Origin of the sequence: Oricola sp. (assembly GCF_022763245.1) — a bacterium.
In the GTDB taxonomy this organism is placed as follows: Bacteria; Pseudomonadota; Alphaproteobacteria; order Rhizobiales; family Rhizobiaceae; genus Oricola.
Genome location: NZ_JALEGV010000036.1, coordinates 1 through 56,213 on the forward strand (window position 1 = coordinate 1; position 56,213 = coordinate 56,213).

The window sequence follows — 56,213 nt, forward strand, 5'->3', positions numbered from 1 at the left end:
GCGTTTTTTCTCGTTTCAAAAACCCATTTCGCTTCGTTTCAAAGAGGGTCCGCCTCAATGAAATCAGGGGTTTAGGTCCTGAATTGGCGAAATGCACCCCCCTGAAATCCACTTCGTTTCGCGCAGGTTTTGACACCCGAAACCGCGCCAAACCCCAATAAAACATGGACGTTTCGCTGTCCGCGAAACGAAATGACCCCCTGCGGTTCGTTTCGTTTCAGCGGGGCGTTGGCCCATGCCCGACAGGATCCCGATGACAGCCCAATCCAAAATCACCCCGCAGGCCTGGCCCGCGGCGCAGGTCGAGATGTGGCAGGTGGCCGACTTGGTCCCCTACGCAAAAAACGCCCGCCAGCACCCACCGGAGCAGATCGACCAAATCGTGGCCTCGATGGAGCGGTTCGGCTTCACCATCCCGATGCTAGTGGCCGAGGATGGGACAATCATCGCGGGCCACGGCCGGTTGTTGGCCGCCGCACAGCTGGGGTTGGCCGAGGTGCCCGTGATGGTGGCCCGTGGCTGGTCGGAGGAAGACCGGCGGCTTTACACGCTGGCCGACAACCGCCTGGCGGAAATCGCCGGGTGGGACCCGGAGATGCTGCGCATCGAGATCGGTGAGTTGCGCGAGGATTTCGGGATTGAGGACATGTCGCTGATCGGCTTCAGCGCAGAGGATCTTGCGGAAATTTTGCCCGACGCGCTGATCGACACGACGGGTGGCCTGACGGACCCCGACGATGTGCCGGAGGTGCCCGAGGCCCCGGTAACGCGCCCCGGCGATGTCTGGCTCATGGGCAAGCACCGGCTGCTCTGTGGCGATGCCACGGACAAGGCTGCGGTCACGCGTCTGCTGAATGGCGTGGCGCCACACCTGATGGTCACCGATCCGCCCTATGGCGTTGAGTACGATCCGGACTGGCGCAACCGGGCAGGGGCCTCGGACACCAAGCGGACAGGAAAGGTTATGAACGATGACCGTGCCGACTGGCGCGAGGCTTGGGCGCTGTTCCCCGGCGACGTGGCCTATGTCTGGCACGGGGCGCTGCACGCGACCACGGTGGCGGAGAGCCTCGTTGCCAGCGGGTTTGACATCCGCAGCCAGATCATCTGGGCCAAGGAACGGCATGTGCTCAGCCGCGGTCATTATCACTGGCAGCATGAACCTGCCTGGTACGCCGTGCGCGGCAAGGGGCACTGGTCGGGCGATCGCAAGCAATCGACGCTGTGGCAGGTCCCGAGCCGGGACCAGGATGCGCAGACCGTGCACGGCACGCAGAAGCCGGTGGAATGCATGCGCCGCCCGATCCTGAACAACTCCAGCCCGGGGCAGGCGGTCTACGAGCCCTTCTGCGGGTCTGGCACCACCTTGGTTGCCGCCGAGAGCACGGGACGCGCCTGTTATGCAATGGAATTGGACCCGGCTTACGTGGACGTGGCGGTGCTGCGCTGGCAGGCGTTCTCCGGCAAGGAGGCGGTGCTTGACGCGGATGGCCGCGGCTTCACGGACATTGCCGCTGAACGACAGGCTACCGAGGTGACGGCATGAGCCAGACACGTGCCCTGTCGTTCGTCGAGGCTTCGACCAGCGTGACCGCTGGGTTCCTGCTTTCGCTCGGAATGCAGGCAGTGTTGTTCCCGGCGGTCGGCCTGCAAACCACCTGGACGCAGAACGTCAAGCTGGCGATTGGCTTTACGGCGCTTTCGCTGATGCGCAGCTACGCGGTGCGCCGGGTCTTCGTCTGCCTCGGACGGCGCAGGACCCCGGGGGGCGGGTCAATCTCAGGGGAAATCGCTCGGAAAACCGGTCGGCCCGGCATCTGCACGTGTGGCCATGATTCCAACCGGGGGTCAAAGGCAGGTGAGTGATGGCGCGACGGGGACCAAAGACCAAGCCGACGCAACTGAAGGTGCTGTCCGGCACGGCGCGCAAGCACCGGCTGAATGCACAGGAGCCGAAACCGGAGGTCGCGCGGCCCGCACCGCCGGATCACCTGACCGCGGCGGCCACGGCAGAGTGGGAGCGTGTGATCGAGGAGACAGTGAGCCTCGGCATCATGACGGAGCTCGATCGCGGGGCGCTGGCCGCCTATTGCCAGGCCTACGGCCGCTGGGTCTCTGCGGAAACCGCGCTTGCGCGCATGGCGGAGAAGGACGCCATAACCGACGGCCTCATCATCAGGACCAAGGCGGGCAACGCGATCCAGAACCCGCTCGTGGGTGCGGCGAACAAGGCCATGGCCGACATGGTGCGCTACGCGGCCGAGTTCGGACTGACGCCCTCGGCGCGGACACGCGTGACAGGGACAGGGTGTTCGGATGTCGACGACCCGTTCGCGATCTTCGACCGGGCATAAGGGAGGGTATAGTGGAACACCCAACAACGACCCTGAGCTCAGATATCCGGACGGTAGAGGCGCGCGCCAATGGTCCAACCGCGTCGGTTCGCTCCCTGCAGGAGCTCGGGTGATGGCCCGCCCAAGGATTACCCTGACCGATGACGAGGTGCGCGAGGTGGAAACTCTCGCGGCCCTGCTGAACCAGGACCAGATCGCGGATTACTTCGGGATCGCCCGCAACACGTTCCGCGCGATCTGCGAGCGCGACGAGGAGGTTCTTGCACGCTACAAAAAGGGCAAGGCCAAGGCGATTGCCCATGTTGCCAACGGGCTTTTGCAGCGAGCGCGGGCCGGTGACACGACATCGTCGATCTTCTATCTCAAGACGCAAGGTGGATGGCGCGAGACCTCCAACCATGAGCACCAGGCCAGTCCCGGCGTCACGAAGATCGTCCGCAGCATCGTCAGCCCGAGGGAGAAGATCGAAAGCCGGCTCAACAAGATGGCGGCGCGGATGCAGATCGAAAAGCACGAGGAGACCGGGTCGTCATGAGAGGGCGCAAACCCATCCCGAAATCCGGCACGCTCGCGGCCACGCCTCTGTCGGCTCTGCCGCGCTGCCCGAACCATCTGAACGCGGTGGCACGCAAGGAATGGCGGCGGTTGGCGACGCCGCTGCATGAGGCAGGCATTCTGACCTTGGCGGATCGCGCAGCACTGGCCGCCTACTGCACCGCGTATGCCCGCTGGGTCGAGGCGGAGGAAAAGCTGGCGGAAACACCGACGCTGCTGAAGACGCCCAGCGGCTATGTCCAGCAGTCACCGTGGCTGACGGTCGCCAACAAGCAGATGGAACTTATGGGGCGGTACATGTCCGAGCTGGGGCTGACGCCTGTGGCGCGCACGAGGACCGGAATGGCCGATGCTGCCGCGGCCAGCACGATCCCCGCAATCACGCGGATCGTTCTTGCGCCTGTCTCACCTTCGCCGAGCGACACTGTCGACGCGCCGGCCGTGAGAGTCGTGCATTCCTCCGATTGATGAGAAATCCATTTTAATCAGTGGACTAGCGTTCTCCTGTCACCGTACAGAACTGCCAAACGAACGTTGCGCAGGTGTGGTCATGGTCGAAAAAGCGGAACAGGGTTCAGAGAAACCCGATGATCACGACGCAGATGAAAAAGATCACGATTGTAAGAAAGCGACGGCGTCGGCTGCGCAAGTGTCTCTCAGATGGAGGCTCCAGGTCGACTATCGGCTGATGCGGAGCACATGCTGGCTCACACGCCCGGGAAATGTTGGCATGATGTGCCGTCATCGAATGAAGTTCCTCCCTTACAGATTTGACCTGCAAATAGTCGGGCAACTGGGGCGAAACTTTGAGCGAACGGCGACGAAACAAGCTGTTTCCGTCACAGTTGCCAAGGACGACGATTGCGTGTCGCAGACGCCTCTATTTGCATGACGTCCTGTGACGGAAAGCTGGTCGCCTACGAGCGGGTCTCGACGGCGCGGCAGGGCAGATCAGGGCTGGGACTCGAGGCGCAGCGAAAAGCCATCCAGGACTATGCAACCGAAAAGAATGCCACCATCCTCGCACAGTTCACTGAGGTCGAGAGTGGTCGCAGGAACGAGCGGCCTGAACTGAAAAAGGCATTACAACTGGCACGTCTCACCGGCGCCACGCTGGTCATCGCCAAGCTGGATCGCCTCAGCCGCAATGCCGCCTTCCTGCTGACCCTGCGCGACAGTGGCGTCAGCTTCGTCGCGGTCGACATGCCCGAGGCCAACGACCTGACCGTTGGCATCATGGCGCTCGTCGCTCAGCAGGAGCGGGAAGCGATCAGCCGGCGCACGAAAGAGGCGCTGGCGGCCGCCAAGGCGCGGGGCGTGAAGCTGGGCAATCCGAACGGGGCGGCGGCGCTCAGGCAAGCAGGGGAAGACGGCGCGGCTCTGCGGGCAACGGTCAGCGCCAATGCCGATGCGTTTGCGGAAAGTTTGGCTCCTGTTTTGGAGGACGTTCGTGGTCAAGGCCACGTGACGTTGCGGGCCATTGTGACGGAGTTCAACGCCAGGGGCATTCGCACACGGCGGGGCGGGCGGTGGCATGTATCGACCGTGAGGAATCTGCTTTTGCGATTGGAGCAGGCTTGTTGAACGGAAAATGAATTTGGTTTTTAGCTCGGGGTGACTCGATCAAGTCGTTGAACTTGAATATGCCGGCCACCAAACGCTGGAGTGGATTGTCGCTCATAATGAGATCAGGATGCCTCACTGCGACCACCAAACCTAGAATTTTTATCGTGTCGTCAATTCCGACCGCAACACTGCTTGTACTTGCGGCCCGATCCGCAGGGGCAGGGATCGTTGCGGCCCGGCCGCGGAACTGCTTTGAACGGCTGGCCCGGCAGGTTGGCCGAACCCTGTCCCGCGAGTTCAGGGCGCGATTGATGCAAGATCGTCGCCACGCAATTCGGAATCAGTTCGGGCGCCTCAATGTCGATCTCGTCGATCTCCTCATCGGTAAACTTGCTCTTCCCAGTATAGATATCCTGCAGCGCCATCATGAAAATCATCGTGGCCCGTGTTTCCTCGTCGGCCGCGTCGAGCAGGTGCGACCAGGCATCGGGCCTGAGACCCATCGCGCGGGTAAACCCATCAATCCAGGGCTCCCACATCGTCTCGTCGCTGTTGGGGTCGATCTCGTAGATCGGCTCAACCCAGAGCGCATGCGTCATCAACTCTGCCACCGCATTGTAATGCGCCATGACCGCGCCGATAATCTCTTCGGCTGTCTTTTGGTCGGGAAAGTCTGCCGCACCTGTTTCTCCCCAGACATGCGGCAGCCATTCTGAGGGCGGGATCATTTCTGGGCAGGCAAGAACGCCGGTCACATAGCCATCAAGCTCGCTCAGCGTCATGGGCATGTTCTCCACGGGCAGCGTATGCAGCAGCCCGTTGAGGCGATCCAGCTCTTGATCGGATTGGCCCATGAAAATCTCCCGGAAAAGTCGAGGCTATCTAACGGCAGACCTGCAGCTTCGCAATCCAACGCAAAAATCGGCTCTGGTGCAAAAAACGGCCGATTTTCAATAGGTCAACACTATTAAATATCAACATAGACTGAGCAACAACCGAACCAATATCCCCGCCTCAGTCATGCTATCGTGCTCAAAATCATCGGAAGACGGGCAACCGGGACCGGCAGCTTAGGGTGTTCTGTGTGCTACATCCTCGCGGGAGATTTGCCGCATGATGGCGGTGATCCGCTCCGTAACCTCTCGTGCCGCCTTTGTCAGTGGGCGTTGCTGGCTAGTCTGCATCACCACGTAGCGCTGGATTCCGGGGTTAACAATCACGCTGGAAGCGAATTTTTCCACCGACCCGTCTTCTGACAGGGTCTGCGCCGCCTTGACCATGTAGCATCCACAGCGCTCAGCTACGAGTTTCTGCGCTACTATAGACTCTGCATCGACAAAAATATTTAGCGAGAATTTCATACGACGCGACACCGTTTCGAGCGCTACCCGCAGCCCGTTGGGATGCATTGGCAGTACCAGCGGCTTTCCCTCGATATCGGCGAAATTAAGGGTATCGGGCAGGGGGCCATGCGACTTCGCCCGTGCCAGAACGAGCGGAGAAGAAAAGATCGCGGGTTCCGTTAACTGCCCTATTTCCCGATACTTGCTGACCAATCCGATTTCGACCGAACCGTCCGCTAGCCAGCGCTCTATCTGGTCGCTAAAGCCTTCACGGACCCGCAGCTTTATCCCCGGCTCGTCAAGACTTAGGCCCAGTGCCAGATCGGGGATTACAGCACCGACCATCGAGGGTGGGATGCCGATGGCGACCTGTCCCGCTGGTCGGCGGCTGGCCTCGCGCAGATCTTGCGAAACCTGCTCTGCCTCGCGCAGTAAGGTCTTGGCCTTTAGGTAGGCTACGTGTCCAAATTCCGACAGTTCGACGCCCCGCCCAGTACGGTAGAAGACAGGTTCGCCCCACTCGACTTCCAAGTCTTTAATTACTCGGCTGACAGTTGGCTGAGCCAGGCCCAGGCCCACCGCTGCGCGAGAAAAGCTGCGCTTTTCGGCTGCGGCTACGAAGATTTCTAAGGCGTTCAGGTCGATCATTATACCTATCCGAAAACTGGATATCTCATATTAGATCGATGCAATTGACGGATTTCAAGTGGATGGTACGTATATCAAAGTGGACCAATGAAACGGTCCGGAAACAGAGGGAGGAAGACCAATGAAACCCAGCGCACCGTTAGCCGGACTGGTCATCGCGCTCTGCGCGGCCGGCGCTATGACCACATCCGCACTTGCCCAGACACAGGTCGTGCGGTTCCTGCACAATGAAACTGATCCGCCCAGCATCGAGTTCTTCAACCAGGCGATTGCCGAGTTCGAAGCTGCGAACCCCGACATCGATGTGCAGATGGAAGCGATCAGTACGGACGGCCGGCTGCAGAAGGTGATGGCCTCGATTAACACCAAGACGATGCCGGAGGTGTTCAAGCTGCTGCCCGAGGAACGGTTCGAGTTCGCGCGGCGCGGCTACATCCTGCCGCTGAATGATCTGGTGGACCAGATCGGCCGTGAGAACTACATCGACGGCGCGCTGATCGAGGTAGATGGCAACAACTACGACCTGCCCTACACGCTGGGGAACTTCAGCCTCTACTACACCCGCAGCGACAAGTTCGCCGAGCTGGGTCTCAGCCCCGCCACCAACTGGGACGAGATGAAGGCGAACGCCGAGTCGCTGACCAAGGATGGCGACTACGGCTTCATCTTCCCGGCCGGCAAGAACCGGATGACGAGCATCTTCCTGTCGCACATGATGTGGTCGGCGGGCGGCACCTACTTCGATGCCGATCTGAACGTGACTTTCAACAACCCGGGCACGGTGAAGGCGCTGGAATTCCTGCGCGACATGGCGGCCTTTTCGCCCGAGGGGATCAACTCCTACTCCTACGGTGACATGATCAACGTCTACCTGACAGGCCGGATCGGGCAGGACATCTATGCTCCGAGGCTGGCCGCGAATGCGCTTGCGAACACGCCCGACCTGTTCGGGAACACCGACGTGTCCCCGCTTCCTGCGGGTCCGAGCGGTGCCGCAGTCAAGTTCGTGAACGCCAACGGGTTTGCGCTGTCCTCCGAGGCAGTCGGTTCGAAGAACGTCGAGGCCGCGCGCAAGTTCCTAGAGTTTATCGCGACCGGAGACCGGCTTGCGAAATTCTCGATGACCGCCTTCCCGCACCTGATCCCGCCCATCAAGGATGTGCAGCAGCAGGTGAACGCGATGGGCACGCCGAAACTTGGCGGCCGCGCCGAATTCGCCGACCTGGCGTTCGACACCTCGAACAGCCTCGATTTCGACAGCGAGGCCGGCGCCACGTTCGCGGATGGCAAGGCGATCCGCTCGGGCGTGATCAACCCCTACATCGGCCCGATCGTCGCCCGCCACATTCCTGCGGAAGTCGTGCAGCGTGTGGTCTTAATAGGCGAGGACCCGGCAGCTGCTGCAGCGTGGGGTCAAGAACAGATGCAGGCCATCGTCGACGACCTCAAGAAGAACTGACCACACCCAAAATGCTCGGCCCGGGCAGCAATACGCCTAGGCCGTCGCGACCACAAAAACAATAACCCAAGCGGAAATGGTTTTCCAATGATCAAGAACACACCGTCCGGCGACGTGTCGCTGCGCGAACGCCTTTCCTCGCCCCCGGCGCAAAGCCTCGTGAACTCATACTATGCCTACGGTGTCGCGGCCGGCATCAAGCACACCTTCGAGCCGGAATTGCGCATACACTTGGCCCATGCGTTGATGTTGGCTGACCGCGGCATCGTCGCGCCCGGCTCGATACGCGAAATCCTAGACGTGCTTCTGACGCTTCGGGAAAGTGGGCCTTCGGTCCTCAAGGTCGACTACAAGGCCGAGGACCTGTATTCCTACATTGAGCGGCACATCGTTGAGACGCTGGGCGCGGATGTTGGCGGACGCCTGCACACGGGGCGCAGTCGCAACGACCTGCACACAACATCCTGGCGGATGGCTCTCAGGGCACGCCTGATGGAATTGCTGGAGGTGGTGGCAGGGCTAAGGCGCACGGCAATCGCGCTGGCCTCGGATCATGTCGAGACAGTAATGCCGGGCTACACACACACGCAGCACGCGCAGCCGATCACCTTTGGCTATTACATGCTTGCAGCCGCCGACGGCTTGGGGCGCGATTACCGCCGCCTGCGTGCGGCGCTTTCCTGTGCCGACCGCTGCCCGTTGGGCGCGGGTGCGCTGGCAACCACCGGCTTTCCAATCGATCGGGAGGCAACGCGCCAGATGCTGGGTTTCGGGGAATTGCTGGAAATCGCCTACGAGGGGGTATCCTCTCGCGATGACGTTCACGAATCCGCAGCGTCGCTCGCGCTTCTGATGACCGGCGTCTCACGGCTTGCGACGGATATCCAGCTCTGGAACACTATGGAGTTCGGTTTCGTCGAGTTTGACGACAGCTTTGCAAGCGCCAGCAGCATCATGCCGCAAAAGAAGAACCCTGCAGCGATGGAACATGTGAAGGCGGTGGCCGCGATGACCACGGGCATGCTTGGCACGGTACTTGCGTGTAGCAAGAACACATCGTTCGCCGACGTGAACGACGGAGTCAGCGCGGGCAACACGCCCTGCCTCGACACGATGGAGCGGGCAACGCTGGCGCTGCGTGTGTTCGACGGGGCGGTTTCCACGCTCAAGATCCGTCCCGATGTCATGCAGCGCTCGGCAGAGATCGGCTACGGTACGGCAACCGAACTGGCCGATGTCATTGTGCGGTCCGCCGGCGTGTCGTTCCGCATGGCTCACAACGTAGTGGGCCGCGTGGTGCGGGTGGCTCTGGAGGCCGGCAAGACTGCCGACCAGATCACGACGCAGGATGTGGACGATGCAGCCGAGGTGCTCTTCGGCCGGCGATTCCGCATCCCGGCGACGCAGGTGAGCGAGGCGCTCGATCCGATGCAGAACGTGCGCAGCCGCAAGGCGATTGGCGGCCCCGCCCCCGAGCGGATGCATGAGATGATCGCTGACCGGAGGGCACAGCTGGAGGCGGATTTGATGGAACTGGCGGCGTTCTCCAACCGGATCGACACGGCCTACGCAGCGCTGGACACGCGGGCGCAAAGCTTCAAAAGAGGCGATGCACGCCCTGCCGGCGGATCTTGAGGAGAATGGCATGGCACAAGTAGAGATCCGGCGGATCAGCAAGACATTCGTGGGCCACACAGCAGTCTCCGATATCGATCTCGTGGTGAATGACGGCGAGTTCCTTGTGCTTCTCGGCCCATCGGGCTGCGGAAAGAGCACGCTTCTGCGGATGATCGCGGGGCTGGAACTGCCGACCCTTGGCGATATCGTGATCGGCGGAAAGGTCGCGACGAGGCTTCAGCCCAAGGACCGTAACGTGGCGATGGTGTTCCAAAACTACGCGCTCTATCCGCATCTTACGATCTATGACAACATCGCTTTCCCGCTGCGCGTGCAGCGAGTGGAGAAGTCGAAGATCGACCAGAAGGTGCGCTGGGCCGCGAACCTGGTTGGCATCGAGTCGCTTTTGAAGCGCAAGCCGAGGCAGACATCGGGCGGGGAGCGGCAGCGCACGGCGCTGGCGCGTTCGCTAGTGCGTGACCCGCAGCTGTTCCTGCTGGACGAGCCGCTCTCGAACCTGGATGCCAAACTGCGACACAGTTCGCGCGAGGAATTGCGCCGCTTCCAGGACAGGGTCGGCGTGACCTCGATCTACGTGACCCACGACCAGGTGGAGGCGATGGGCCTGGGCGACCGGATCGTGGTGATGAAGGCGGGCAAGGTCCGCCAGGTCGGCACGCCGAAAGAGATCTACGGCTATCCTGCCGACACCTTCGTTGCCACCTTCATTGGCTCGCCGCCGATGAACCTGGTGGAAACCGGGCCGGTCACGGTGGGCTTTCGGCCGGAGTTGTTCCTCCCGCGCGCCAGCTTCGAGCCAGGCGCCGAACTGATGGAGGCGCCGCTGCGTATCCGGCGGATCGAGTATCTAGGCGGCGATCGGCTGATCTACGGCACCGTCTCGAGCAGCCTGCCGGAAACGGAAGTGATCTCCCGCATCCCGTCCAGCATTCCCTTTGATGGAGCTGAAGGCGAGGAAGTGGCCTTTGCCGTGCTGACCGAGGAAGTCCGCCGTTTCGACTCTGAAACCGGGCTTGCGATCACCGCCCCTAACACCCTTGTACGGAGGGCCGGACATGTCTGACGCAAGGACCGTGCAGCCGGGTGACCGAACGCTCGCCTATCTGACTCTCGTGCCCAGCGCGGCACTGCTGATCCTGCTGTCGGCGGTGCCTACCGTGACCGTCTTCGCAACGGCAATGCAGGACGTGGGCCTTGGCGCGCTTTCGGGGCCCTGGGTGGGCTTCGAGAACTTCATCTGGGCGCTGAACAACGGCGCGTTCTGGACGGCGCTATGGAATACCTTCGTCTGGGTATTCGGCTCGGTCGCGGTCGAGATGGTGCTGGGCTTGGGCATAGCGCTTCTGCTGCACCAGAGCTTCGCGATGCGCGGCATCGCGCGGGCGATCCTTCTTGCGCCCTACCTGGTGCCGACGATCGTAGCCGTTCTGGTCTGGCGCTACATGTTCCACGACATCGTCGGCATCCTGAACTTCTTCCTGATGGACATCGGGGTGATCGACCGGCCGCTCCAATGGCTGAGTAGCACAAGCTGGGCCATGGTGTCGGTGATCATTGTCGGTGTCTGGAAATTCTTCCCCTTCGTGGTGCTGGCGCTGCTGGGCATCCTGCAATCCATCCCGCAGGAACAGTATGAGGCAGCGAAGATCGACGGCGCAAGCGCGTTCCAGCAGTTCTGGAGGATCACGCTGCCCTATGTCATGCCGGTGTTCATCCTGACCGCGCTGCTGCGCACGATCTGGACCTTTCACAAGTTTGAAATCATCTACCTGCTGACCGGCGGCGGGCCGCTCGACGCGACAACGACGCTGCCGATCCTCGTGTACCAGAAAGGCTTCGTAGATTTCGAACTGGGCCGGGCCGCAGCCATAGCTATCCTCACCTTTGTCATCCTCGCGGCGCTGATCGCCGTCTACTTCCTGCTGATGCGCCGGGCGGAGTCGAAGCAATGACCGTTACCACAGACACTCATATCCCTGCCCGGGCCGAGCCGCGCCGTCACCGGCAGATTGACGATGTTCACTACCTTGCCAACCGGGTGATGATCTACCTTCTGGCGCTAACGGCCGTCACCGTGGTCGGCTTCCCACTTTTCTGGATGGTCATCTCGTCGTTCAAGCCGGGATCGGAGCTGTATGTTTCCCCGCCTACGTTCCTTCCCAACGAATGGACGCTGAACAACTACCGCGACCTGTTTGTGCAGACCAACTTCCCGGTCTATTTCATGAACAGCCTGTTCGTGGCAGGCACCTCCACCGCGCTTTCGCTGGTGATTGGGGGGATCGGGGCGTACAGCCTGAGCCGGTTCAACTTTTTCGGGATCGGCAGTTTCGCCCGCGTGGCGCTGATCTGCTACATGCTGCCTGAGGTGCTGATCGTCCTGCCTCTCTACATCTATGTCATCCAGTTGGGGTTGGCCGATACGCTCATCGCGTTGATCATCGCCAACACCGCTTTCACTCTGCCGCTCGCGCTGTGGTTCATGCGCTCCTACTACAATGCGATCCCGATGTCGCTTGAGGAAAGCGCGATGGTCGACGGTTGCACCCGGCTGGGCGCGATGTTGCGCGTGACCGTGCCTCTGGCGGTGCCGGGCCTGGTCTCGGTGGGCGTGTTCAGCTTCAACCACGCTTGGAACGAGTTCCTGTTCGCGCTGGTCTTCACCTCTTCGGAAAGCAAAAAGGTGCTGCCGCTGGGGCTCGCGACATGGATCGGCCAGGACAACATCTATTCGTGGGGCATGCTTCTGGCGGGTGCCGTGCTTATCACCCTGCCGGTGATGGCCTTCTACCTGCTGGTGCAGAAGAAACTCGTCGTTGGCCTGTCCGAGGGCGGCGCCAAGGGCGAATGAATCCAACAACGACTTCAGAAAGAAAAAAGAGGGCAAAATGAAGATTACCGGCGTTGAAGTCATCCCCGTCGAAATTCCTCTCAAGCGCGTATTCGGCGGCAGTCGCTACAGCGTCGCCAGCCGCTGTACCGTTATTACCCGCATCCAGACCGACGAAGGGCTGGTGAGTGAGGTCTACAACGGCGACAACCGCACCCACCTGCGTGAGATCGTGACCATCATCGAGGAAGAACTCGCTCCCATCGTCATCGGCCAGGAGGTCCATGCCGTCGAGCGGCACTGGAAGGAAATGGCCAAGCGCGCGGAATGGAACCGCGACCGCAAGCTGGTGATGGAGGCGATCGCCTGCGTGGATACGGCGCTTTGGGACCTGATCGGCAGGGCGGCCGGGGTGAACATCTGCCGTCTGCTTGGTGGCTTCCGGCAGGACCTGCCGATCATCTCGATCGGCGGCTATTACGAGGAGGGCAAGACGCTCGCCGATCTGGGCCGCGAAATGCAGCGCCTGCGCGACTGGGGCATGGCCGGCTGTAAGGTCAAGGTGGGCGGCCTGAGCGCAGAGAAGGACGCCGAGCGCATCGCCGTCGCGCGCGACGGAGCTGGCCTCGACTTCATGATCGCCGTCGATGCGAACCGCGGCTGGCCCCTGTCCGAGGCGCGGCGCTTCGCGAAGATGGTAGAGCACCTGGACATCGCCTGGTTCGAGGAGCCCTGCCACTGGCATGACGACGCGCGGATGATGGCCGAGATGCGCCGCGCCACGTCGATCCCGATCAACGCCGGTCAAAGCGAGATGACGGCCGCAGGCGTGCGCCGCCTGGTCGCGGCGGAAGCGGTGGACATCGTGAACTTCGACGCCTCCGAGGCGGGGGGGCTGACCGAATGGCGGAGGGCGGCGGCGCTTTGCCAGTTGCACGACATCGGCCTTGCCCATCACGAGGAGCCGCAGATCGCCCTGCACATGCTCGCCGCGTTCCCCCAGGGGATTGCGGTGGAATGTTTCGCCGATCCCGACCGCGACCCGATCTGGGCCGGGCTGATCGCCAACCGACCCGACCCGAAGAACGGGATCATCGCCGTCCCGCAAGGGCCCGGCTTCGGGCATGAACTGGACTGGGACCTGGTCAAGCGGTACCGACTGAATTGACCGTGGCCGGGGTCGCGTCCCCCAGTCGAATGGCCCGGCAAGCAACGACCGCGCGCCGCCGGATCAGATGGCGGCGCGCGGTGCGCGCAAGGGTGGCGGCGGGTTTCGTGTTGATGGCGATCTCCGGCCTGATCTGGAGCTCCTTCGGCGTTTTCCTTGTAGCGCTCCAGAAGGAATTCGGCTGGTCCCGCGGCGAGATCTCCACCGCCTTCGCGATCTTTGCGCTGGCGAACGCCATTTCGGCCCCCTTCTTGGGCCATGTCATGCGAATCTGGGATAGCCGCAGGATCATGGGCGCTCTGGCCCTGTTGCTGGGCGGCACGCTCTGCGGCACGGCGCTGTTCGTGAACGGCATCGCCGGCTACTGGCTGATCTTTGGGCTGCTGGGGGGGGTTGGGGCGCAATGCGTCAGTTCCTTTGCGGTATTCGCGATCCTCGCGCGGCGCATTCGCACAAGGCTTGCCACCTCCATGTCGATCGCCGACGCGGGCTCCGGGTTGGCGACACTGCTCGGGCTGCCGCTGATCCAGGCTGTGATCGAGGTCCACGGTTGGCGCGCCGCCTATGCCGTGCTGGGCCTGCTGGTCATCCTGCTCGTCGCGGCGATCCACCTCCTGATCTTCGACGCGGTGCGTCTGGACCAGCGGCGCAGCGCGCACAGATCCGAAGTCGCCCTGTCCCTTTCGCGTCGGATCAGGGCGGGGCAGTGGCGGCTTGCGGTCATGTGCCTTGCCTTCTTCTTCGGGTCAGCCTCCTACCATGGGCTGCTAACGCAGCAGATAGCTATCTTCGATGCCGAGGGGATTGCCCCCGACCGCGCTGTCTGGATCGCTTCCTTCGGGGGCGGGGTGATATTCCTCTGGCGGCTGGGATCGGGCTGGTTGTGCGACGTTGTGGGGGTGGGGCGGGTGATCACTGCTGCAACACTGGCCGTGGGTCTGACCTATGTTGGTATGGGTTTTGTGATGACAGGCTCTCAGGGTTTTGCGCTCGTACTGTACCCACTCGCGCTGGGGGTCGGTTTCGGCGGGCAACAGGTCATCATGGCTACTGCCATGCGCGGGCTTTCACCGTGCGCCGACTTTCCCGTCAACCTTGGGTACGGACGGCTTGCGTCGGGGTTAGGGATGGCCGCGGGACCGCCCGCTGCCGGTCTAGTCTATGACTTCTCTGGTAGCACGCTGGCGGTTGTTTCACTGCTGGCGGTTGCTTCAACCGCGCATGTCTTGACACTCTTGGTGGCGATCATTCGGTACGGGGCGCAACTACGCAGGCTTAACACCTAAAGCGTTTCGATATTAACCTAAGAGTCCGATTCAAAATGGGATGAAGGATTTCAATCTGTTGCAAGGAGTCGGGACACGCGCCGGATATGGGCGATCAGCAGCCAAGCTTCTGCGCTTTCGATGGATTTCTCCCAATCCTTCGCCAAACGGCGACAGCGACCGAGCCATGCGAAGGTGCGCTCCACGACCCATCTGCGTGGCAGCACCTCGAAGCCTTTGGCGGTATCGGAGCGCTTGACGATCTGTAGCGTCCAGCGTCCGAGGCTCACGAGGGCGCCCCGCAGCTTCGGTCCGGCATAGCCACCATCCGCGAACATGTGGCGCAGTCTCGGAGCCTCGCGGCGGAGCTTGGCGAAGACCCTTGGCGCACCGTCACGATCCTGAATATTGGCCGTATGAACCTCGCATGCGATCAGGTTGCCGCAGGTATCAGTGATGATGTGGCGTTTTCGGCCTTTGATCCGCTTGCCCGCATCGTAGCCGGAAAGGGACGTGTTTTCAGAGGTTTTCACGCTCTGACTGTCGATCACACCGGCTGTCGGCTGCACGTTGCGTCCTGCTGCGAGGCGCGCGGCCGCGACCAGGTGGCGATTGATCTCCGCCAGCAGGCCATCATCGCGCCAGCGGTAGAAATAGTAGCGCACGGTTGAGACCGGCGGAAAGTCCTTCGGCAGGAGCGACCATGCGCACCCGGCGGCGGCAAGATACTGGATCGCATTCCAGACCCGGCGCAACTCCACCTTGCGCGGTCGCCCAAGGCGGTTGCGACCGGGCAACAATGGCCGCACGATCTTCCATTCCGCATCGGCCAAATCGCTTGGATAGTGCTTCGTCTTGCGCCTATGCTGCGCACGGGTGAATTCGGTCCAGGCCATCGTGATCTCCGTTTTGTTTCGCAACCGAACAGAATCACAACCTGCTGAATTCACTCAACCCATTTCCGATCAGACACTAAGACATATCCGGCAGACTTGAAGTAATTCCAGCACTCTTCTGGATCGTAGAGATCGCAGATTGATCCGATAGCGTCGAAGACCTCGGTGAAGCTTCTAGCCCCGATCCGTCGCAAGTGGGCTTTCAGCTTTGAATATGCCTGTTCGATGGGGTTCAAATCGGGCGAGTAAGGCGGCAGGTACAGGAACCAGCAGCCGTGGTCGCGCAGGGCCTGCGAGGCGTCCTTGTTGCGATGCGTCGCGAGGTTGGCGAGGATAACAACGGTTCCTAGTGCGATCTCTGGGACCAGCACTTCGCGGATGTAGGCGGCAAAGGCCGGGCCGTCCATCGCACCCTGTATAACCCAAGGCGCGATCAGTGCATCCTGCGTCAGGCCCGCGATCAGTGTCTGCGTCCCCCAACTTCCAAAGGGCGCGTCCATGGTCAGACGCTCGCCTCGTCTGGATCGGCCACGCAGGCGGGTCAGGTTCGTCTTCACTGCGGTTTCGTCAATAAAGACAACGCGGTCTGGCATCCGGGAGAGGGTGGGCAAGCGATGCTTGAACCAATCGCCGCGCTGTTGCCTTACCTTGGCGCGACGGCGCTCGGTGGCAACCAGCGACTTTTTTTGTATGTGAACCCGAGCCGGGACAGCAGGTTGGCGATGGAAGAGTGATGCACTTGCACGCCCTCTGCCTCGGCCAGCGCGTCGCGTAGCTCGAAGAGGGTGATGTCGGGGTCTTGTGCAATCAACTCCTCAAGGAAAGCCTGATGCGGTGCCAGCTTGCCTTTGCCGCGCGGCGGTCCCTGGGGTGCGGGTTCCGCGTGGCCCTTGGTCCTCACTTGGCGCGCCCATCGCGCACCTGTCGCAGGTGACAAGTTCAGACGCAACGCCGCCGCACGCCCGCTTAACCCTTCTTCAATATATCTCTGAAACACGCTAATCGATCTCGCGCATTGCGAGAGTGCCGAATTCAATACCGAGCCGCGAGATGCGGGCGACCTCGCGGCGCTGCTCTATACCTCGGGCACCACAGGACGATCCAAGGCAGCCATGCTGACGCATGGCAACCTCGTCTCCAACGCCGAGGCACTGGTGGATGCCTGGCGATTCACGCACGACGATGTGCTGCTTCACGCCCTGCCGATCTTTCACAGTCACGGACTTTTCGTGGCGACGAATGTGATGCTGCTGGCGGGAGGCTCCATGATCTTTCTGCCGAAATTTGATCCGGACGCGGTGCTTGAGCATTTGCCTCAAGCAACGGCGATGATGGGCGTGCCAACCTTTTATACCCGCCTCCTGGACGATGCGCGCTTCGAGAAGGATCGTGTCGCCCATATGCGGCTTTTCATCTCCGGTTCTGCGCCGCTCCTGGCCGAAACGCATCGGCAGTTCGAGGAGCGCACCGGTCACCGCATCCTTGAACGATATGGCATGACGGAAACCTCGATGAATGCGTCGAACCCCTATGACGGGTAGCGTCGCGCCGGGACGGTCGGCTTTCCTCTGCCGGGCGTCGAGGTGAAGGTCTGCGATCGGGAAACCGGGGACGAGTTGCCCCGCGGCAAGATAGGCGTGCTCTGGGTGCGCGGGCCGAACGTGTTCAAGGGTTACTGGAACTTGCCGGAGAAGACCCGCGAGGAACTGCGCGAGGACGGATTCTTCATTACTCGAGATTTGTCGCTGATCGACGAGGACGGGTATGTCAATATCGTCGGGCGCGACAAGGATCTCATCATCTCGGGCGGGTTCAACATCTATCCCAAGGAGATCGAGCTATTCCTGGATGCTTTGCCCGGCGTAAAGGAAAGCGCTGTGATCGGCGCGCCTCATCCGGATTTTGGCGAAAGCGTCATTGCGGTCCTTGTTTCCGAACCCGGTGAGACGCTCGATGTCGCCGCGGTGGAAGAGGCGACAAGGCGCAATCTAGCCGGTTTCAAGCGGCCTCGGCATATCGCCGTCATGGAGGCACTTCCGCGCAACACGATGGGAAAGGTACATAAGAACCAGCTGCGCGACATTTTTGCCGATACGTTCCAGCCGAGCTGAGGTAAATCATCACTCGCAGATCAGAAGCATAAGCTGCAGGAGACGGCGTCCGTGGGAAAGGTTACGATCATCGGCGTCGATCTCGCAAATAACGTGTTCCAAGTGCATGGCGCCGCAGCGGGCCCGTGCTGTTCCGGAAGAAGCCGACCCGGCCGAAGTTCATTCGTTTCGCTGCCAGCCGCGATTGAACCGCATAACCGGTAGAACCCTCAGTCAACTGAATTAGAAAAATAACTTAGGCGCCAGAGAACGTTCGCTTCCAGTCCCGTCCGCTCCGCCATCAATTCCTCGTAGCAGATTGAAGCCACTTCAAATTTTCGTATGCCGCTGCGCTGGCTGGCACTTGCATGTGCGCTCATCGCGGGCGTTGACCGTCGAGGTGGCCGAGATGCATGACGTGTTTGAGGGACTTCCGGGCGCGGGGACAGGGGTGTCGCACGACTGTCTCGCCCTTGATCATGCTGTCCTCATCCACTTCCTGCCTTAACTTCCGGCGCCGCGGACGTGCTGGATCGTTCATCACGAGAACATGCGCGGGCTCGCGCATGTCAAAGCGGAAATGGTGTTCTTGGGCGAGACGGTGACGCAAAGTCGGGACGTTTCGTGAGGCTCGGCGGTCTGGGTGCATAGTCCCTGAACGATCAGATGTTTTCCGGCGTGATGATCTCGAACGGGATCGTGCGTTGCAGCGGCGCGCCGGGGCTCTCTTGCTCGATCACGTCGATCATGGTTTGGACGAGAAGATCAGAAGTTGCTTCGGGCGGGTGACAGAGTGCTGCTGTGATCAGCCCTTCGGAGAGGCCCTTGCGGGTTTCGGGGCCCATGTCGCGGCAGATCAGTCTTATGCCCTTGCGCTGTTCCTCGGGTGTTTGCCGCAGCGCCTGGAGTACGCCTGATATGCCGCCGCCGACGATCAGGATGCCGACAAGGTCGTCCGTCGTCGCCAAGAGGTCGGTGACCATCCGGTAGGCCTGGCCCGGTTCCTCGTGGGTGGGTCGGCTTTCCTCGACCAGCAACTGCGGGGCGTGTTCGCGCATATAGGAGCGGAAGCTGGCGTCGGCGACATCCTGGCACTGGTAGCGGTGATTGCCGATGAAGACCGCGATCCGCCCGGGCCCGTGCGTCATCTGAGCGATCAGCCACGCTGCCGTGCGGCCGAGCTTCCAGTTGTCGGCGCCAACATAGGCGGCGCGTTCGGGCGCGGACTGGTCGGTGATGTAGGATACGACCGGCTTTCCCATCTCCCGCAGCTCGCGGATGGTCTGGCCGATGAGCGGATGATCTGCCGCGATGACGGCGACCGAGTCGCACTCCCTCCCGAGCGCCATCAACCGTGCCGCAATGTTGTCCGGGGTCAGGCGATCGACGAAATCGACGAGTGGGTCAACGACCTCGTCGCGGCGTTCGCGGCAGGCCGCGACGATCTTGCGGCTGAAAAGCTGATAAAGCTCGCGTGTCGACTGCTGGAGCAGAAAGCCCATGCGGTAGTTGGGCGCCGACTTGCGCATGCGGTCTTCAATTGCCCCGATTCCGTAGAAGCCGATGCGTTCGGCCGCGCTCTGGACGCGCTGCATCGTCTGGCCGCGGACGGAGGCAGTGCCGCCGAGAATGCGGTTCACGGTTGAGACGGACACGCCCGCCGCTTCGGCGAGGTCTGCGATTGTTGGCCGGTTCATATTCTTTCCATCGCGTCTAGAAATGTCATTGTGAATGATATGATTTGATACTTTTGATACAAATGACTTTATTCCCTGTTTCAGGAAATGCAAGCATCCGCTATATAGCCTCCCGTTCAGAGGTCCTGTCATAGGGACGGGACGCGGGAGGAAATCCAGATGAATAAATTCAGCCGTATCGCGGCAACCGTATCCACAGTGGCCATCGCCGCATGCGTGGCCACCTCTGTCATGGCTGCTGACATCTTCGTAATTGGTGGCAAGCCGGACGATCCGTTCTGGTCGCGCGTCAAGAAGGGCGCCGAAGACGCCGGCGTCGTCGCCGAAGCCCAGGGCGGCTCGGTCACCTGGCTTGGCCCCCAGAACTATGACAATCTCGGCCCCGATGCGGCGGAACTCATTCGCCAGGCCATCGACCAGGGCGCTGACGCGATCGTCGGCCCGGATTGGGTACCCGAGGCGATGGACCCGGCATTCGAGGCAGTGGTCGCGGCCGGTATCCCGCTGGTGATCTATAATGCCGGCGGCATCGAAGCGGCAGATCGCCTTGGTGCGATGAACTATGTCGGAGCGGTCGATTACAAGTCCGGCTACGCCGGCGGTGAATATCTCGGCAGTGCCGGTCACAAAAACGGCGCCTGCGTCAACACGTTGCCCGGCGCGGCGAACATCGAAGCCTTCTGCAATGGCTTCAATGACGGCATCAAGGCCGCCGGCGGCACCGGTTCGGTCCTGCAGCTTCCAGCGACTGCTTTCGGCGACGCAACCGCGGTCGCACAGGCCGTTCGTGCTCACCTGCTGCAGAACCCGGATATCGATGCCATGTTCGCTATCGGCGACGGCGACACCAACGCCACCGTTTCGGGCATCTCTCAGGCTGGCAAGGCCGGCAAGGTCCATGTCTGCGGCATGAACTTCAACGACTCGATCCTGAACAACATCCAGCAGGGTACCCAGGACTGCGCGATTGACCAGCAGGGTTATCAGCAGGGCTTCTTCGCGGTGTCGATCCTCAACAACTTCGTCAACTATGGCGTCACCATCCCGACCCGCGAAATTCTCACCGGTCCGGGCGTGATCGATGCCAGCAATGTTGATCTGGTCATCGAAGGCGTGAAAGCCGGCGCCCGCTAAGCGGCGCGTTTCGCCCGCCGTTGAAGAGGCGGCGGGCGGATTCCGATACCGAATTCATAGTCGAATCGCGCTGTCCGCCATGTCGGGCTGCAAACTGTCGTCCCGTGTCGCGCGAGATGACCGCCATCAGGGGTAAGGTCCATGTCGAGACAATCCGATAGCCGCTCATTCCCGGTGTCACTTGGCTCAATCGCCAGGCGACCGGAGGCCGGATCGCTCGTCGGACTGGTGATCGTGTACACGTTCTTCGCCATCCTGGGCGGTGCTGTCTTCATCGGCGCCCCAGGCTGGTCGAGTTGGCTGAACATCGCGGCCGAAGTCGGAATCGTCGCGTTACCGGTCGGTCTGCTGATGATCGCCGGCGAACTCGATATTTCAGTGGGGTCGGTGATCCCCGCTTCCTCTATGACGGCAGCGATTGTCTCCGGCCACTACGAGCTGCCTGCGGTGGTCGGTATTGTCGCGGCACTCGGCGTGGGGCTGCTGGTTGGCTTCGTGAACGGATATCTGGTTGTCCGGACCCGTATTCCTTCACTGATCGTCACTATTGGCACGATGTTCGCCGTGATGGGGCTGACGCTCGGATTCGCCGTGCTGATTTCCGGATCGACCAGTGTCTTCCTGGTGCCGGATCCTGTCACCAAGACCGTCCTCGGCGCCTTCATCGGCGGAATGTTCAACGTCTCGATGTTCTGGTGGGCTGGCTTTGCGGTCGCCATCTTCTACCTCTTGCACGTCTCGCCAATCGGCAACTGGATCTTCGCCGTCGGCGGTGACCGTGAAAGCGCCCACAACGCGGGCATCCCGGTGAAGTGGTTGACGGTGTCACTCTACATGCTGTCGGGCTTTGCCGCCGCATTCGTCGGCGTGCTCCAACTGATGACATATCAAAGCGCGCAGGTCGCGGCGGGGCAGTCCTTCATCTTCAACTCGATCATGTGCGTGGTCATCGGCGGTGTGCTGCTGACCGGCGGCGCGGGATCGGTCATCGGCATCGTGATCGGCACGATGACATTCGCCATCGTGAACCAGGGCATCTTCTTCTCCGGCCTCGATCCGAATGTCGGTTCCCTGATCATCGGCGCGCTGCTTCTCGGGGCGGTTCTGTCCAACGATACCTTCCGCAAACTGGCGCTGAACTACGCCACGAAAAAGAGCTGAGGAGCAGAGCCATGAGCGCACTTGGATCCGCTATTCGCAGGCCTGAAGCCGCAGCCGTCATCAGCCTGATCGGCATCATCGCCTTCTACGCGATTTTCGGCGGCGTCGATCTCGGCAAGCTTTTCGGGGCCGCCAGCTGGGTGAACTTTGCCGCCAATCTCGGCATCGTCGCGATCCCGGTCGGTCTCCTTATGATTTCGGGTCAGCTCGACATTTCCATCGGCGCGATGATCCCGGCCGGCTCGATGACGGTCGCCATCCTCTCCGGATATTACGAACTGCCGATCGTCGTGGGCATGCTCGGCGCGCTCGGGCTCGGTGTTCTGGTCGGGCTGGTGAACGGCATCCTGACTGTGCGCACCACGGTGCCGTCTCTCATCATCACACTCGGCACCCTCGTCGCGATGCAGGGCGTCGTGCTGGCCGGCGCCAAGCTGCTGACGGGCGCAGCCAGCGTGCCGCTCGCCGCGCCGGAATGGGCCAAGTTCTTGTTCGGCCGCCTGATCGGCAACAGCCATCAGGTCGCGATCGTTTGGTGGCTGTTGTTTGCAGCCGTGCTGGGCTTCGTCGTGCACAGGACGAAATACGGCAATTGGCTGTTCGCCATGGGCGGCGACCGCGAGAGCGCGCGCAACGCAGGCATCCCGGTGGACCGGATGACGATCGGCCTGTTCGTGCTGTCCGCCACCAGTGCCGCCTTTGTCGGCATGTGCGGCGCGATCCTCTTCAACTCGGCCCAGGTTTCGGGCGGCATGAACTACATCTTCAACTCGGTTGTCTGCGTCGTCGTCGGCGGCGTCCTGCTGACCGGCGGTTACGGGTCGGTGATCGGAATCTTCATCGGAACCCTGACCTTCGCCATCGTCAATCAGGGCATCTATTTCACCGACATCGACCGCAACTGGGCGAACCTGATTATCGGGGTGACGCTGCTGATCGCGGTGGCCATGAACGGCACCTTCCGCGAGTTCGCCCTCAGCCTCGGACCACGCAAAATCAAAAAGGGAGGACAAGCCAATGTCTGACAAGACGCCTGTTCTGGAGATGCGCTCCGTCGACAAGAGCTTCGGCCCGATCGACGTGCTGCACGAGATTTCACTGCGGGTTCATCCTGGCGAAGTGCTGTGCCTGCTCGGTGACAATGGCGCGGGAAAGTCGACCCTGATCAAAACGCTGTCCGGCGTGCACAAGCCGACCCGTGGCGAGATCCTGATGGACGGCGAACCCGTCGTCTTCGAAAGCCCACGCGACGCGCAGGGCAGGGGTATCGCCACCGTGCACCAGTTCGGCGGCACCTATCCTCTGATGTCGATCGGCCGCAACTTCTTCGTCGGCGCTGAACCCACCAAGGGGTGGGGACCGTTCAAGGTCTTCGATCGCAAGACCGCCAATGAGACTGCGGTCAAGGCGGTGCGCGAATTCGGGATCACCCGGATCGAAGACGGAGACCGCCTGGTCGGCGGCCTGTCGGGCGGCGAACGCCAGTCGCTCGCGATCGCCCGTGCGGTGCATTTCGGCGCGCGCGTCCTCATTCTTGACGAGCCCACCGCCGCGCTCGGCGTGAAACAGGCGGCCCATGTGCTGCGCATCGTCAACGAAGCCAAGAAACGCGGGCTCGCGGTGATCTTCATCACCCACCAGGTCATGCACGCGATGACCGTCGGCGATCACTTCGCCGTTCTCATTCGCGGCGCCGTGGCGGCCGATTTCCGCAAGGGCGAGAAGACCCGCGAAGAGATCACCGACCTGATGGCGGGCGGCGAGACCATGGCTGATCTCGAGGCGCAGATCGAAGGCTACATGGAAACGCATGAGGGTCACGTCCCGCAAGCGAACTGAACAATGCCGCCGCGTCCGATTGCGGCGCGACGAACCCCAAATTCCAACCCAAGAGCTGACATCATGAAGATCGCGCTTGACCCGTTTATGCACCGTCACCTGTCGCTCGAGCAGTTGCCTTCCAAGGTGGCGGAGCTTGGCTATGACTGGATCGAACTCAGCCCGCGCGGCGATTTCCTGGAATGGTTCAAGGCGCCTCGCGTCTTCCCCGACCGCATCAAGAGCTTCAAGAAGGCGCTGTCGGACGCCAATGTCGGCATCGCCACGCTTTTACCCATGTATCGCTGGGCCTCGAACGACGAGGAAGAGCGCAAGGCGGCGGTGCGTCACTGGAAACGCGCCATCGAGATCGCCGTCGAGATGGGCGTCGACACGATGAACTCCGAATTCGGCCGCGGCCCGCATCCCGACAAGGGCACCTGCTATTGCTGCCACACAGGCTCGATGATCGAGGCCTGCGAGGATGCCTGGTGGCGTTCGATGGAGGAACTGGTGCCGATCTTCGAGAAGGAAGGCATCAACCTGCATATCGAGCCGCATCCCGAGGACTGGGTCGAGACACTGCAGCCGTCGGTCGACCTGATCCGCACGGTCAACAGCAAGCGGGTGAAGTTCCTCTACTGTACGCCGCATACCTTCTATTTCGGCGACGATACGGTCGCGATGCTGAAAGAATGCGCCGACGTGCTGGCGCATGTGCACATCGCCGACACGTTCAACCACAAGGGCAGCTCGGGCCTGCGTTACATCGTTAACCCGCCCGGCAGCACGGCGCGCGTCCACCAGCACCTGAATATCGGCCAGGGCGAAGTGCCGTGGGACGATTTCTACCGCACGCTCCACGAGATAGGTTTCGATGGCATCATGACCGCCTGCGTCTTCGCGTGGGAGGAGAAGGCCGACCAATCGGGCACCTTCATGCGCGCCGAGATGCAGCGTTACATCGACAAGTATTGGGGGGCGAAATGACCCTTGCCGTCGGTGTTATCGGGACGGGGATGATCGGTCAGGATCACATCCGCCGTCTGACGCAGGTTCTGTCGGGTGCCCGCGTGGTGGCCGTGACGGATATCGACCGTGACCGGGCAGCCGCTGCGGCTCCGGAAGGCGCGAAGGTGTTCGATACGCCACAGGCGCTGGTCCGTTCCGACACGGTGGAGGCCGTGGTCATCTGCTCCTGGGGCCCCGCGCATGAAGAGCAGCTGCTGGACTGCATCGCCGCCGGCAAGCCGGTCTTCTGCGAGAAGCCGCTGGTCACCTCCGAGGCGGCCGCGTTGCGCGTCATGGAGGCCGAGGTCGCCTTCGGCCACCGTCTCGTCCAGGTCGGTTTCATGCGCCGTTTCGATGCTGACTACCGACGTCTCAAGGCGGTGATCGACGGGGGCACGCTGGGCGCGCCGCTGATGTATCACTCGGTGCATCGCAACGCGTCGGTTCCCGAAGGTCTCTACACATCGGACATGCCGCTGAACGACACGCTGGTGCATGACGCGGATATTTCGCGCTGGCTGCTGTCCGACGAGATCACTGGCGTCGAGGTCCGGTTGCCGCGCCGGTCCCGGCAGGGCGGAGAACTGCGCGATCCGCACATCGTCCTTTTGCACATGGCGGGCGGAGCGGTTGTCGACGTCGAGATCTCGGTCAACATCGCCTATGGCTACGACATACGCGGCGAGGTGAGTTGCGAGACCGGCGTGGCCGCATTGCCGAACCGGCCGGCGACCGTCATCTCCGACATGCACGGCATCCGGCAGGCGATCCCGGCGGACTGGCGCGAGCGCTTCATCGAAGCCTACGACCAGGAGTTCCGCGAGTGGATCGCGGCGGCCGGGCAGGGAACCGCGACGGGGCCGAGCACCTGGGACGGTTATGCCGCAACGCTGGTCGCCGACGCCGCCTTGCGGGCGGTTTCCAGCGGCAATCTCGAAGTCGTCGGCATGCGTGAAAAGCCCGATCTCTATTCCCAACAACCCCGCCTGGCCGCCTGACGCAGGCCGGCAATCAAGAGACTCGAGAGATGATCAACGGAGAAAGAAGCATTTCGCGCCCCCTGCGCTGGGGAATGGTCGGCGGCGGGCGAACCGGACAGGTTGGCTACAAGCACCGCACCGGCGCACTTCGCGACGGAACATACCAACTGGTCGCGGGCGCCTTCGACCTCGATGCTGAGCGCGGGCGCGACTTCGGCGTCAATCTCGGTGTATCCGCGGACCGCTGCTATGCCACCTATCAGGACCTCGTTGTCGGAGAGACCGGCCGCGAGGATCGGGTCGACGTGGTGTCGGTCGCAACACCGAATTTCACTCACTACGCGATTACAAAGGCGTTGCTCGAAGCCGGCTTCCACGTGATCTGCGAAAAGCCGCTGTTCTTCACCACCTCCGAGTGCGACGAAATCGCCGAACTGGCGGCAAGGAAAGGCCTGATCGTCGGCGTGACCTACGGTTTCACGGGCCACCCAATTGTTCATCAGATGGCGGCCATGGTGAAGAAGGGGATGCTCGGCGAGATCCGCATCGTCGATCTGCAATACACACACGGTTTCAATGCCGGCGACGACACGAATGCTTCCGAAGCGCAGAAGTGGCGCACTGACCCGTCGAAATCCGGCCCCACCTTCGTCCTCGGCGACATCGGCACGCATCTCTATTACTTGTCGGAAGTCGTGCTCCCGCACATGAAGGTCGAGCGGCTGCTCTGCGACCGTAAGGCCTTCATTCCGACCCGTGCGCCGCTGGAGGACCATGCCACCGTCCTGATGCATTACGACAACGGTGCGCGCGGCCGGCTGTGGGTGTCGTCGGTAGACGCCGGCAACATGGGCAGCCAGCGCTATCGGTTCGTCGGATCCAAGGCTTCGGTCGAGTGGTCGGATTCCCGACCTGACCAGCTGATCTACGAGGTCCAGGGCGAGCCGAACCGGATCATGCATCACGGCATGCCCTATCTCGAGGAGGAAAGCCTCGCCATCGACCGTATGGGCGGCCTGCACACTGAAGGGCTCGGCGACAGCTGGTCGAACATCTACCTTTGGATCGCCGAAGCGATCGACGCGAAGATGCGTGGCGACGAGGACTTCCTGAACACCCATCATTACCCGGGTATCGAGGCCGGCACCGAAGGTGTGCGGTGGCTTGAGAACTGCGTGCGCTCCGCCGACGGGGGCGCGGCCTGGGTCGATTTCAAATAGCGCTCAAAGAAAGGTTCTGAGCCATGAAGCTGTCCATCTGCACTGACGTGATGGGTGATCTTTCCTTCACCGACATGCTCGACAAATGTGTCAAGCTCGGCGTTGAAGGTATTGAAATGACTGGCGGCGGCTGGTCGCCGGCCCCGCATTTCCGGGCCGACGAACTGCTGGCCGACAAGGGCCTGTTGAAGACGAAGCTCAAGGAGATCGAGGCCCGCGGGCTTGAGATCGCCGCGCTGAACTGCTCGGCGAACCCGCTCGATCCCGGCGACATGGGCAAGCGTCATCGCAAGGAGATGAAGGAGACGATCCGCCTGGCGGGCGAGATCGGCGTCAAGAATATCGTCACCATGTCCGGCCTGCCCGAGGCGGCGCCCGGCGACATGGTGCCGAACTGGCTCGTCTACACCAAGTCCTGGCCCGACGAAATGCCCGAGCGCGACCGCTACCAGTGGGAGGACAGGGCCTTCCCGCTCTGGCACGACCTGGTGAAGTTGGCAAAGGAAGTCGGCGTTGAGAAATACGCGCTGGAAAACTTCTCCGCCATGCTGGTCTGGAACCCGGAAACGCTGTTCCGGCTGCGCAACGAGGTCGGCCCGTCTGTGGGCATGAATCTCGACCCGTCGCACCTGTTCTGGAAGGGCGCCGAGCCCATCGCCGTGGCTCGCGCCCTCGGCGACGCCATCCACCACGTCCACGGCAAGGATACGCGCATTGAGAAGGGCTTAGCCGATGTCAACGGCCTGCTCGAACTGAAAGAGGTAACCGACGTCGCCAACCGGTCCTGGAACTATGTCGCCGTCGGCGCCGGGCACGACCTCCAGTACTGGAAGGAGTTTTTCTCCGTAGTCGGCATGATGGGCTACAACGGCTGGGTGTCGCTGGAAATGGAAGACTTCACCATGTCCACCGAGGCCGGCATCCAGTCGTCCATCGATGCGCTCCAGGCGACGATCATTCGGTGACGCAAGATGTACAAGTTCATCATCACGATCGAACTTGAGCCGGGGGCGCGCGAGAAGATCCTCGCGCGCGCTCCCGAGGCGCAAGCTGCCACGCGTGCCGAGCCAGGCTGCCTGGCCTATGATTTCTTCACCTGCACCGACGACGCCGACAAGCTCGTCTTCGTCGAGTCCTGGGAGGACGAGGCGGCGCATGCCTTCCACATGAATCAGGCGCACACCAAGAGGTTCATCGCCTTTCACGAGCAGTTCCACCGGTCACTGACCTTCGAAACGATCAATCCGGCCAGCTGAGATGTCGAACCCCGTCACCATAAGCTGCGCGCCCTGCTGCTGGGGAGTGGACGACGTGTCCAATCCGCATCTGCCGGCATGGGAGCACGTTCTGGATGAAGCCGCCGAGGCGGGGTTCGGCGGGCTGGAGCTCGGGCCATACGGTTACATGCCGCTCGATCCCGATGTGGTCGGGAAAGCTTTGGCGAAGCGCGGGCTTTCCATCGTTGCGGGAACGATCTTCGACGACCTGGTTTCGCCGGAAAACCGAGAAAACCTGCTGCGCCAGACGGACGAGATTTGCGCGCTCATCACCGCGCTGCCGAAGCCGAGGAGCCATGTGGGCCAGCGCTTCGAAGCACCGTATCTGACCGTCATGGATTTCGGCCATGACGAACGGGACTTCGCAGCAGGCCATGCGGACCGAGCGCCCCGTCTCGACGATGCTGCATGGGCCGGCATGATCGGAAATATCCATGCGATCGCGGATCTCGCCCGCGAGAAACACGGCGTGCGCGCCACCATTCATTCGCATGCAGGCGGCTATATCGAGTTCGAAGATGAAATCGCCCAGCTGACGGACGATATTTCGCCCGAAACCGCGGGGCTTTGCCTCGATACCGGCCATCTCGCCTATGCAGGCATGGACGCCGTCGCCACGCTGCGCCGTTATCGGGACCGCCTGGACTACATCCATTTTAAGGATATCGACCCGGGCGTCTTCGATCAGGTCATGGGCGAGGAGATCCGCTTCTTCGACGCCTGCGCCAAGGGCGTCATGTGCCCGATCGGGCGTGGCAGCATCGACTATGCAGCCATCCGCGCGCTGCTGACCGAGTCGGATTACGGCGGCTACATCACCATCGAGCAGGAACGCGATCCCCGCAATGCGCAGGGCATTCTCGACGATCTGGCGGCGAGCCGGACTTTCCTGCGCGAAACAGGTTTCTGAGGGCAGACCCATGAACAAGAAACTCGACGTCATCACCATCGGCCGTTCATCCGTCGACCTTTACGGCACGCAGATCGGCGGACGGCTGGAGGACATGGGGTCCTTCGACAAGTATATCGGCGGATCGCCGACAAACATGGCATGCGGCACGGCGCGGCTCGGCCTGAAGTCCGGGCTCATCACCCGGGTCGGCGACGAGCATATGGGCCGCTTCATCCGTGAGGAACTGCAACGCCACGGCGTCGATGTCGACGGCGTGCGGACCGACCCCGAGCGTCTGACCGCGCTTGTCATCCTCGGCATCCGCGACGAGGACCAGTTTCCGCTGATTTTCTACCGCGAGAACTGCGCCGATATGGCGATGGACGAGCACGACATCGATCCGGATTACATCACATCCGCGAGGTCCGTCGTCGCGACCGGCACGCATCTCAGCCACACTCGCACCGAAGCCGCTGTCCTGAAGGCGCTGAAGATCGCGCGAGAAAGCGGCCTCCAGACCGCGCTCGACATCGACTACCGGCCGAACCTCTGGGGCGTCGCCGGACACGGCGAGGGCGAGAGCCGTTTCGTCGCGTCGGACAAGGTGACCGCCAAGCTGCAATCGACGCTGCACCTTTTCGACCTGATCGTCGGTACCGAGGAAGAGTTCCACATCGCCGGCGGCTCCACCGACACGCTTGAAGCGCTACGTGCCGTACGCAAGGTCTCCGACGCGACGTTGGTCTGCAAGCGCGGCCCCATGGGAGCGGTGGCCTTCACCGCCGAAATCCCCGGCAGTCTTGACGAAGGCGAGGCGGGACCGGGCTTTCCGATCGAGGTATTCAACGTGCTCGGCGCCGGCGACGGCTTCATGTCCGGTCTCCTGAAGGGGTGGCTCGACGGCGAGGCCTGGCCGGTCGCACTGAAATACGCCAATGCCTGCGGGGCCTTCGCGGTCAGCCGGCACGGCTGCGCGCCGGCCTATCCGAGCTGGGAGGAACTGCAGTTTTTCTTCAAACGCGGCATCGTCCGTCCCGACCTGCGCCATGACGCGGAATTGGAGCAGGTGCACTGGGCGACCAATCGGCACGGCGACTGGTCGACGGTCCGCGTCTTCGCCTTCGACCACCGGCTGCAACTGGAGGAGATGGAAGGATACTCTCTGGACAAGGGCGGCCGCTTCAAGGAGCTCTGCCTCGACGCAGCGCTCAAGGTGCAGGACGGCCGCGGCGGTTATGGCATCCTCTGCGACAACCGGATCGGGCGCAGCGCCCTGCACCGGGCGTCTGGCACCGGGCTATGGATCGGCCGACCGACCGAATGGCCGGGTTCACGGCCGCTGGAACTGGAGCCCGAGCTCGGGCCGGACTGCGGCAAGCTTGCCGAATGGACCCGCGAGGACGTCGTCAAGGTTCTCTGTTTCTGCCACCCGGGCGATGACGCCGAGACGTGGGCGGCACAGGAGGAAACCGTCCGGCGGCTCTTCACCGCGTCTCGGCGCAACCGGCTGGAATTCCTGCTGGAGGTGATCCCTTCGAAAGTGGCACCCGTCGAGGACGATACCACGGCGCGGATTATCCAGCGTTTCTACGATATCGGCGTCTGCCCCGACTGGTGGAAGCTTGAGCCGATGAAGACGGACGGCGCGTGGCGGCAGTCGGTCGAGGCTATCGAGCGCAACGATCCGCACACGCGCGGCATCGTCGTCCTCGGCCTCGACGCGCCGGAAGCGGAACTGGCCGCGAGCTTCGAGATCGCCGCGCGCTTTGACCTTGTGAAGGGTTTCGCCGTCGGCCGGACGATCTTCGGCGATGCGGCGCGGGGCTGGATGAAGGGCGAGATGACCGACACGGATGCGGTCGGCCAGATGGTCGATCGGTTCACCCGACTTTGCGGGATCTGGGACACGGCGCGTGAGAAGGCGCGGGAGAAAGCATCATGACGAAGACAATCCGACTGACCGCCGCGCAGGCCATGGTGAAATGGCTGAGCGTGCAGCTGACCGAAGACAATGAGCGCTTCATCGAGGGCGTCTGGGCGATTTTCGGCCACGGTAACGTGGCCGGCATGGGCGAGGCGCTGCACAAGTACCGCGACGCCTTACCGACCTGGCGCGGCCAGAACGAGCAGACCATGGCGCATGCCGCGATCGCCTATGCCAAGACGAAGAAGAGGAAGCGCGCCCATGCCGTGACCTCGTCGATTGGCCCCGGCTCGACCAATCTGGTCACCGCCGCCGCGCTCGCCCTTGTGAACCGACTGCCGCTCCTGATGATCTGCGGCGATGTCTTCGCCAATCGCCGGCCGGATCCGGTGCTGCAGCAGATCGAGGATTTCGACGACGGGACGGTTTCGGCCAACGACGCATTCCGCCCGGTTGTGCGCTATTTCGACCGGATCACTAGGCCGGAACACCTGCTGACCTGCCTGCCGCGCGCGCTCTCGGTCATGACTGATCCGGCCAATTGCGGACCGGTCTGCCTTGCCTTCTGCCAGGACGTGCAGGCAGAAGCCTTCGACTATCTGGAAGCGTTCTTCGAGCCTAAGGTCTGGCGTATCCGCCGCCCGGAGCCCGATCCGCGCGAGGTGGTCGACGTCGTGGCGGCCATAAAAGCGGCCAAGCGACCTTTGATCGTTTCCGGCGGCGGCGTGCTCTATTCCGGCGCCGAGGAGACGCTGGCGGCCTTTGCCGCACGGCACCGCATTCCCTTCGTCGAGACACAGGCGGGCAAGGGCGGATTGTCCTCCGAGGACGAGTATAATTTCGGCTCGCCTGGCGTGACCGGTTCGGCCTGCGCTAACGAGTTGTGCGCGACCGCCGATTTGATCATCGGCGTCGGCACACGTTTCCAGGACTTCACCACGGGATCGTGGACGGTATTCGGCGCGGAGGATCGCAAGCTCGTCTCCATCAACCTCGCTGGCTATGACGCGACCAAGCACAACGCGCTTCCCGTCGTCGGCGACGCCAAGGTGACGCTTGAAAAGATCTCGCAAGGCCTCGGCGACGCCCGCTTCGGTTGGCACGACCCGTCGGCGCGAACCGGCTGGCACGAGTCCGTCCGCACCGTTACCGCTGCACCGCGCGACACCAATCTCCTCCCGACCGATGCCCAGGTGATCGGCGCGGTGCAGCGTGTTTCCACCGAGGCGACCGTGGCGATGTGCGCCGCCGGTACCATGCCTGGCGCGCTGCAGGTGCTTTGGCAGGCGGCACAGGGCGGCTACCACATGGAATATGGCTACTCCTGCATGGGCTACGAAGTCGCCGGCGCCATGGGCATCAAGCTCGCGGCACCCGAAAAGGAAGTGATCTGCTTCGTCGGCGATGGCTCCTACATGATGGCCAATTCCGAGCTCGCGACGGCTGTCATGCGCCGTGTGCCTTTCACGATCGTGCTGACCGACAATCGCGGCTATGGCTGCATCAACCGGCTGCAGATCGAGTGCGGCGGAGCCGAGTTCAATAATATGTACAAGGACTCGCAGGTAGAGGTGCAGCCGGAAATCGACTTCGTCGCGCATGCCGGTTCCATGGGCGCGCATGCCGAAAAGGCGTCCGACATTGCAGACCTAGAGGCGAAGATCGTCGCAGCGCGCGACCGCGATATCCCGAGCGTGATCGTCATCGACACGGACGCGGTGCCTGGAACCGGCGCCGGCGGCCACTGGTGGGACGTCGCCGTGCCGCAGGCCGGTGGGCCGGAGCGGCTGGAAAAGGCTCGCGAGCGCTATGCCGACAACGCCGCGAAACAACGCACATTCGACTAAGGAGAAAGAGATGCCCGACCTGCTCCGCAAACCGTTCGGCACTCATGGCAAGGTTCACGAAATCACGCCTCAATCGGCGGGATGGCGCTATGTCGGCTTCTCGCTTTATCGGCTGCGCGAAGGCGAGACGGCCGGCGAGGCGACCGGCGACCGCGAGGTGATCCTGGTGATGGTCGAGGGCAAGGCGCGCTTCGCTGCGGCCGGCAAGGACTGGGGCGAGCTGGGCGAGCGGATGAACGTCTTCGAGAAGACGCCGCCGCATTGCCTCTACGTGCCGAATGGCGAGGAATGGAAGGCCACGGCCACCACCGATTGCGTAATCGCAGTCTGCTCGGCCCCCGGCAGGGGCGGCCATGAGGCGCGCCGCATCGGACCGGACGGCATCACGCTCACCGAGCGCGGCAAGGGAACCAACACGCGCTACATCAACAACATCGCCATGGAAAACGAGGACTATTGCGACTCGCTGCTGGTGACCGAGGTCTTCACGCCCGCGGGCCATTGGTCGTCGTTTCCGAGCCACCGCCACGACGAGGACGACTACCCTCGAATTACGTATCTGGAAGAAACCTACTACCACCGGCTCGATCCTGCGGAGGGCTTCGGCATCCAGCGCGTCTACACGGACGACCTGCAGCTGAATGAAACCATGGCGGTCTCTGACGGCGACGTCGTCCTCGTGCCGAAAGGCCATCACCCCTGCGGCGCGCCCTACGGGTTCGGCATGTACTACCTAAATGTCATGGCCGGGCCGCTGCGCAAGTGGCGCTTCGTGCCGGCGCCCGAGGTCGAGTGGATCATGAAGCGCGACGCGTGATGCTCCGCCGGGCCCTGAACCAGAAAACGGCGCGGCATCTGCCTTGGCTGGATTTCCTCGAACTCGCGCAGTCGCTCAACTGCGTCGGCGTCGAAGCGCGCAACGATCTCGGTCGCCCGATCTTCGACGGCATCGCGCTAGGGCAGGCGGGCAAAATGGCGCGCGATCGCGGCTTGCGGCTGCTGGGCCTGAGCGAGGTCTATCCGTTCAACGACTGGAACGGCGAACGCGCGTCCGAGGTGAGAAGCCTGATCGAAACCGCCCATGCAGCCGGCGCCGAAACAATCAGCCTCATCCCGCGGGTTGACGGGCAGGGGACGGAGGACGGCCTTCGTCAAAAGGTACTGCGCGACGTGATGCGAGAGATTCTGCCGATGCTCGACGGCACGGATGTCGTCGCCCTGATCGAGCCGATCGGCTTCGACAAGTCATCACTCAAGCACAAGGCGGAACTGGTCGGGGCGATCGAGGACGTTGGCGGACCGGAGAAATTCAAGCTGGTCCACGACACGTTCCAGCATGTCATCGCGGGCGAGACGGAGATTTTTGCTCCCTATGCGGGCATCGTCCACATATCCGGCATTTCCGATCCGGATGTCCCGCTGGACGAGACGCAGGATGCCCATCGGATATTGGTGGATGCGAACGACCGCTGCCGCAATATCAAACAAATCGAAGCGTTTCTCGCCGCAGGCTATGACGGCGCGTTCTCGTTTGAATGCACGGAGCCGTCGGTGCAGGCTTCCCCGATTCTGGAACAAGAAATTCGACGTTCCTTCCTCTATCTCGAAACACAGACACGCTCGTAGCGAATGGCGTGCGAGAAAAATCACTCCCAACTACGAATCAAACTGCCTGCACTTTTCTCCTGATCCTTTGGATTGCTGCATCAGAGCTCCTGCGCCGCAGGCCGGAACAGAATCTCGTTGATGTCGCCCTCCGCAGGCAGGCTGATCGCGAGAAGAGCGCAGCGGGCGAAGCTCGAGGCGGGAATGGCGTATTTCTTGTAGAAGGCCGACACCCATTCCGAGAAACCCTCGCAACCGAACTCGGCGGCTCCGTGTTCACCGCTCCCGGTGTCCACGAAACCGGCGGCTGCCGTCGATTCAGTGGGGACCTTGAGTTCCCAGTCTCCGAGATCCCGTGCCGAAGCGCTCCCGCCGAATGCGAATCCTGCGGCGGTCAATCCAAATGCCGATGCGACAAGTGACGATTTGATCTTCAAAGCTGGTCTCCTTTGGACACTGTGTCTGCGGCTCGACGGTCGGGGAGGCACCCGCATCAATGATTCGTGCCACGTCGTTCGAGCGCAACGTATTTCCGTGGGGCGAGCCATAGCTTTGAGGAATGTGAGCGGCGGGATTCTGTAGGACGACCTGAGTGTTTTCCATGGCGCCGCGTGATGCTGTCCTCGTCCCGGAATGTCGGAACGATCTGCAGTCGTAGCTTGCGCGAACGGCGTGCTCGGCGGAGGCAAACGCCCCCCTTTGTCATCGCCGGTCACTTGAGAGCGGACGTCGCCTTGTACCCGAGCCGGCGGGAGATCTCGGCGGCCGCTCTCATGATATGGGGAGCCATGGCGGCAGCCTCTTCGGCGGACATGCGCATGGTCGGCGCCCTCAGGGCTATCGACGCCGTGATGCAGCCAGAACTGTTCCAGACTGGCGCGCCGACGCCGCTTGCGCCTGACGAGTATTCTTCTTCCTCGAAGCTCCAGCCTCGGTCCCGCGCGACTTTAAGTTCCCCGCGCAACGCGTCGGGATCGACGATCGTCTTCGGCGTGTAGGCCTTCAAGCCGCCCGCGATCACCTCCTCAGTCACTGACGGATGGTCGAAGGCAAGAAGCGCCTTGCCGGCCGCGCCACAATACAGGGGGATGCGTCGGCCGACCTCGGAGACCACGCGGACTTCTCGCATGCTCTCGCGGACATATTCGACCGTGTTCGACAGCCCATGCCGTCCCGAAAGGACCACGGTTTCGTTCAGGCGCTCGCACAGTCCTTCGAGAACCGGCTCGGCAACGCGCAGCAGTTCCAACCGGGTTTGAGGCCCTGATGCGATCGCCAGCAAGGCCGCCCCCATACTGTAGCGCCGGGTGGAAAGGTTCTGCTCCACCCATTGTTCATGCATCAGCGTCTTCAGGATGCGATGGGTCATCGCCTTGTCCATGCCTGTCGCCTCGGCGAGTTCGGTCACACCCCACTCCGGGCGGTCCTCGAACATTTGAACGATACGAATGGCGTTCTTGACGGCTCTCATGGAAAACGGCCCTTGCGTAAATTTGTTTCTATATAGTCAACAATTGCAAAAAATGCAACCAAGATCTTCATTTTAAGGCTGGGAAAGCGAGAAAAAGCTGGTATGAGTGCGCCTCAAAGAAATCCAGGCGCGGCTTTTGTTTCTATATAGTCAACAATTGTCGTTCGTCAAGGGAGGGGATGCGTGCTGCAGACTGTGAACAATTCCGCACGGAATGATCGGGGCGTTTTGGCCGGCGCTATCGACTGTGATGTGCATCCGCGCGCGCCTTACACCGAAGACCTGATGCCCTATTTCGATACGCACTGGGCCGACATCGCCAGCCATCGCGGCGTGGTCATGCGGGAATTGACCTCCTATCCGCCGCACGCGCCGCTGACCCGGCGTCCGGACTGGGGCGTGGAGGGGCAGGCCGGCGCGACCCTCGAGAAGATCCAGGCGGACATTCTCGATCGGTGGGGCCTGAAGGCGGCCATTCTCACACCGCTCTTCGGCGGCGCGATGATGCACGATCCGTTCCTCGGCGAGGCGTTGTGCCGTGCGCACAATGACTGGATCCAGAAGGAGTGGCTGGATGCCGATCCGCGCCTTCGTGCGTCAATGGTCGTCAATCTGGGCCGCCCGGAAGCTGCGGCCGCGGAAATCGACCGCATGGCCGCCGACAGGCGCTTCGTGCAGGTCATCATTCCGGTGCAGACAGAGATCCCGATCGGTCGCTCCGTCAACAAGCCGGTGTTCGAAGCGGCGCAGCGCCATGGAATGCCGATTGGATTGCACGCGGGCTCGATGTTCCGCAATCCGCCCTCGCAATCCGGTTACTACTCGACATTCATCGAGGACTATGCCGCGCACATCTCTGCATTCACCGCCCAGGTTGCCAACCTGATCGCTGAAGGTGTCTTTGCGGAGTATCCGGACCTCAAGGTCGTGCTTATCGAATCCGGCGTCACGTGGATGCCCCCGTTCATGTGGCGGTTTTCCAAGGACTGGCGCGGCGTGCGCAACGAGGTGCCGTGGGTGGATGTCAGTCCGGCGGAACTGGTGCGCAAGCACGTCCGGCTGACGTCGCAACCCTTCGATGCTCCGCCCGGCGCAATCGGAAAGGTGCTCCAGCAATTCCGCTCGACGGACATGCTGCTGTTTTCCTCCGACTATCCGCATTGGCACTTCGACGGCGACGCCGCAATTCCCGAGGGAATGACGGAGGAATTCGTCAGGCCAATGCTCTTCGACAATGCGATCGCAACCTATTCGCGCTTGGGAGACCTGAAATGAGTGTCATTGCCGAAGAGGTCGCTCGGGTGAAACCGAAGGCAGGTGCCGACCTCGAACTCATCGATTGCGACATCCATCCCTATCCGAAGAAGCGGGCTGATCTATACCAGTTCCTCCCGCGGGAATGGCGCGATCATGCGGAAACCTACGGTGCGCGTGGATCCCAGCCGTTCCTGAGCATGATGCACATTCCGCGCGTCCAGGTGGCGCGGCTCGACTCCGAGCCCGAGGAAGGGCCGGCGGGCTCCGACTTGAAGATGATGCAGGAGCAGCTTCTCGACTACTACGACATCAAATACGGCGTCCTCCAGCCCTTCGGTCCGGGCGGCGGCGGCAACCTGCTCAATCCGGCGCTTGCCAATGTGATGTGCTCGGCCGTCAACGACTGGCAGATTGCCTATTTCCTCGATCCGGAACCGCGGCTGAAAGGATCCATCGTCGTTCCTCAGGAAGATGCCGAGGCGTCCGTGCGCGAGATCGAGCGCCACGCCGGCAACCGGCAATTCGTCCAGATCGCGCTGCATGCGCGTTCGGCCGAACCGCTCGGAAAGCGTCGCTACTGGCCGATCTACGAAATGGCCGAGCGGGCCAACATGCCGGTGATCATCCATTCCTCCGGCTATGGCCAGTATCCGCCGTCGGGCGCCGGTTGGATGTCGTTCTATCTCGAGGAACACCACTCCTACGCGCACACCATGCAGACGGCGATCGTCTCGATGGTGATGGAAGGGGTGTTCGAGGAGTTCCCGAAGCTCAGATTTGCCGCCGTCGAGGGCGGTTTCGCCTGGGCGCCGCCGCTTGGATGGCGTCTCGACAAGGTGTGGGCGCGCAACCGCAGCGAGACGCCGCACATCAAGCGGCCGCCGTCGGAATATATCCGCTCCAACGTCTGGCTCGCGACCCAGCCGGTCGAGGAGCCCGAGGTGGCGAGCCAGCTCGGCGACGTCATCGACTGGATCGGCGACGACCGCTTGCTGTTCGCGACCGACTATCCGCACTGGGACATGGACGACCCGCGCTACGCCTTCAAGTATCCGCTGCCCAGGGAAACGCAGCGCAAGATCCTGTCGGAGAATGCCAAGGAGTTCTTCAACCTTGCGTAACAAGCAGAAACACGTCGTCGCCCGGGTCGGCGAAGTCGAGCCGGGCAAGCCTATCGTGCGCGAGATCAAGGGCCGCCAGATCGGGATCTTCAATCTGGACGGCGACTACTATGCCTTGCTCAACCGTTGTCCGCATCAAAGCGCCGAATTGTGCAAGGGGCGGATAACGCACCTCTCGCAGTCCAAAGTGCCGGGTGAGGTCGAGGTCAGCCGCGTCGGCGAGATCATCAAGTGTCCCTGGCACGGCTGGGAGTTCGACATCCGCACCGGTCAATCCTGGTGCGACCCTGACTCGATGTATGTGCGCCAGTTCGGAATCAAGGTCGAGCCGGGCGAAGCGCTCGTCAAGGGACCCTACGTCGCCGAGACTTACGCGGTCTCGGTGGAGGACAGCTACATCGTCGTCGAGATGTAGCGGCCACGGTCATTCCAGAGCGGATTCGATGACAGGAGAAACGGGAGGAAGGATCCGCAACCCAATATGGTCCGCGCGCCCTGATCGGCCGGACTTCACCTAGAGGCTTATGGAGGAGTACATGTCTCAACGCATTTCGAAAATCATCCGCCGCGCTACCGTGGCATGGATGGCGGCAGCGCTCGCGGCCGGAACGGCACTTCCCTCACAGGCGGAAACGCTGAAGTTCCTGTTGCCCTGGGGAGCGACCAGCGAAGGCAACATGGTCGTCGCGCAGTGCCTGATGAATATCATCGAGGAAACGACAGCCGGCGAGATCAAGCTGCAGAAGTTCGACAACTCCGTCGTGCCGCCGTTCGAGCAGTTCGAGCCCGTCGCAAGCGGCGTTTTCGACCTTCACTACACCAACCCTGCCTATCACTCCGGTAACACGGTCATCGGCCAGCTGATGGATACGGTCACGCCGAACATGGAGAAGCGCCACGAATCCGGTCTCTGGGACATGGTCGACGAGGCCTACCAGACGCGGAACCTGAAGGTTCTCGCGCTGGGCGCCTCGACCGGCTTCCAGTTCTTCCTGCGGAACCAGATCGGTGAGGCCGGCAGCCTCGAAGGCCTGAAGATCCGGTCCAACCCGGCCTATGACGGCACGATCCGCAAGCTTGGCGGCGCGCCGATCCAGCTTCCGATCACGGAGGTCTACACCTCGCTGCAAAAGGGGCTGATCGACGGCACGGCGTTCCCGGCGCATGGCGTGGCCTCGTCGAAGATGTGGGAGGTTGCCGACTACATGGCACGTCCGATGTTCGGGCAGGGCACGACCCTTGTCGCGATGAACCTCGACAAGTGGAACGGCCTTTCGCTGGAAATCCAGGCCAAGATGCTTGAGGCGGGCACGCGCTTCGAGAACGAGTGCTACGGCGCCGTCGCCGAGGTCGCCACGCGCGATGAGGACATGATGAAGGAAAACGGTATGGAAATTACCGAGTTCGGCACCGAGGCCGCGTCCAACATCAACCAGTACTACAACGAAGGTATCTGGGAACGCGCCGAGAAAAACGGCGGAGATGAAGCCAAAGAAATCATCAGCTTCATCAAGGATAATGGTCTCGTCTACGCCGGACGGGAAGACTGATCCTCCGACGCGGTCCGAAGTGATTCGGACCGCGTTTTTCTCCGACGACAAACAAAAGTGGCCCCTGATGTTGTCCTTCCTGCATGCGCTCGGCCGTCAGCATGACCGGCTGACGAGACTTGGCGCGGTGATTTCCGCGCTCTGCCTCGGCGGTATCGTCGTGCTCTATGGCGGCGAGATCGTCACCCGGCATTTCCTGCACTCGCCGACCAGTTGGAGCAGCGCTGTTGCCGTCTATCTGCTGCTGGCGACCGTGATGCTGATGCTTCCCAGCCTGACGATGAACATCGATCACGTGGCGGTCAGCATCGCCGAAGAACATTTCACGCCACGCTACGCCTTTCTGTCGGCGGCGGCCGTGCTGGCGATCTCCGCCGCGATCTGCTTCCTGTCCGCTTTCTTCTCGCTGTCGGAGACGATGCGCGCTTTCACGCGCGGCACGCTGACGACCGACACACTCTTCGTCCCGAAATGGTGGCTGCTCTCGCTCGTGGTCTACGGGCTGACGAGTGCGACGATCCATTTCATCCGTCATTTGTGCGGATTGGTGGCCCGTGACCGGCATCTGTTGATCACGAACGGCCGGGAGACTGCGCAATGATCGACCTGCCCTGGTATGCAACGATCGGCTTTGCTTTCGGTACGGTGATGTTTCTGACTTTCGCCGGACTTCCGGTGTTCGTCTGTTTCCTGCTGATCAATGTGGTCGGCATCCTCGCCATTCTCGGCACGTCCGCCTTTGGCATGTTCTCCAACAGCCTTGTCGCGACCTTGACGAGCGAGCCCTTCATCGCGGTGCCGCTGTTTCTGCTGATGGGCGAGATGCTGTCGCGAAGCCGCGCGATCGATGAACTCTACAAGGCGCTGGACTTCATTCTCGGGCGCACACGGATCCGTCTTTATGCGATGTGCACGATGCTGGCGACGATGCTTGGCACCATGTCCGGTTCCGCCATGGCTGATGCCGCGATGCTTGGACGCTCGGTCTATCCGGGCATGATCGAGCGCGGCTATGATCCGCGCGTTTCCACCGGTTTGATCCTTGCCGGCGCAACGATCGCTCCGATTATCCCGCCGAGCGTGCTGGTCGTGATCCTGGCGACCTTGGCGAACGAATCCATCGCCGAGATGCTGATCGCGGGATTGCTGCCGGGTCTGCTCCTGGCGGCACTCTTCCTCGGCTACACCTATTTGCTGGTGCTGTTCAAACCGTCCATGGCGCCGCCACTGGACGAAACCGCGTCACGCACCCTGGCGGAGCGATTGAAAGGCTTTGCCCGCATCCTGCCTTTCGGAGTCGTGGTGTTCATGGTGATCGGGCTCATAATGCTCGGTGTGGCCAGTCCGACCGAGGCGGCGGCGGCGGGTGTGTTCGCGACCTTCCTGGTCGCCGCCTATCTGCGCACCCTCACACTTCGGATGCTATGGGAGTCGCTCTTCAACGCGGCCAAGATCACCGGCACGATCCTTGTCATCATCATGAGCGCCAACCTGTTCGGCCAGCTGTTGGCGTTTACCGGCGCGCCGGAGGACATGGTGCGCATCGTTGAAGGCCTGAACGCCGCGCCGTGGATGATCTTTCTCTTGCTTATGGGCATCTCGTTGGTCGCGTGCATGTTTCTCGGCCAAACCGAATACATGCTGATCTCGGTGCCGATCTTCACGCCGATCATCCATGCGACGGGTTTCGATCCGGTTTGGTTCTGGATGCTCTACCTGATCAATATCACCGCCGGCGGCATGACACCGCCCTTTGGGATGACGATGTTCGTCTTCAAGGCGGCAGTGCCGGGCACCAGCATCATCGACATCTACAAGTCCACATGGCCTTTCGTGGCGGTGATCCTGTTTGGCATCTCGTTGATGGCTGCATTCCCGCAAATCGTTCTGGTGCTCCCGCAAATGATGCGGTGATCACGCCCCCCGGTCCGGCGATAGTCGCGCCTCCTCGCATCCGCGAAGGGGGACAGGACCGGTCACTCTGAACACGCCTAGAGGAGACAAGTCGCATGGCGAAAATCACATACATCGAGTTCGGCGGGAAACAGCATGTGGTCGACCTTCCGAATGGCGCGACCGTCATGGAAGGAGCGCGCAAGAACGACATTCCGGGGATCCTGGCCGATTGCGGCGGAGCCTGCGCATGTTCGACTTGCCATGTCTATGTTGACCCGGAATGGATCGACCGCCTGCCGCCAATGCAGCCCATGGAGGAAGATATGGTCGATTATGCCTATGAGCCTGATCCGGCACGCTCGCGGCTTGCCTGCCAGTTGCAGGTGACCGACGATCTGGACGGCCTGATTGTCCAGATGCCGGAAATGCAGAACTGAGCCGGGCTGGAGCGCGTCTCCCTCAGGCGGGCTTTTCCGGCCGGTCGATGAGCTTGCGCATCAGCCGCAGGAGTTGATTCCGCTCTTCGGTATCGAGCGGTTCGAGGAAACGATCCTTGGCGCGCGAACTGTGCGGACGAACCTCATCGAGAAGTTTCGCGCCGTCGTCTGTGAGTTCCACCTGCCAGGCACGCGTGTCTGCCGGATTCTTCTTGCGGCGGGCCAGTCCATGCTTGATCAGGCGTGCGATGATCTGGCCGGTTGTGGCCTGGTCCAGTGAAACGCGCTCGGCGACGACCACCTGACCGATTCCCGGGTTCTGTTGGAGCGTGATGAGCACGATGAGCTGTTCGGGAGTGATGCCGTAGGATTTGCATTCTTCTGCGAAAAACTCTCGTGACAGCTGCGAACACTGCCGGACCAGATAGCCCGGCATTGTGTTTATGTCCCTGATCAGACCGGCAAATTCGTCGGTTTCTTCGGTGTCGCATGGCATGCGGCTTTGTCTCCTTTTCAATTCGAATTGGCAAGCCTCGACGGTCCGGGCTTGCGTCCGGCAAAATCTATCTGTAAGAGATGCTATGTACACTTAGGATCTTGCGCGGCGGCCCTGTCGCGGTCCAAGAAAGGGAGGAGTGACATCATGACAATCAGGGACTTTCTTGCGCTTCCGGTCTTCGCGACCGCGATGCTCGCGGCGATGCCCGCCATGTCCGACGGCTTCTATGAAGGCGAGACGATCACACTGGTCACCAATGTCGGCGCCGGCGGGTCCACCGATGTGCAGGCGCGACTCTTCGCCAAGCATTGGAAGGACCACATCGAGGGTAATCCGGATTTCGTCATCGAGCCGATGCCGGGTGGCGGCATGCTGCTTGGCATAAATTACCTGATGGGTGCCGCGGACCCCGACGGGTTCACGCTGGGCTTCGTCGCGCCGAACGTGACGACCCGTCCCCTCGGCCCAGAGGCGCAACGCGTCGCCTATGAAAATTTCGAGGTGATCGGCTCGGTCAACGTTCCGGTCATCGCCTATGCCCGCAACGATGTGGGTTCCGGTCTGAAGGAGCCGGCCGATATCACCAAGGTCGGGGAGGTCACGGTAGCCGGCTTCCAGCCGCGCTCGAGCTTCGACATGAACTCGCTGATCGGCCTCGAACTGCTCGGTGTCGAGACGAAATATGTCGCCGGCTTCGGCGGCGGTTCCGCCCTTATGGCCGCGCTTCTGCGCGGGGAGGCAGATATCGGCACCACCGGTCTCAACAGTTACCGCGTCGGTATCATGGAGAATTTCGTCAAGCCGGGACACGGCATTGGCCTCTGGACGATCCCGGCTGTCGATGAGAACGGTCAACCGATCGACGATCCGGAGGTTGCGGATGCGCCGCCGTTCCATGAACTCTACAAGCAGGTCAGGAACGAGGAGCCGTCCGGTCCTGCTTATGACGCGCTGATGTATATCAACAACGGACCGACGCTGATGGTCGTTGCGCCTCCCGGTACGCCGGAGGACCTGATCGCCGAGCTTCGGGAGACCTTCCTGGAGACGACCACCGACGCCGAATATCTGGCCGATGTCGAGAAACAGGTGCATCTCAAGCCGGTTTTCTTCAACGCAGAGCGCACCAAGCAAATGATCGACCGTGCGCGTACGCTCAACGAGAGCGAGCCGGAAATGGCGAAATACCTGGCCGATCTGATCGCGAAATATTCCGAGTAGGTGCTGTGAACAGGCGGGCACCGCGCCTCGCGGTGCCCGTATTCGCTCGGGATTTCAGGACGACAACGTATGTTTGACAGCATGATTCAGGGCCTCCTGCAGGTTCTGGCCTGGCCCACTTCGGGCTTTCTTCTCCTCGGCGTGCTGGCGGGGCTTTGGCTGGGCGCCGTGCCTGGGCTTGGCGGAATCATCGGCATTGTCGTCGTCCTGCCCTTCACCTTCGGCATGGAGCCGGCATCGGCCTTTGCGCTGTTGATCGGCCTCTACGCGGTGACCGCGACTTCGGACAGCATCGCATCGATCATGCTCGGCATTCCCGGAACGGCAGCCTCCCAGGCGACGGTGATGGATGGCCATCCGATGGCCAAGAAAGGCGAGGGGGCTCGTGCCCTCGGAGCGGCGATCACCGTATCCGGCTTCGGCGGCATCATGGGAGGCATCGCGCTGGCGCTGTCCCTGCCGCTGGCGCTTCCGATCATTCTCGCCTTCGGTTCTCCGGACTATTTTCTTCTTGGCGCCTTTGGATTGCTGCTGGTCGGCGCGCTGAGCGGCACTGCGATTGCGCGCGGCCTTGCCGCTGCCGGCATTGGTCTGCTGCTTTCGCAGATCGGCTATCCTGTGCGATCGGACGTCCCGCGATACTGGTTTGAAACTTATTACCTGATCGACGGACTCCCGCTGGTCGCCGCCGTGCTTGGGCTGTTCGCCCTTCCGGAACTCTTGGGATTGACCGTGTCGCGGTCCTCGATCTCCTCGGTCGAGGCCAGCACAGACATGCGAAGCGGTATGCTGCAGGGCGTTCGCGATGTCGTTCGACACCGCTGGCTGGCATTCCGTTGCTCGATCCTCGGCGTCTACATCGGCATGCTGCCGGGCCCGGGGCCTTCCATTGCGGACTGGATCGCCTATGGCCATACGGTGCAGAGCGCCAAGGACAAGTCGCAGTTCGGCAAGGGCGATGTGCGCGGCGTCATCGGTCCGGAAGCAACCAACAATGCCGTGAATGGCGGCTCGCTGATCCCGACTGTCGCGCTCGGCATTCCGGGAAGCGCTGGAATGGCGATCCTGCTGGGCGCGTTCATGCTGCAGGGTCTGAGCCCCGGTCCGGCCATGCTGACCACGCATCTGACCACGACATTCACGCTCGTCTGGACACTCATCCTCGCCAATATCATCGGCGTTGCGGTCTTGTTTCTCCTTGTGCGTCAACTGGCGAAAGCGGCCTTCATCGACGGGCGGCTGCTCGTGCCCGCCGTAACGCTTTTCGTCTTCATGGGATCGTGGCTGTCGCAGCCGCATATCGGCAGTTGGCTCACGCTGTTGGGCATGGGCGCGCTCGGCATCTGGATGCGCCGGGCCGGCTGGCCGCGTCCGCCGCTTGTGCTGGGTTTCGTGCTCGGGCCGATCATGGAAAATGCCTTTGTTCTGTCCATGCAGGCATTCACCCCGATGGAACTGCTCAGCCGCCCGATGACGCTCGGCCTTGCAGCGCTGCTGATTGTCGCCACGGTCTTCACAGTCCGGGGACTGCGCCGAGGCGAGCAGGTGCAGGTCGACCGTGACGACACGCATAAGGATGGCGATCCGGTCGCGGGCTGGCTGTCGCTCTTGCTGGCAGCTGTCTGGGCAGGCGTCTGCGTGTGGGCCTTCATCGAGGCGCAGTCCTTCCCGCTTTCGGCGAAGATTTTCCCGGAGGTGATATGCGGCGTTTCTTTTGTGGCAGCACTGTTCGTGCTGGCGAAGGATCTGCGCGGGCGATTGGCCGCGCGCGGAGCGACCGGTCAAATCGATTTTCGGCAGGACATCCGCACGCTGGAATTCCTCGTCTGGTACGCGGCGATACCGGCAGTGTCGTTCGTGATCGGGCAGATCGTCGCCCTGCCGCTTTTCATCGCGGCCTATCTCAAGCGTTGGGGCGGATACGGACCCATCGCGATCCTCATCTACACCGCGGCTGCAGTCGCCATCATGGTGGGTGTTTACCAAACGCTCCTGCACGTGAAGTGGCTTCGTCCGATGATCGACCTCTGGTGAACAGGAGCTTCCTGCAATGACCCAACCGCGCACAATGTTCGAAAAGATCTGGTCCGACCATGTCGTTCAGGATCTGCAGGACGATTTCGCGCTGATCCATGTAGACCGTCACATCGTCCACGACCTCGGCGGGCGCGGTTTCGGCCAGCTCAACGACCAGAAGCTGACGGTGCGCAATCCGGAGCTCACATTCGCGACAGCCGATCACACGGTCACGACCCTCATCGAACGGTTTGGCGTGGAGAGTCGTGACAATCCCTTCATCGAGAATCTGCGCAAGAACGCCGAGAAATTCGGTTTCGAGTTCTTCGATACGCCCGACGACCGCCACGGTATCGTTCACGTCCTGGTGCCGGAGCAGGGTCTCGCGCTGCCGGGCATGACGCTCGCCTGCGGCGACAGCCACAGTTGCACGATTGGAGCACTCGGCGTGCTTGCGTGGGGTATCGGACAAAGCGAACTGGTGCATGTCCTGGCCACCCAGACCAGCGTGCAGCGCAAGCCGAAGACCATGCGCATACGCCTCGAGGGCACGCTGGAACGATGGACGACTCCGAAGGATGTCATCCTGCATCTGATCGGAAAGCTTGGCGCCGCCGGTGGCAGTGGCTATGCCGTCGAGTTCTGCGGGCCGGTGATCGATGCGATGCCGATGGAGGGCCGCTTCACGATCTGCAACATGGCGATTGAGATGGGCGCGCGCTTTGCGCTGATCGCGCCGGACGAGACCACAATTTCCTTTCTGGAGGGCCGCCCCTATGCCCCGGCCGGCGCGGCATGGGACGCCGCGGTGGCGCAGTGGCGCGATCTGCCTTCCGACGAAGGCGCGACGTTCGACCGGGAGTTCACGCTGGATGTCACCGGTCTCTCGCCGCAGGTTACCTGGGGAACAAGCCCGCAAGACGTCATCTCCGTCGATGACACGATTCCTCTGCTCGACCGCTATGGCGACGAGGGACAGCGGCAATCGGCGAAAGCGGCGCTCGAGTATGTTGCGCTCGAACCGGGCCGGAAGATGGAGGGCACCCCCGTCGACTGGGTCTTCATCGGCTCCTGCACCAACGCGCGGATCGGCGATCTCGAGGCCGCCGCCTCGCTGGCGCGTGGTCGCAGGGTCAAGGACGGCGTGAAAGCCTGGGTGGTGCCGGGCTCGCGTGGCGTGAAGCGTTCGGCCGAAGAGAAGGGTCTCGATAGAATCTTCATCGAAGCGGGCTTCCACTGGGGCGAGCCGGGCTGTTCGCTTTGCGGCGGCAGTGGCGGCGGCATGGCGGAGAAGGTTCCGCAGGGCCAGCGCATCCTGTCCACCAGCAACCGCAACTTTGTCGGCCGGCAGGGACCAGGCAGCCGGACCCATCTGGCAAGCCCGCTGACTGCCGTCGCGACCGCCATCAGGGGCCGGATCGCGGATGTCCGCCATCTTGGAGACGAATGAAAATGGAACCTGTCATCAAGGTCTCGGGCGTTGCCGCCCCGCTTCTTCGCGACAACATCGATACCGATACGATCGCGCCGGGCCAGCGCCGGTCGCAAGTCGGCAAGGCTCGGCCGCTGAGTTATGACGCCCGACAGCTCGCGGAGATTCTGTTTTCGGCATGGCGTTACGACGATGCCGACGAGGAGAACCCGGAATTCGTGTTGAACCGCGAGCCGTGGCGCTCGGCCCGCATCCTGATCGTCGGCGACAATTTCGGTTGCGGCAGCAGCCGGGAGACGGCGGTGGAGGCGCTTTACCACTTCGGAATCCGAGCGGTTATCGGGATCAGCTTTGGCGAGATATTCTACAACAATTGCTTCAAATGGGGTGTTGTGCCGGTCATCCTTCCACGGACCGAGGTGGAGCGTCTCGCAGCCCAGGCCGAGGAACGTCCGGACAGCGTCTTCGAGGTCGACGTCGAAAAGCAGAGCCTGACGAAGCCGGATGGCGGCGTTCTCTCCTACCGGATACCCGAGTTGCGCCGACAGCAATTGCTGCACGGACTGGACGAGATCGGCATGACGCTGCGTATGGCAGATGAAATACAGTCGTTTCAGGACCGCCAGGCCGTCACCAAGCCTTGGGTTCATCGCCGGTAGCGCAATTCGAAGCTGTGATCGAAGATCGTCGGCGAGCGGGCCGATCGCAGCGGATTGGCAATTGACTCCGAAATTCCTGCCGATCACATCGCATCGTTCCTTGGCTCGCGCTGCCCGATCGTCATGTTCGTTGCATCGATGGCCAACGGGCCCTTGAGGTCGTGTTCCATGGCAGTGCCGGCGATCCCGCGACCTTAGGCGTCGAGGACCAGCCAGAAAAAGAACGGCGCATAGGTGATGTCGGCGACCTGAAGCATGTTCGATTGATGGGCATGGAAGTTCCTGTCGACCAGGTCGTTGGCTGGCCGCAATCGGGCGTCGCGGAGCGCTATTCGCATGCAAGGCGGGCCGCAGGCTCGACGCCAGTTCGACAAGCTTCAACGTTCAAGACACCAACGCAGCGTAACGTTTTGCGCAAAACCGGTTGATCCGACGGCACGATCAGGCGATCAACCGATGAGCGGCAGGCCGCTGGGTAAGTATCGACTTGGACCGATAGGGCGCTGTGCCCGATTGTTGGTGGGAGCGTGGCGTGCAGGGCAAGCGAGAGGAATTTGATCGGCTGGGGTTCTCGATCGAGCGGGGATTGCTCACCTCCGCGGAATGCCGCGCTGTTCTGGCCCATGAGAAGAATGAGTCCGGCGTCGCGCCGGAGCCGTGGGCGAAGGCGCGGGCCGCCATTGATCCGTTTTACCATCGGCTCGGGGCCGACGAACGGTTTCTCGCGCTGCTTCGGCCGCTACTCGGCGAGGACATCGTGCTGTGGGGCGCCGACCTTCTTCTGCGCGCACCCGGCGTCGTCCACCCCTGGCACTGCGACATCGAGAGCTGCGGTGAGGATGGCGGCTTCGTTTCGATCTGGATCGGCCTGTCCCATACCAACAGGAAGTCGGCGCTCAATCTCGTTGCCAGCTCGCACAAATTCGGAACCACGATCCAGGAACAGGCCCACATTCACGGTCTGAGGCGCGGCGAGGGGACGGATGCCGATGTCGTCGCATGGGCGCGATCTCTCGACCCGGCAACGACGCTTGTCGCGCCGAAGGTGGGCAATGGCGATGCCATCCTGTTCGACGGCCGGCTCTGGCACGGGAGCCGAAATACGCGCAGATACTTTTCCCGCACCGCGATTCTGTTGCAATATGCGCGGGCCGATCGCGCTGTCCGCATGTTCGATCCCGCCCATCTCGAATGGCCGTTGCGCACCCGCCAGGATGTCTTGCCGCCGGTGGTCGTGGTTTCGGGCCGTGCGCCCGAGGGCCTGAACGCAATCGTCGAAGCGCCGCTTGCCTCCTGAGCCTATGTCCTTTTCCTTCATTCGCCAGATCGAACGCTTCCCGGCAAACTCCGAATCTTCCGGCTGGACCCCGCATCCCCTGCTGCACAGGACGACGCCCTCGGCGGGCGCCCTGACGTGCCACTTTTCCGTTCTTGCCCCCGGCAAGACACCGCATCCGCCTCATGTGCATGTGGAAGACGAGATCCTGATAGTGCTGGAGGGCGAGGCGGAGATCGTCATGGCAGACAGTCCCGGCGATCCCGATCCCGTTGTGGTTCCAATGGTCCGGGGGCAGTTCTCCTACTATCCCACGGGCCAGCATCACACGATCCGCAACGCGTCGGATTCGGACGTCGTCTACCTGATGTTCAAATGGGCTGACGACGGACGGGAGACGGCGCTCGAACGCTGGTTGCGGCGCATCCGGAGCAATCGTCGGATCCTGACAACGGAGACGTTCGATCTGCGTCCGATGCTCGAAGTCGAAGCGGGTAGCGGTTTTGCGCCGACCCTGGTCATGGAAGGGCCGACGCGCTGGCTCAAGCGACTGCACTGCCATTTGTCCCGCCTGAAGCCGGGCGCCGGATACGAGACGCATTCGGATTCGCATGACGTCGCCATCGTCCTGCTCGATGGAGAAATCATGACGCAAGGGAAGTGCTTGAAAGACCGTGGCGTCGCATTCTTCGAAGCGGGCGAACCGCACGACATGCACAACCCCGGAAACGATACAGCGGCCTATTTCGTTTTGGAATTCCATCGCTAGAGTGGTTTCCGCATCCAGTCCGGGGACTTCAGGAACGTGATGAGAAGTCGTTGGCGGGCAAGATCGGCGGCCATCTGTGTAATTCGCAACGCGGCCGACCTCGTGCCCGTGCTCTGCGGGCATTATCTTCACGCCGGCTTCAATCGTCTGGAGTTTCTCGATGACGGTTCCACGGACGGCACCGGAGAAATACTGCACCGTATTGCGGCGGCGACGCGGAAAGTCATTGTCCGCAACAATCCGTTGGACGTGTTCGATCAGCGAGCCCTGATCAACGAGATGGCGAACCGTCTGATCGGCGACGGATACCGCATCATCTTCCCCTTCGATTGCGATGAATTCTGGCTGGTGGATGTGGCCACGCTCGCCAAGGCCATCGGTCCGTGGTCCTCTGACCTCGTCATTCGCGGCAAATGGGCGAATTTCGTTCAGATGCGCGAGCACCATGTTTCCACGCCTGCGGCACTTGCCGACATCCGCTACCGCGTCGCAGCGGAGGATGCCGCCGACATGGAAGACGTCATCAACTGGCGGCGCGGCTTCGTCTCGTCACAGCAGTCGAAATCGGCCGTCTTCTCTCGCTCTACCGTCGCCTTTTCGAAAGGCCAGCATGTGCTCGATGAAGGCCCTGAAGCCGTACACGCGGAGCAGTTTCCCATCCTTCACGTTCCGCTGCGCAGCGCGGGCGAAATCCTTCTGCGCGGGCAGGATCACGAGCCGCGAAGGGCGATGGTCCGGTCCAGCTTCATCGAGTCCTGGCAATCGCGTTTCTTTGCCGAAGCGTTGCAGGATGGCAAGGCAGACGCGGTGTGGAGAGCGAACAGCGCCGACGAGCACGGTCAACTCGATCTCCCAGGCGGTCCCGTCGCGCTGGTGCCGGATGACAGGTTCCGGCAGACGGTCGCTGCCGCCTTGCAGCATCTGGAGGCGGTCACCGGGCTGCGGTTCGACTGATTTCCGGGTTCATCAGTTACAGCGCCGCGCTGGCGTCGAACCTCATGACCGATCAGGCCGCATCCGCTCGCTGAGACGGCTGTCCTTCAATTCCCGCTGCATGCGTCATCACCCATTGCCAAAGGGGAGGGGTTTGCGATAGCGTTCGCATTGCGAACAATTGTACGATTTTGTGATATCGCTTGATGCTGGGATTGGTCATGAACCCCTATGCCGGGCTTGGAGGCGCGGTCGGGCTGCACGGCTCGGACGGTGCCGGCACGATTGCCGAAGCCTTGCGCAGGGGCGCGCAATCCCCGGTGCCGGAGCGGACGCGCCGTGCCATGGAGACCTTTCGCCGCGAAGGAGGCGGGGCCGTGCTCGCGGGGCCTGGCCCGTTGGGAGCGGACGTCCTCGACGAACTGGGCATGCCGCATGAGACAATCACGCTCGAACCCCGGGGCGGCGCGCAGGACACGCGCGATTGTGTCTCGGCCATGACGGATGCGGTGGATCTCATTCTGTTTGCCGGCGGCGACGGCACGGCATGCGACGTCGCCTCCGCGCGCACCGGCGATGTCCCTGTGCTCGGAATCCCCGCCGGCGTGAAAATGCACTCCGCGGTCTTCGCGCGGTCGCCTGAAGAAGCGGGCAGGATCGCGGCCCGCTATCTCGCGGCCGCCAGGCGTCGGCGGGCGCAGGCCGACGTGATGGACATCGACGAAGACGCGCGCCGCGCCGGCGTTCTGTCGGCGTCGCTCCATGACGTCGTTCCCGTTCCCGACGTCGGTCTGCGATTGCAGGGCCCCAAGGCACGGACAAGCGGCGACATCTCGGAACTCGATCCGGCGATCGGCGAATATGTGCGCCGGATGATGCCCTCGATCCTCTTTCTCGCCGGGCCCGGAACGGCGATGGCGGCGCTCAAGGCGCGTGTCGGCGGCGGAACGCTGCTTGGCGTGGATGCCATCCTCGACGGAAACATTGTCGGGAGAGATCTCTCCGAACAGCAGATCCTCGACCTGCTCGAACAGCAGCCGGAAGCGCGGATCGTTCTGAGTGTGATCGGCGGTCAGGGCTTTCTGCTCGGCCGCGGCAACCAGCAATTGTCCGCGCGCGTCATCCGACGCGTCGGTCCGGCCAATATCGACATCCTTTGCCAGGGCGCGAAGCTCGCCGCACTCCATCCGGTGGAATTGTCCGTCGATACGGGTGACCGCGCGCTCGACGCCGAACTGGCCGGATACAAGCCCGTAACGACCGGTGCCGGACGGCAGCAGGTCGTGCGCATTTCCTGTTGAGTGAACGAATATGGAGAGACGCCCGTGACAAAAGCACATCCCTGGATGGCCAATTCGGTCCAGGGGATCAAGGACGAGATGATGGCTGCGCTTGGCGTGGACAATGTCGATCAACTCTTCGCGCAGATCCCCGCCGACCACCTGACCAGCAGGCCGTTCGACCTGCCGCCGCAATTGGCGTCGGAAGTCGAACTGGCGCGTCACCTCGACGATCTCCTGTCGAAGAACGCCAATGCCGCCGACAATCTCTGCTTCCTCGGCGCCGGAGCATGGCCGCACTACGTGCCCGCGATCTGCGACGAGGTGGCGAGCCGCAGTGAATGGGTGACCTCCGTGTTCGGCTCCCCGACATCCGACCACGGTCGCAATCAGGCCTGGTTCGAATTCTGCGCGCAGATCGGCGCTCTGGTCGAAATGGATTTCGTCGGTCTGCCCGTCTACAGCTGGGGCTGCGCGATCGGCCATGCCGTTCGCATGGCGTCGCGGACGACCGGACGGCAAAAGGTCGCCGTGCCGGCGGCGATGGACCCGGAACGCCTCTCGGTTCTGCGCAACTATTGCGAGCCGGCGGAAATGGCCAGCCACATCGAAATCGTCGAGATCGCAGTCGGTCCCGACGGCCGGATCGATCGCGACGACCTGGCGGCCAAGCTCGACGAAACGGTCGCCGCGCTCTATTTCGAGACGCCTTCCTGTCACGGTGTGATCGAGGCCGATCCTGCGGGGCTGTGCGCTGCGGCCACGGCGGCAGGCGCTGAGGCGATCGTCGGTGTGGACCCGCTATCCCTCGGCGTTCTGGCGGCGCCCGGCTCCTACGGTGCGACCATCGCGGTCGGTCCGACCCAGCCGCTCGGCATTCACATGAATTGCGGCGGCGGCGTCGGCGGGTTCATCGCAAGCCCAGACGAGGAGCGTTACGCGCGCGAATACCCGACCCTCAACATCTCCATCACCGAGACGGTCGCGGAAGGCGAATATGGCTTCGGCCTGACGCTGTTTCACCAGTCGTCCTACGGCTCGCGCGACAAGGGCAAGGACTGGACCGGCAACTCGGTCTATCTCTGGGCCGTTGCGAACGCGGTCTACATGTCGGCCATGGGGCCGGAAGGCTTCCGTGAAATTGGCAATCTGATCCTTGCCCGCGCGCGCCATGCGGCCGAGAGCATCGACGCGATCGACGGCTGTTCCGTCGATCTGTCCCGGCCGTTCTTCAAGGAATTCGTCGTGCAGTTCGACGCCGCGGATGTGGCAAAGGTCAACCAGGCGCTGCTGGCCGACGGCATCTTTGGCGGAAAGGACATCACCGGCGAACCCGGCGTGGTCGGCAATGCCGCCCTTTTCTGTGTCACGGAAATTCACACCGAAGCCGACATCGAGCGGCTCTGCGTCGCGCTGAGGGAGGCCGTCCAATGACCGCACCGATTTCCAATCGCTCCAAGGCCCGTTTCGAGGGCTACCATGCCGCCCGCTGGGCAGAACCCGTGGTCATGGAACTGAGCCATCCGGGCCGTCGCGGTGCCTTGTTCGCCAAGCCCGAGAGTGTGCCTTCCGTTCCCGAGGGCGCGCGGCGCGGCAAGGCACCGGAACTGCCGGAGATGACGGAGCACGATGCCCTGCGGCATTATCTGCATCTCAGCCAGATGACGCTCGGAATGATGGGTGTATCGCTCTTCGGCACCTGCACCATGAAGTACAATCCGCGCATCGGCGAGCGTGCCGTCGCGGGCAAGGGTCTGGCCGAAGTCCACCCCTATCAGCCGCCCGAGACCCTTCAGGGCATCATGGAGATCTACGCCAACTTCAACGACTTCCTGTGCGAAGTGTCGGGCATGGATCAGTTCGTGTTCCAGGCGGGCGGCGGTGCCGATGCGGCCTACACGCATGCCTGCGTGACGCGCGCCTATCACGCTAGCCGCGGCGAACTGGAACAGCGTGACCAGATCATCACCACGATCCAGACCCACCCGTGCTCGCCCGCGACGGCCAACACGGCCGGTTTCGAGGTAATCACGCTGACGCTTGAGGAGAACGGATATCCGTCGGTCGAGCAGCTGAAATCGGTGGTCGGCCCGCGCACGGCAGCGCTCATGGTCAACAATCCCGACGACATGGGCATCTACAATCCGGACATCAAGGAATGGGTGCGCATCGTCCACGAGGCCGGCGGCCTGTGCTTCTACGATCACGCCAATTTCAACGGCGTGATGACCAGGCTTCGCGCCCGTGAACTCGGTTTCGACGCCTGCATGTACATGCTCCACAAGACGTTCGGCGCGCCCAAGGGCGGCGGCGGTCCGGCTGTCGGCGCCTATGGCTGTTCGGCGGAGCTGGCGCCGTTCTTGCCGTCCCCGCTGGTCGTGCGCGACGGCGACGGTGTCCGCCTCGACGAAAACCGTCCGCAGTCGATCGGCAAGATCCGCGAATTCTGGGGCAACGCGCCGCAGGTCGTCAAAGCCTATGCCTGGGCGCGGGCGATGGGCGCGGAAGGATTGCGCGAGGCGGCGGATCTGTCGGTCCTCGCCAACAATTACATGGACAAGCGCTTGTCGAAGGTCGCCGGCGTGTCACGTTCCCACGAGCATATCGACGCGTGGCGCATGGAAATGACGCGCCATTCGGTCGAGCAGGTGACGAAGGACACCGGCTGCACGGTCGTCGATATCGCCAACCGCATGACGGATTTCGGCATCGACGCGCTTTGGCTGAGCCACGAGCCCTGGGTCGTCCCGGAGCCCTTCACGCCGGAGGCCGGCGAACTCTGGTCGAAGGAGGATATCGACTACTGGATCGACGTTCTGGAGCACGTCATTCGCGAGGCCTATGACGATCCCGAGATGGTGAAGACCGCGCCGCACAAGGGAGCGATCCATCAGCTCAAGGGTGACGCGCTCGAGGATCCCGATCGCTGGGCGACGACATGGCGCGCCTATCTGCGCAAGAACGCCAGCAAGACGTAGAAATGAAAGAGGCGGCGCCTGCGGGCGCCGCCTCTGCCGTCTGACCGGTTGCTTGGGAGGATGGTCAGATCGTGGCTTCGAGCCGCGTGTTGGCGACGATCTCCGGAATGCTGGCCTGATTGGGCAGCGACAGGACCAGAGACACGATCTCGGCGACCGTTTCGGGCTGCAGGCGCTGCGCCTTGGGCGTGACGCCGGGGATTCCGTCGATCATGTCCGTGTCGATCGCGCCCGGGCAGATGGCCGTTCCACGCAATCCTTCGTCCCAGCCGGCGAAGCGGACCGCATGGGTCATGGCCAGCAATGCTTGCTTGGTCACCACATAGCCCAGCGAGACGGTCTGGTCGCGATAGCGCTTGGCGTCGGTCGACGCGATGTTGACGACCCGGCCCCGGCCGGACTTGCGCAGATGGGGCAGAGCTGCCCGGATGAGCCGGAAGGGCCCCTTGACGTTGACGTTCCACATGGCGTCGAGATCGGCCTCGTCGCCGCGGGTGAAGTCGACCATCCTCAAGATGCCGGCATTGTTGATCAGGGCGTCCGGCGCGCCGGCACTCGCGACCGTGGCTGCAACCCAGCTGTCCGCGGTCTCCGGGATGTCGGCGTCGAAGTGATGAGCCCTGAGGCGGTCCGGTCCGACGTCCGGAAACGCCTCCGCGACCGTCTCCGGGGAGCGGACGCCGACGGAAACGACATGCCCGTCATCCAGCATCCTGCGGGTGATCGCGGCGCCGAGACTGCGGGCTCCGCCGGACACCATGACGATGCGGGGTGCGCTCATCTAGAAGAGCCCCTGATAGACGCCGCCGTCATTGACGATGTTCTGACCGACGATGAAGCCTGCCTGTTCGGAACACAGAAAGGCGACAAGGTCTCCGCACTCCTTCGGATCGGCGAAGCGTCCGGCCGGAACGCTCTGAATGCGGTTCTCGACGATGGCCTCATAGGTCGTGTTTCCGCGCCGTGCATGGTTGTGCAGGTTCGTGTGAAGCGCGTCGGTGTCGAAGAAGCCGGGGCAGACAGTGTTCATCGTCACGTTG

The 56,213-nt window shown here is 62.3% G+C and carries 55 protein-coding genes and 1 pseudogene (1 of these 56 running past the window's edge); 45 read left to right on the plus strand and 11 right to left on the minus strand.

The genetic code is table 11. The features are described from left to right. Nucleotides 1-307: 307 nt before the first annotated feature. The 6 genes from MRY80_RS16085 to MRY80_RS16110 all read left to right on the plus strand — a co-directional run bounded on the left by MRY80_RS16085 (nt 308) and on the right by MRY80_RS16110 (nt 4,493). Nucleotides 308-1,546, plus strand: a complete 1,239-nt coding sequence (locus tag MRY80_RS16085; RefSeq protein WP_293292155.1) for a site-specific DNA-methyltransferase — start codon at nt 308-310, stop codon at nt 1,544-1,546. After that, a complete protein-coding gene (locus MRY80_RS16090; RefSeq protein ID WP_293292071.1) occupies nt 1,543-1,866 on the plus strand; it encodes a hypothetical protein in 324 nt (107 codons plus the stop codon). The genes MRY80_RS16085 and MRY80_RS16090 overlap by 4 nt, the downstream gene beginning before the upstream one ends. Next, on the plus strand, nt 1,866-2,354 hold the full coding sequence (locus MRY80_RS16095; protein ID WP_293292072.1) for a phage terminase small subunit P27 family: 489 nt from the start codon (nt 1,866-1,868) through the stop codon (nt 2,352-2,354). The genes MRY80_RS16090 and MRY80_RS16095 overlap by 1 nt, the downstream gene beginning before the upstream one ends. Nucleotides 2,355-2,466: 112 nt before the next feature. After that, nucleotides 2,467-2,889, plus strand: a complete 423-nt coding sequence (locus MRY80_RS16100; protein ID WP_293292073.1) for a hypothetical protein — start codon at nt 2,467-2,469, stop codon at nt 2,887-2,889. Continuing rightward, nucleotides 2,886-3,377 (plus strand): phage terminase small subunit P27 family, encoded by a 492-nt coding sequence (locus tag MRY80_RS16105; protein ID WP_293292074.1) that lies wholly within the window; start codon nt 2,886-2,888, stop codon nt 3,375-3,377. The genes MRY80_RS16100 and MRY80_RS16105 overlap by 4 nt, the downstream gene beginning before the upstream one ends. A 393-nt stretch (nt 3,378-3,770) precedes the next feature. Further along, nucleotides 3,771-4,493, plus strand: coding sequence for a recombinase family protein (locus MRY80_RS16110; RefSeq protein ID WP_293292075.1), 723 nt, complete (start codon nt 3,771-3,773; stop codon nt 4,491-4,493). Between the two features lie 152 nt (nt 4,494-4,645). Here MRY80_RS16110 and MRY80_RS16115 read toward each other — a convergent pair whose 3' ends face one another. Then, on the minus strand, nt 4,646-5,329 hold the full coding sequence (locus tag MRY80_RS16115) for a UPF0149 family protein (RefSeq protein ID WP_293292076.1): 684 nt from the start codon (nt 5,327-5,329) through the stop codon (nt 4,646-4,648). A 216-nt stretch (nt 5,330-5,545) separates the two neighbouring features. Next, nucleotides 5,546-6,466, minus strand: a complete 921-nt coding sequence (locus tag MRY80_RS16120; RefSeq protein WP_293292077.1) for a LysR family transcriptional regulator — start codon at nt 6,464-6,466, stop codon at nt 5,546-5,548. A 121-nt stretch (nt 6,467-6,587) separates the two neighbouring features. On the opposite strand from MRY80_RS16120, the gene MRY80_RS16125 reads away from it, so the two are divergent. The 7 genes from MRY80_RS16125 to MRY80_RS16155 all read left to right on the plus strand — a co-directional run bounded on the left by MRY80_RS16125 (nt 6,588) and on the right by MRY80_RS16155 (nt 14,847). Beyond that, nucleotides 6,588-7,925 carry a sugar ABC transporter substrate-binding protein gene (locus tag MRY80_RS16125; protein ID WP_293292078.1) on the plus strand — a complete coding sequence of 446 codons (1,338 nt, stop codon included), beginning with the start codon at nt 6,588-6,590 and terminating at the stop codon, nt 7,923-7,925. Nucleotides 7,926-8,012: 87 nt separating this feature from the next. After that, nucleotides 8,013-9,560, plus strand: coding sequence for an argininosuccinate lyase (gene argH / locus MRY80_RS16130; protein ID WP_293292079.1), 1,548 nt, complete (start codon nt 8,013-8,015; stop codon nt 9,558-9,560). A 10-nt stretch (nt 9,561-9,570) separates the two neighbouring features. Next, nucleotides 9,571-10,626 carry an ABC transporter ATP-binding protein gene (locus MRY80_RS16135; RefSeq protein ID WP_293292080.1) on the plus strand — a complete coding sequence of 352 codons (1,056 nt, stop codon included), beginning with the start codon at nt 9,571-9,573 and terminating at the stop codon, nt 10,624-10,626. Next, entirely contained in the window at nt 10,619-11,515 is an 897-nt protein-coding gene (locus MRY80_RS16140) for a sugar ABC transporter permease (RefSeq protein WP_293292081.1), read from the plus strand. Before MRY80_RS16135 ends, MRY80_RS16140 begins: the two co-directional genes overlap by 8 nt. After that, nucleotides 11,512-12,414, plus strand: coding sequence for a carbohydrate ABC transporter permease (locus MRY80_RS16145; RefSeq protein ID WP_293292082.1), 903 nt, complete (start codon nt 11,512-11,514; stop codon nt 12,412-12,414). Before MRY80_RS16140 ends, MRY80_RS16145 begins: the two co-directional genes overlap by 4 nt. A 37-nt stretch (nt 12,415-12,451) precedes the next feature. Then, nucleotides 12,452-13,561: a mandelate racemase/muconate lactonizing enzyme family protein gene (locus MRY80_RS16150; RefSeq protein WP_293292083.1), complete on the plus strand. Its 1,110-nt coding sequence runs from the start codon at nt 12,452-12,454 to the stop codon at nt 13,559-13,561. 113 nt (nt 13,562-13,674) lie between these two features. Next, complete coding sequence (locus MRY80_RS16155; RefSeq protein WP_293292156.1) at nt 13,675-14,847, plus strand: MFS transporter; 1,173 nt, start codon at nt 13,675-13,677, stop codon at nt 14,845-14,847. A gap of 50 nt (nt 14,848-14,897) precedes the next feature. Here MRY80_RS16155 and MRY80_RS16160 read toward each other — a convergent pair whose 3' ends face one another. Beyond that, nucleotides 14,898-15,722 (minus strand): IS5 family transposase, encoded by an 825-nt coding sequence (locus tag MRY80_RS16160; RefSeq protein WP_293292084.1) that lies wholly within the window; start codon nt 15,720-15,722, stop codon nt 14,898-14,900. A 50-nt stretch (nt 15,723-15,772) separates the two neighbouring features. Beyond that, nucleotides 15,773-16,725, minus strand: a protein-coding gene (locus tag MRY80_RS16165) for an IS630 family transposase (RefSeq protein ID WP_293292157.1) whose coding sequence is annotated in 2 segments (ribosomal slippage) — nt 15,773-16,408 and nt 16,411-16,725 — 951 coding nt in all. Because the reading frame shifts where the segments join, the coding sequence is not laid out codon by codon here. Nucleotides 16,726-16,768: 43 nt separating this feature from the next. On the opposite strand from MRY80_RS16165, the pseudogene MRY80_RS16170 reads away from it, so the two are divergent. Further along, nucleotides 16,769-17,833 (plus strand): annotated as a pseudogene (locus MRY80_RS16170) (AMP-binding protein); the annotation flags it as partial. A gap of 641 nt (nt 17,834-18,474) precedes the next feature. Here MRY80_RS16170 and MRY80_RS16175 read toward each other — a convergent pair. Next, a complete protein-coding gene (locus tag MRY80_RS16175) occupies nt 18,475-19,509 on the minus strand; it encodes a LacI family DNA-binding transcriptional regulator (protein ID WP_293292085.1) in 1,035 nt (344 codons plus the stop codon). A gap of 159 nt (nt 19,510-19,668) precedes the next feature. On the opposite strand from MRY80_RS16175, the gene MRY80_RS16180 reads away from it, so the two are divergent. The 14 genes from MRY80_RS16180 (at nt 19,669) to MRY80_RS16245 (ending at nt 34,399) form a co-directional block, all read left to right on the plus strand. Further along, on the plus strand, nt 19,669-20,643 hold the full coding sequence (locus tag MRY80_RS16180; protein ID WP_293292086.1) for a substrate-binding domain-containing protein: 975 nt from the start codon (nt 19,669-19,671) through the stop codon (nt 20,641-20,643). A 141-nt stretch (nt 20,644-20,784) separates the two neighbouring features. After that, nucleotides 20,785-21,804, plus strand: a complete 1,020-nt coding sequence (locus MRY80_RS16185) for an ABC transporter permease (protein ID WP_293292087.1) — start codon at nt 20,785-20,787, stop codon at nt 21,802-21,804. 11 nt (nt 21,805-21,815) lie between these two features. Next, on the plus strand, nt 21,816-22,829 hold the full coding sequence (locus tag MRY80_RS16190) for an ABC transporter permease (RefSeq protein ID WP_293292088.1): 1,014 nt from the start codon (nt 21,816-21,818) through the stop codon (nt 22,827-22,829). Next, a complete protein-coding gene (locus tag MRY80_RS16195; protein WP_293292089.1) occupies nt 22,822-23,643 on the plus strand; it encodes an ATP-binding cassette domain-containing protein in 822 nt (273 codons plus the stop codon). Before MRY80_RS16190 ends, MRY80_RS16195 begins: the two co-directional genes overlap by 8 nt. A 63-nt stretch (nt 23,644-23,706) precedes the next feature. Then, a complete protein-coding gene (locus tag MRY80_RS16200) occupies nt 23,707-24,612 on the plus strand; it encodes a sugar phosphate isomerase/epimerase (protein ID WP_293292090.1) in 906 nt (301 codons plus the stop codon). Further along, on the plus strand, nt 24,609-25,631 hold the full coding sequence (locus MRY80_RS16205) for a Gfo/Idh/MocA family oxidoreductase (protein WP_293292091.1): 1,023 nt from the start codon (nt 24,609-24,611) through the stop codon (nt 25,629-25,631). The genes MRY80_RS16200 and MRY80_RS16205 overlap by 4 nt, the downstream gene beginning before the upstream one ends. A 29-nt stretch (nt 25,632-25,660) precedes the next feature. Next, nucleotides 25,661-26,833: a Gfo/Idh/MocA family oxidoreductase gene (locus tag MRY80_RS16210; RefSeq protein ID WP_293292092.1), complete on the plus strand. Its 1,173-nt coding sequence runs from the start codon at nt 25,661-25,663 to the stop codon at nt 26,831-26,833. 23 nt (nt 26,834-26,856) lie between these two features. Beyond that, on the plus strand, nt 26,857-27,798 hold the full coding sequence (locus MRY80_RS16215) for a sugar phosphate isomerase/epimerase (protein ID WP_293292093.1): 942 nt from the start codon (nt 26,857-26,859) through the stop codon (nt 27,796-27,798). Between the two features lie 6 nt (nt 27,799-27,804). Then, a complete protein-coding gene (locus tag MRY80_RS16220) occupies nt 27,805-28,089 on the plus strand; it encodes a putative quinol monooxygenase (RefSeq protein WP_293292094.1) in 285 nt (94 codons plus the stop codon). Nucleotide 28,090: 1 nt separating this feature from the next. After that, nucleotides 28,091-29,020, plus strand: a complete 930-nt coding sequence (locus MRY80_RS16225) for a TIM barrel protein (RefSeq protein WP_293292095.1) — start codon at nt 28,091-28,093, stop codon at nt 29,018-29,020. A gap of 10 nt (nt 29,021-29,030) precedes the next feature. Next, nucleotides 29,031-30,944, plus strand: a complete 1,914-nt coding sequence (gene iolC, locus MRY80_RS16230) for a 5-dehydro-2-deoxygluconokinase (protein ID WP_293292096.1) — start codon at nt 29,031-29,033, stop codon at nt 30,942-30,944. Next, on the plus strand, nt 30,941-32,773 hold the full coding sequence (gene iolD / locus MRY80_RS16235) for a 3D-(3,5/4)-trihydroxycyclohexane-1,2-dione acylhydrolase (decyclizing) (protein WP_293292097.1): 1,833 nt from the start codon (nt 30,941-30,943) through the stop codon (nt 32,771-32,773). The genes iolC and iolD overlap by 4 nt, the downstream gene beginning before the upstream one ends. Before the next feature lie 10 nt (nt 32,774-32,783). Beyond that, complete coding sequence (gene iolB, locus MRY80_RS16240) at nt 32,784-33,590, plus strand: 5-deoxy-glucuronate isomerase (protein WP_293292098.1); 807 nt, start codon at nt 32,784-32,786, stop codon at nt 33,588-33,590. Next, nucleotides 33,536-34,399 carry a TIM barrel protein gene (locus MRY80_RS16245; RefSeq protein WP_293292099.1) on the plus strand — a complete coding sequence of 288 codons (864 nt, stop codon included), beginning with the start codon at nt 33,536-33,538 and terminating at the stop codon, nt 34,397-34,399. Before iolB ends, MRY80_RS16245 begins: the two co-directional genes overlap by 55 nt. Before the next feature lie 80 nt (nt 34,400-34,479). Here the strand turns inward: MRY80_RS16245 and MRY80_RS16250 are convergent, their stop codons facing one another. After that, nucleotides 34,480-34,776: a hypothetical protein gene (locus MRY80_RS16250; RefSeq protein WP_293292100.1), complete on the minus strand. Its 297-nt coding sequence runs from the start codon at nt 34,774-34,776 to the stop codon at nt 34,480-34,482. A 314-nt stretch (nt 34,777-35,090) separates the two neighbouring features. After that, nucleotides 35,091-35,849, minus strand: coding sequence for an IclR family transcriptional regulator (locus MRY80_RS16255; protein ID WP_293292101.1), 759 nt, complete (start codon nt 35,847-35,849; stop codon nt 35,091-35,093). 285 nt (nt 35,850-36,134) lie between these two features. On the opposite strand from MRY80_RS16255, the gene MRY80_RS16260 reads away from it, so the two are divergent. The 7 genes from MRY80_RS16260 (at nt 36,135) to MRY80_RS16290 (ending at nt 42,110) form a co-directional block, all read left to right on the plus strand. Continuing rightward, nucleotides 36,135-37,124, plus strand: a complete 990-nt coding sequence (locus tag MRY80_RS16260; protein ID WP_346433406.1) for an amidohydrolase family protein — start codon at nt 36,135-36,137, stop codon at nt 37,122-37,124. Continuing rightward, nucleotides 37,121-38,227: an amidohydrolase family protein gene (locus tag MRY80_RS16265; protein WP_293292102.1), complete on the plus strand. Its 1,107-nt coding sequence runs from the start codon at nt 37,121-37,123 to the stop codon at nt 38,225-38,227. Before MRY80_RS16260 ends, MRY80_RS16265 begins: the two co-directional genes overlap by 4 nt. Then, nucleotides 38,199-38,642 carry a Rieske 2Fe-2S domain-containing protein gene (locus MRY80_RS16270; RefSeq protein WP_293292103.1) on the plus strand — a complete coding sequence of 148 codons (444 nt, stop codon included), beginning with the start codon at nt 38,199-38,201 and terminating at the stop codon, nt 38,640-38,642. Before MRY80_RS16265 ends, MRY80_RS16270 begins: the two co-directional genes overlap by 29 nt. Before the next feature lie 121 nt (nt 38,643-38,763). After that, nucleotides 38,764-39,777 carry a TRAP transporter substrate-binding protein DctP gene (gene dctP / locus MRY80_RS16275; RefSeq protein ID WP_293292104.1) on the plus strand — a complete coding sequence of 338 codons (1,014 nt, stop codon included), beginning with the start codon at nt 38,764-38,766 and terminating at the stop codon, nt 39,775-39,777. Between the two features lie 67 nt (nt 39,778-39,844). Further along, entirely contained in the window at nt 39,845-40,378 is a 534-nt protein-coding gene (locus MRY80_RS16280) for a TRAP transporter small permease (protein ID WP_293292105.1), read from the plus strand. Continuing rightward, the gene (locus MRY80_RS16285) at nt 40,375-41,691 is read left to right on the plus strand and encodes a TRAP transporter large permease (RefSeq protein ID WP_293292106.1); all 1,317 of its coding nucleotides are present in this window, start codon (nt 40,375-40,377) and stop codon (nt 41,689-41,691) included. The genes MRY80_RS16280 and MRY80_RS16285 overlap by 4 nt, the downstream gene beginning before the upstream one ends. Before the next feature lie 95 nt (nt 41,692-41,786). Next, complete coding sequence (locus MRY80_RS16290) at nt 41,787-42,110, plus strand: 2Fe-2S iron-sulfur cluster-binding protein (RefSeq protein WP_293292107.1); 324 nt, start codon at nt 41,787-41,789, stop codon at nt 42,108-42,110. A gap of 22 nt (nt 42,111-42,132) precedes the next feature. Here MRY80_RS16290 and MRY80_RS16295 read toward each other — a convergent pair whose 3' ends face one another. Beyond that, nucleotides 42,133-42,606, minus strand: a complete 474-nt coding sequence (locus tag MRY80_RS16295) for a MarR family transcriptional regulator (RefSeq protein ID WP_293292108.1) — start codon at nt 42,604-42,606, stop codon at nt 42,133-42,135. A 147-nt stretch (nt 42,607-42,753) separates the two neighbouring features. On the opposite strand from MRY80_RS16295, the gene MRY80_RS16300 reads away from it, so the two are divergent. The 4 genes from MRY80_RS16300 (at nt 42,754) to leuD (ending at nt 47,937) form a co-directional block, all read left to right on the plus strand. Continuing rightward, nucleotides 42,754-43,830: a hypothetical protein gene (locus MRY80_RS16300; RefSeq protein WP_293292109.1), complete on the plus strand. Its 1,077-nt coding sequence runs from the start codon at nt 42,754-42,756 to the stop codon at nt 43,828-43,830. Between the two features lie 69 nt (nt 43,831-43,899). After that, on the plus strand, nt 43,900-45,864 hold the full coding sequence (locus MRY80_RS16305; protein WP_293292110.1) for a tripartite tricarboxylate transporter permease: 1,965 nt from the start codon (nt 43,900-43,902) through the stop codon (nt 45,862-45,864). Between the two features lie 16 nt (nt 45,865-45,880). Next, nucleotides 45,881-47,296 (plus strand): 3-isopropylmalate dehydratase large subunit, encoded by a 1,416-nt coding sequence (gene leuC, locus MRY80_RS16310; RefSeq protein ID WP_293292111.1) that lies wholly within the window; start codon nt 45,881-45,883, stop codon nt 47,294-47,296. A 2-nt stretch (nt 47,297-47,298) separates the two neighbouring features. After that, nucleotides 47,299-47,937, plus strand: coding sequence for a 3-isopropylmalate dehydratase small subunit (gene leuD, locus MRY80_RS16315; protein WP_293292112.1), 639 nt, complete (start codon nt 47,299-47,301; stop codon nt 47,935-47,937). Nucleotides 47,938-48,131: 194 nt separating this feature from the next. On the opposite strand, the gene MRY80_RS16320 is transcribed toward leuD, so the two are convergent. Next, nucleotides 48,132-48,275: a hypothetical protein gene (locus MRY80_RS16320; protein ID WP_293292113.1), complete on the minus strand. Its 144-nt coding sequence runs from the start codon at nt 48,273-48,275 to the stop codon at nt 48,132-48,134. A 194-nt stretch (nt 48,276-48,469) separates the two neighbouring features. Between MRY80_RS16320 and MRY80_RS16325 the strand changes: the two genes are divergently transcribed. From MRY80_RS16325 to gcvPB, 6 genes are all read left to right on the plus strand, one after another. After that, nucleotides 48,470-49,234, plus strand: coding sequence for a phytanoyl-CoA dioxygenase family protein (locus MRY80_RS16325; protein ID WP_293292114.1), 765 nt, complete (start codon nt 48,470-48,472; stop codon nt 49,232-49,234). Nucleotides 49,235-49,238: 4 nt separating this feature from the next. After that, a complete protein-coding gene (locus MRY80_RS16330) occupies nt 49,239-49,982 on the plus strand; it encodes a cupin domain-containing protein (protein ID WP_293292115.1) in 744 nt (247 codons plus the stop codon). A gap of 39 nt (nt 49,983-50,021) precedes the next feature. Further along, nucleotides 50,022-50,936, plus strand: coding sequence for a glycosyltransferase family 2 protein (locus MRY80_RS16335; RefSeq protein WP_293292159.1), 915 nt, complete (start codon nt 50,022-50,024; stop codon nt 50,934-50,936). Nucleotides 50,937-51,121: 185 nt separating this feature from the next. After that, nucleotides 51,122-52,216 (plus strand): NAD(+)/NADH kinase, encoded by a 1,095-nt coding sequence (locus MRY80_RS16340; protein ID WP_293292116.1) that lies wholly within the window; start codon nt 51,122-51,124, stop codon nt 52,214-52,216. A gap of 24 nt (nt 52,217-52,240) precedes the next feature. Beyond that, a complete protein-coding gene (gene gcvPA, locus MRY80_RS16345; protein ID WP_293292117.1) occupies nt 52,241-53,629 on the plus strand; it encodes an aminomethyl-transferring glycine dehydrogenase subunit GcvPA in 1,389 nt (462 codons plus the stop codon). Beyond that, a complete protein-coding gene (gene gcvPB, locus MRY80_RS16350; protein ID WP_293292118.1) occupies nt 53,626-55,173 on the plus strand; it encodes an aminomethyl-transferring glycine dehydrogenase subunit GcvPB in 1,548 nt (515 codons plus the stop codon). The genes gcvPA and gcvPB overlap by 4 nt, the downstream gene beginning before the upstream one ends. Nucleotides 55,174-55,237: 64 nt before the next feature. Here the strand turns inward: gcvPB and MRY80_RS16355 are convergent, their stop codons facing one another. Together MRY80_RS16355 and MRY80_RS16360 are read right to left on the minus strand one after the other, a co-directional pair. After that, nucleotides 55,238-55,954 carry an SDR family NAD(P)-dependent oxidoreductase gene (locus MRY80_RS16355; RefSeq protein WP_293292119.1) on the minus strand — a complete coding sequence of 239 codons (717 nt, stop codon included), beginning with the start codon at nt 55,952-55,954 and terminating at the stop codon, nt 55,238-55,240. Next, a protein-coding gene (locus MRY80_RS16360; RefSeq protein ID WP_293292120.1) for an SDR family oxidoreductase crosses the window boundary here: on the minus strand, nt 55,955-56,213 show its 3' portion. It continues 524 nt past the right edge of the window; 259 of the gene's 783 nt are visible here — the last part of the coding sequence; its start codon lies beyond the right edge, outside the window; its stop codon occupies nt 55,955-55,957.

Bases quoted from the DNA above. Each gene is read 5' to 3' on its own strand.
- leuD (WP_293292112.1), top strand. From the start codon at position 47,299: ATGGAACCTGTCATCAAGGTCTCGGGCGTTGCCGCCCCGCTTCTTCGC.
- iolB (WP_293292098.1), top strand. From the start codon at position 32,784: ATGCCCGACCTGCTCCGCAAACCGTTCGGCACTCATGGCAAGGTTCAC.
- MRY80_RS16175 (WP_293292085.1), bottom strand. From the start codon at position 19,509: ATGAACCGGCCAACAATCGCAGACCTCGCCGAAGCGGCGGGCGTGTCC.
- MRY80_RS16160 (WP_293292084.1), bottom strand. From the start codon at position 15,722: ATGGCCTGGACCGAATTCACCCGTGCGCAGCATAGGCGCAAGACGAAG.
- MRY80_RS16195 (WP_293292089.1), top strand. From the start codon at position 22,822: ATGTCTGACAAGACGCCTGTTCTGGAGATGCGCTCCGTCGACAAGAGC.
- MRY80_RS16260 (WP_346433406.1), top strand. From the start codon at position 36,135: ATGCCCTATTTCGATACGCACTGGGCCGACATCGCCAGCCATCGCGGC.
- MRY80_RS16145 (WP_293292082.1), top strand. From the start codon at position 11,512: ATGACCGTTACCACAGACACTCATATCCCTGCCCGGGCCGAGCCGCGC.
- MRY80_RS16280 (WP_293292105.1), top strand. From the start codon at position 39,845: ATGTTGTCCTTCCTGCATGCGCTCGGCCGTCAGCATGACCGGCTGACG.
- MRY80_RS16215 (WP_293292093.1), top strand. From the start codon at position 26,857: ATGAAGCTGTCCATCTGCACTGACGTGATGGGTGATCTTTCCTTCACC.
- MRY80_RS16225 (WP_293292095.1), top strand. From the start codon at position 28,091: ATGTCGAACCCCGTCACCATAAGCTGCGCGCCCTGCTGCTGGGGAGTG.
- MRY80_RS16340 (WP_293292116.1), top strand. From the start codon at position 51,122: ATGCTGGGATTGGTCATGAACCCCTATGCCGGGCTTGGAGGCGCGGTC.
- MRY80_RS16155 (WP_293292156.1), top strand. From the start codon at position 13,675: ATGGCGATCTCCGGCCTGATCTGGAGCTCCTTCGGCGTTTTCCTTGTA.
- MRY80_RS16295 (WP_293292108.1), bottom strand. From the start codon at position 42,606: ATGCCATGCGACACCGAAGAAACCGACGAATTTGCCGGTCTGATCAGG.
- MRY80_RS16300 (WP_293292109.1), top strand. From the start codon at position 42,754: ATGACAATCAGGGACTTTCTTGCGCTTCCGGTCTTCGCGACCGCGATG.
- MRY80_RS16180 (WP_293292086.1), top strand. From the start codon at position 19,669: ATGAATAAATTCAGCCGTATCGCGGCAACCGTATCCACAGTGGCCATC.
- MRY80_RS16270 (WP_293292103.1), top strand. From the start codon at position 38,199: ATGCCAAGGAGTTCTTCAACCTTGCGTAACAAGCAGAAACACGTCGTC.
- MRY80_RS16140 (WP_293292081.1), top strand. From the start codon at position 10,619: ATGTCTGACGCAAGGACCGTGCAGCCGGGTGACCGAACGCTCGCCTAT.
- MRY80_RS16105 (WP_293292074.1), top strand. From the start codon at position 2,886: ATGAGAGGGCGCAAACCCATCCCGAAATCCGGCACGCTCGCGGCCACG.
- MRY80_RS16285 (WP_293292106.1), top strand. From the start codon at position 40,375: ATGATCGACCTGCCCTGGTATGCAACGATCGGCTTTGCTTTCGGTACG.
- MRY80_RS16220 (WP_293292094.1), top strand. From the start codon at position 27,805: ATGTACAAGTTCATCATCACGATCGAACTTGAGCCGGGGGCGCGCGAG.
- MRY80_RS16210 (WP_293292092.1), top strand. From the start codon at position 25,661: ATGATCAACGGAGAAAGAAGCATTTCGCGCCCCCTGCGCTGGGGAATG.
- MRY80_RS16330 (WP_293292115.1), top strand. From the start codon at position 49,239: ATGTCCTTTTCCTTCATTCGCCAGATCGAACGCTTCCCGGCAAACTCC.
- MRY80_RS16190 (WP_293292088.1), top strand. From the start codon at position 21,816: ATGAGCGCACTTGGATCCGCTATTCGCAGGCCTGAAGCCGCAGCCGTC.
- MRY80_RS16200 (WP_293292090.1), top strand. From the start codon at position 23,707: ATGAAGATCGCGCTTGACCCGTTTATGCACCGTCACCTGTCGCTCGAG.
- MRY80_RS16205 (WP_293292091.1), top strand. From the start codon at position 24,609: ATGACCCTTGCCGTCGGTGTTATCGGGACGGGGATGATCGGTCAGGAT.
- MRY80_RS16120 (WP_293292077.1), bottom strand. From the start codon at position 6,466: ATGATCGACCTGAACGCCTTAGAAATCTTCGTAGCCGCAGCCGAAAAG.
- MRY80_RS16090 (WP_293292071.1), top strand. From the start codon at position 1,543: ATGAGCCAGACACGTGCCCTGTCGTTCGTCGAGGCTTCGACCAGCGTG.
- MRY80_RS16095 (WP_293292072.1), top strand. From the start codon at position 1,866: ATGGCGCGACGGGGACCAAAGACCAAGCCGACGCAACTGAAGGTGCTG.
- MRY80_RS16100 (WP_293292073.1), top strand. From the start codon at position 2,467: ATGGCCCGCCCAAGGATTACCCTGACCGATGACGAGGTGCGCGAGGTG.
- MRY80_RS16115 (WP_293292076.1), bottom strand. From the start codon at position 5,329: ATGGGCCAATCCGATCAAGAGCTGGATCGCCTCAACGGGCTGCTGCAT.
- MRY80_RS16355 (WP_293292119.1), bottom strand. From the start codon at position 55,954: ATGAGCGCACCCCGCATCGTCATGGTGTCCGGCGGAGCCCGCAGTCTC.
- MRY80_RS16320 (WP_293292113.1), bottom strand. From the start codon at position 48,275: ATGCGAATAGCGCTCCGCGACGCCCGATTGCGGCCAGCCAACGACCTG.
- MRY80_RS16085 (WP_293292155.1), top strand. From the start codon at position 308: ATGTGGCAGGTGGCCGACTTGGTCCCCTACGCAAAAAACGCCCGCCAG.
- MRY80_RS16305 (WP_293292110.1), top strand. From the start codon at position 43,900: ATGTTTGACAGCATGATTCAGGGCCTCCTGCAGGTTCTGGCCTGGCCC.
- gcvPB (WP_293292118.1), top strand. From the start codon at position 53,626: ATGACCGCACCGATTTCCAATCGCTCCAAGGCCCGTTTCGAGGGCTAC.
- leuC (WP_293292111.1), top strand. From the start codon at position 45,881: ATGACCCAACCGCGCACAATGTTCGAAAAGATCTGGTCCGACCATGTC.
- MRY80_RS16265 (WP_293292102.1), top strand. From the start codon at position 37,121: ATGAGTGTCATTGCCGAAGAGGTCGCTCGGGTGAAACCGAAGGCAGGT.
- MRY80_RS16125 (WP_293292078.1), top strand. From the start codon at position 6,588: ATGAAACCCAGCGCACCGTTAGCCGGACTGGTCATCGCGCTCTGCGCG.
- MRY80_RS16335 (WP_293292159.1), top strand. From the start codon at position 50,022: ATGAGAAGTCGTTGGCGGGCAAGATCGGCGGCCATCTGTGTAATTCGC.
- MRY80_RS16290 (WP_293292107.1), top strand. From the start codon at position 41,787: ATGGCGAAAATCACATACATCGAGTTCGGCGGGAAACAGCATGTGGTC.
- MRY80_RS16255 (WP_293292101.1), bottom strand. From the start codon at position 35,849: ATGAGAGCCGTCAAGAACGCCATTCGTATCGTTCAAATGTTCGAGGAC.
- MRY80_RS16150 (WP_293292083.1), top strand. From the start codon at position 12,452: ATGAAGATTACCGGCGTTGAAGTCATCCCCGTCGAAATTCCTCTCAAG.
- MRY80_RS16185 (WP_293292087.1), top strand. From the start codon at position 20,785: ATGTCGAGACAATCCGATAGCCGCTCATTCCCGGTGTCACTTGGCTCA.
- MRY80_RS16135 (WP_293292080.1), top strand. From the start codon at position 9,571: ATGGCACAAGTAGAGATCCGGCGGATCAGCAAGACATTCGTGGGCCAC.
- argH (WP_293292079.1), top strand. From the start codon at position 8,013: ATGATCAAGAACACACCGTCCGGCGACGTGTCGCTGCGCGAACGCCTT.
- iolC (WP_293292096.1), top strand. From the start codon at position 29,031: ATGAACAAGAAACTCGACGTCATCACCATCGGCCGTTCATCCGTCGAC.
- dctP (WP_293292104.1), top strand. From the start codon at position 38,764: ATGTCTCAACGCATTTCGAAAATCATCCGCCGCGCTACCGTGGCATGG.
- iolD (WP_293292097.1), top strand. From the start codon at position 30,941: ATGACGAAGACAATCCGACTGACCGCCGCGCAGGCCATGGTGAAATGG.